This is a genomic window from Wolbachia endosymbiont (group B) of Chesias legatella (genome assembly GCF_964026945.1).
In the GTDB taxonomy this organism is placed as follows: Bacteria; Pseudomonadota; Alphaproteobacteria; order Rickettsiales; family Anaplasmataceae; genus Wolbachia.
Window position 1 is genome coordinate 865,071 of record NZ_OZ034711.1, and the last position, 57,671, is coordinate 922,741.

Consider the following 57,671-nt stretch of genomic DNA (forward strand, 5'->3'; position numbering starts at 1 on the left):
TAAACTCGAGCTTTTTGGGAAGGTTCTTAGGATTACGTTTTTTTACACAAAAATAGCCTGTTAGTTTCTCTTCTCCAGTTTTTGTTGTTTTAGTTGCAGTGCTAACTAGCTTGACAAGCAAAGAAGCATTTTTTTTTGCCATAATTGTTAGTGATATAATAAACTCTATGCAAGTTTAGAACGCAAAACACTGAAAGTCAACCCAATAATGCAGGTCGCAAAATTCTTGACAATCAATAATATATTAAGTAGTATAAAAAGATTTCAGAATGAAAAGCAGACGGTAAATAAGTGGCGAGTGATGGCAAAAGGTTATTATTGATAGAAAGTACTACCTGTTCTAACGAGGTAAGGGTTGCCCTACTAGTTAATGGTAGGGTTGTAGAGTTTGAACAAGAATTCAAGGAAAAAAGACAATTAAGAGGTAATATATACGTTGCTTATGTAAAGCGTATAGAGCCTGCTTTGCAGGCCGTGTTCATTGAGTATGGAAAAAATAAGCAAGGTTTTTTGTCTTTTTCTGAGATATCTCTAAATTACTTTAATATTCCAGAAAAAGAGAAGGAAATTTTCCCTGACGAAGGCTATTCGAGCGGTGTGGACTGTTCAAATGATAATTGCACAGAAGAAGGCCTAGATTCTACAGCTAGTAATGAATCCAGCAGTGGTTTTGTGAGGGAGGTACCTTTACATAGAAAATATAAGTTACAAGATGTGATTTCAGTAAATCAAAAGTTATTGGTTCAATTAACTAAAGAAGAACGAGGAAATAAAGGAGCTTCATTTACAACATACGTAACTTTGGTCGGTAGATACTGTGTTTTCATGCCCAATTCCATAAGTAGGGGTGGAGTATCTCGCAGAATTGAAGATACCAACGTTAGAAAACAGTTAAAGGATATATTAAATTCAATAAATTTACCAAAAGGCTCAGGTTTAATAGTAAGAACTGTTGGTGCAGGAAAAAGTAAGAAAGAAATTGAGCAAGATTACGATAATTTGACCTTATTATGGCAAAATATCCAGCAAAACTTCTCTTCTTTAAATGTTCCATCATTAATTTACAACGAAGCAGATGTAGTTATGAGATCTGTACGTGACTTTTGTAGTAATGATACAGAAATTATAGTATCTGATAGAGAAGTTTGTGAAGCGGTAAGAAAATACACTAAAAATGTGTTACAAGGAAAATTATGTCCTAGGTTATATAGAGGCTCTGTTCCAATCTTTACTTACTATCGAGTCGAAGATCAAATTTCTGAATTATATAGCAATAGAGTAGAATTACCATCTGGTGGGTCTTTGGTGATAACCTTAACTGAGGCATTTGTTTCAATAGACGTAAATTCAGGGAAAATGACAGGAGAAGATAACATAGAAGAAACAGCTTATAGAACTAATATGGAGGCATTATCTGAAATATCAAGGCAAGCGAATCTCAGGGGCTTATCAGGGTTAATAGTTGTTGATTTTATTGACATGTTGAAACTTGAGTATTGCAAAAATGTTGAATTTGCTATCAAGCAGGCGTTTAAAGATGATAGAGCTAAAGTTCAATTTAGCTTTATCAATGACTTTGGTTTAATGGTCTTTTCAAGACAAAGAATTAAACCAAATATACAGGAAATTAATACTACAGAGTGCTTACGCTGTAAAGGTATTGGAAGAGTAAAATCAAACGAAGTGGTTGTTGCATCGATACTAAGGGATTTGCAACATATTGCTAATAAAAATCAAAATAAGTCCTTTGATTTAATAGCACGCAGTGCAGTTATAGCGCACATTTTTAATAATAAGCGTGATATCGTTTCTACAATCGAAAAAGAGTTCAATATTACATTAAATGTTAGTATTGATAATAGTTTAGATGCAGATACATTTATTTTAAAGCAAGGAGACCATATTAATTTTAATGATTATAAGCCATTGCAGAATTCTGGATGTCAAATTGTGAATAGCAGGGATAAAGAAGCTGGTAGTTCAGATAAACTACCGGGCAACTTTTGGTTAACTAAATGGCTTTCGCGCCTTTTGGGCTCTAACAACTAAACGGGACTTGTAATTAACGAGTTTTATACTTATATATTTTACATCAGATAATATTTAAAAGGGAGTATTCATTATGGGAAGAGCAATAGGTATAGATCTTGGAACGACAAATTCTTGTGTTGCAATAATGCAAGGTAAGGATACAAAAGTAATTGAGAATAAAGAAGGAGCAAGAACTACTCCATCTATAGTTGCATTTACTTCATCTGGAGAAAGGTTGATTGGTGCTCCAGCAAAAAGGCAAGCAACTACCAATGCAAGTAATACTTTTTTTGCAACTAAGAGATTGATAGGTCGCCAATATAGCGATCCTGAAATGAAGAATCTAGGTGTACCGTATAAGGTATTTGCAGCAAAAAATGGTGATGCATGGGTTAAAACAACTGATAGTAAAGAATACTCTCCTAGTCAAATTGGTGCATTTATATTGCAAAACCTGAAAGAAGCAGCGGAAGCTTATCTTGGGGAAGAAGTAAAGGATGCTGTGATAACAGTGCCGGCGTACTTCAATGATTCTCAACGTCAAGCAACAAAAGATGCAGGAAAAATTGCTGGATTAAATGTCCTCAGAATAATTAACGAACCAACTGCTGCAGCACTTGCTTATGGTCTTGATAAAAAGCACGGACACACAATAGTAGTGTATGATCTTGGTGGTGGTACATTTGATGTTTCAGTTCTTGAAATAGGTGATGGAGTTTTTGAAGTAAAGGCTACAAATGGTGATACTCACCTTGGAGGGGAAGACTTCGATAATGCAGTAGTGAATTATTTACTGGGTAAATTCAAGAAAAGTAATGGCATTGATTTGAAAAACGATCCAATGGCTATGCAAAGAATCAAAGAAGCTGCAGAAAAAGCAAAGGTAGAATTGTCAAGTGCAATGGAAACAGAAGTAAATCTACCGTTTGTTACAGCTGATGCAAGTGGCCCAAAACACTTAAATATGAAGCTAACAAGAGCAAAGCTTGAAAGCTTAGTGAATGATTTGATTGAAAGGACTATAATTCCTTGCAAAAAAGCTCTTGAAGATGCTGGTTTGTCTGCTAGTCAAATTGGTGAAGTAGTTCTTGTTGGTGGCATGACTCGTATGCCAAAAGTCATAGAGAAAGTTAAAGAATTCTTTGGCAAAGATCCACACAGAGGGGTTAACCCTGATGAAGTTGTAGCAATTGGAGCTGCAATACAGGCGGGAATCATTCAAGGTGATGTAAGAGATGTATTACTACTTGACGTAACTCCACTTTCTCTTGGTATTGAAACTCTAGGTGGAGTATTCACTCCACTTATTGAACGTAATACTACTATTCCCACAAAAAAATCTCAGGTGTTTTCAACTGCAGAAGATAACCAAACAGCCGTTACAATTAAGGTACATCAAGGTGAAAGAAAATTGGCGATTGATAATAAACTGCTTGGTCAGTTTAGTTTAGAAGGAATACCACCTGCTCCTCGCGGGGTTCCTCAAATTGAGGTGACATTTGATATAGATGCAAATGGAATAGCACATGTTTCTGCAAAGGATAAAGCTACTGGAAAAGAGCAAAAAATACGTATTCAGTCTTCAGGTGGTTTATCGGAGGATGAAATAAATCGCATGGTGAGAGAAGCTGAGGAAAAAGCACAAGAAGATGAAAAGCGTAAGAAATTTATTGAAGTGAAGAATCAAGCGGATAGTTTAGTTCATTCTACAGAAAAATCTCTGACAGAATATGGTGATAAAATTTCTCCAGAAGATAAATCTGCTATTGAAAATGCAGTTAATGAGTTAAAGGAAGTGAGTAAATCTGACAACATTGATGATGCTGATTCAATACAACAGAAAGTTACTAACCTCTCTCAGTTATCTATGAAACTTGGAGAAGCTATGTATCAAGCATCTCAGCAAAACAGTGCTGAAAATGGCTTTTCATCAGAAGGAAATCCAAATGATAAGGAAGAAAAAGTAGTAGATTCTGATTATCAAGACATGGATAATAAAGAAGAGAATAAGTAATTCGATTGTCATCCCAGTGCCCAGATACTGTGGGATGACAAGAGGAGCGTATTGTTGCTTAAAGGAACTATTGTGGATATTATTAAGACAATAGAAGAAAAATTACGCGATTCAATAGGTGTAATTGATATTAATATTATCGATGAATCAGCAAAGCATGTAGATCATTATTTTGCTTCTTCTTCGACACTACCTTCACATATCAAATTAGTATTAATATCTAACGACTTTTCTGGAATGAGCTCTTTAAAGAGGCATAAATTGATCTATGAATTATTAAAGAGTGAAATAGAACGAGTACATGCGATTTCTCTTCACTTGTATACGCAAAGCGAATACAATCTAAAAAATAAATAATAAAAATGTGAACGAAGAGTCTTTATTAGTTAAAGCAGGAAGAAAATTTAATGATTATAAAGGGTCGATGAACCCACCAGTTTATCATTCTTCTACTATATTATTTCCTACTTACAAGGACTACTTAAATGCAGCAAATGGAGAAAGTATATATGATGTAATCAATGATGGTGTTGCAAGGGATTACAGTTACAGTAATGTTGGTACGCCTACTGTTCATTATTTTTCAAATGCACTGGCTGAAATTGAGGGTAGGGGACAAGCACTCATCTACCCTTCTGGATTATTTGCACTTACTTTTGCTATTTTGACTTTCACTAAAGCAGGTTCACATGTCCTGATACAAGATAATAGTTATTATAGGCTAAAGAGATTTGCCGAAAATGAGCTACCAAAAAGAGGAGTAGAAGTAACTTTTTATGATCCAACACAGGATATAACTGATTTAGTTCAGAGTAATACTTCACTCATCATGATTGAGACTCCTGGTTCTATAACGTTTGAGATTTCAAATATAGAGCATATAGTAAAAGTTGCTAAAGCACGTGGAATCGTAACCGTTTGTGACAATTCATGGGCCACTCCTTTGTTGTTTAAGCCGCTTGATTATGGAATTGATGTTGCACTATACGCGGTGACAAAGTATCTAGCCGGTCACTCAGATCTAGTGATGGGAGCTATGGTTGCTGAAAGTAAAATTTTTAAATTGCTTTATGAGAGCTATAAAAATTATGGAGTCACCATTCAATCGCATGACTGTTACCTTGCACACAGGGGACTTAGAACACTGCAAACACGCATGAGGAAGCATCAAAGTACAGCAATGCAAGTAGCAAAGTGGCTGGAAAAACATCCAAAAATCAAAAGAGTTTTGTATCCAGCACTTCCCTCCCATCCTCAACATGAATTATGGAAAAGTTATTTCAAAGGGGCAAGTAGCGTATTTAGTATAGTACTCGATAGAGAATATTCATGTGAAGAACTAGGCTGCATGGTTGATCACATGAAAGTTTTCGGCATTGGTGCTTCTTGGGGAGGATGTGACAGTTTGATATTACCAGTAGACCATAGATCTATGTCAAGATCTGTAATGAATTCAGATTATGGTGGAAGTTTTGTGCGAATATTTTGCGGACTAGAAGATCCTGAAGATTTGATTTTTGACTTGAATACTGCATTAATAAGACTGCCATGTTCAAGTGTTAAAGATGATTGTGAGACTGAAAGAGCTACTGCATAACATTGTAAATGCTGACTTTGATATTGAAATCAAAGGCGTCACATGTAATCCTAAGAGAGTTAAAGAAGGTTACCTTTTTGTTTGTGTGTCAGAAAAGAGTAAAGAACACGTAACATGTCTTCCTAATGGATGTGTACACAACTGTGTAGACGTTGTAATACAAGGGGCCAAGAAAGATGTCATCCCAGTGCTCAGACACTGGGATCCAGAAAATTTAATTGTAAACAAGCATACTAGACAATTGTATAATGAAAACTGGATTCCAGTGTCCGCTACTCGAATGACAAGTACTCCAAGTTTTGCAGTGCTTTACCACTCGGACCCTCAAGGAATATACAGTGAAATAGTCAGCAGGTTTTATCAATTCAAACAACCTAAATATATTGCTGCTGTAACTGGTACGAATGGTAAAACTTCAGTAGTGGAGTTTTGTCGCCAGATTTGGCAAGATAATGCAGCGTCTATAGGAACACTGGGAACATGTGTCAATAATAATAGAAAAGATAATAGCCTTACAACGCCAAGTGCAGATGATCTTTATTCCACATTGCGTGACATAAATAATAAGAACGTAGAACACTTAGCATTAGAAGCTTCAAGCCATGGAATCGATCAATACAGAATCCATGGACTCAGGCTCAATGCTGCAGCTTTTACTAATTTCTCTCAAGATCATTTGGACTATCACAAAAGTATCGATGAGTATTTTGAGGCCAAGAAAAGGTTGTTTGATGAGGTATTGCCAAAAGAAAAAACAGCGATTTTAAATGCAGATATAGGCGAATATGGAGAGTTGCTCAACATAGCTGAAAAGCGTGGCAACAAAGTTATAACCTATGGAAAAAAAAACTCTGACATTACTTTATTAAAGCAGATACCCACTGCCAATGGTCAATACCTGACAATTCAAATCGGTGATGAAATTTATAACGCATTTTTTCCGATTTTTGGGCAATTTCAAGCATATAATTTGTTGTGTGCAATCGGTATAGTTATTTCATCTGGTATGGACTATCAAAGAATGTGTATAGATAAACTCGCTTCTCCATCTGGAAGAATGGAAAAAGTGAACACTTTTGCATTTGTCGATTACGCTCATACTCCAAGTGCACTCAAACAAGCTCTGTTGTCTTTAAAATGGCACTTCAATAAAAAGATAGTTCTAGTGTTCGGTTGTGGCGGGAATCGTGATCAAACAAAACGTGCAGAGATGGGTAAAATAGCACAAATGCTTGCAGGTAAAGTTATAGTCACAGATGACAATCCGCGTGATGAAGATCCGGGGAAAATTCGTCACGATATTTTGTTACATTGCCCTGATGCACTGGAGATAGGAGATAGAAAAAAAGCTATAGAGAAAGGTATAAATATAGCACATGATGAAAATATGATTCTGCTAGTTGCAGGAAAAGGACATGAAAGATTCCAAATAATAGAAGGCCAATCCCTTGAATTTAGTGATGTTGAAGTTATTAGAGAGGGCCAAAAATTTGCTACTGCTGTTTTGCTCTCTCCTTCATCCAACGCCTGAATGGCTTTTTTCCTTAAGTCATAACTGTACGCTGCTGGCATTTTTACCTTCTTGTTACACTAAATCACTATCTTATCTTGTTCCTACTATTATGAGAAGAGCTATACAAGGATATGAAAGTGGAGATTGTGGTTACAAGATTAGTGAGAGAATATAGAAAAATTGAGGATGAAATATTGCGTGATATAGTTCATTTAGTGATAAAGGCTCTTACAGGTATAGTAGCGCTTCATAAGTAAGAATATTTTTACAAAGAATTTAATAATCACAATTTAGGCAATGATGAAAGTTCTTTAAGAAAAAAGTTTAATACTATCAAGAAAAGTTTGCATAGGCATAGCAATATAATACATAATAATCAAAATATCTAAAATTCTGTCAATTTATTTGCACAGTCAATCACTTGAGAATTCGGAAATTGATTTTTAAACCAAGTGTACTGGCGTTTTGCATAATGCCTTGTGTTTGTTTGAGCAATCTGTATTGCTTCGTCTAAAGTAATCTCCCCTTTTAAGTATCTTATAATTTCTGGTACTCCATGTGCTTTCATAGCTGGCAAATGTGGAGATGGGTTCATGCTAAGTAGGTTTTTTACTTCATCAATTGCTCCATTTTCAACCATTTCAATAAAACGAGAATTTATTTTTCGGTATATATCCTCACGTTTAGGTAGAATTGTATATACCTTAAAATTATTGAACAAAGGAGGCTGTCTATTTTCTTGCCATACAAAGATTGTCTTGCCAGTTTCAGTGATAACTTCAAGTGCTCTTGAGAGGCGATGTGAGTCATTAATAAATATTTTACCTTGAATCCTTGGATCTTTGCTTAGCACTAACTTATAGAACTCCTCTTTACTTAAATTTTTCCTTAATTCGCTTACATTTTTCCTAACTTCCTGACTTATTTGTGGCATTGATGATAAGCCTTTGATTAAACTGCTGATGTAAAGCCCACTTCCTCCAGTAATGATAGGTATTTGCGCATTTTCTAATGCGTGATTAACTTCTTTTTCTAAATCCTCTAACCATAGACCCACGGAATAATTTTCTTTTGCTGAAACATAACCGTATAGTTTATAAAATTTTTCTTGCCTTGGCGGTTGAGCAGTAATTATGGGAATCTCTTTGTATACCTGCTTTGAGTCACAGTTTATTATGCTAATGTTTTTATACTTTTTTATCAAGTTATCGCATAATTCTGATTTACCTGAGGCTGTAATTCCTGTAATAATTACTATATTATCCTTCATTTATATTAATTTAACTAACCTATGATAGGGTGTAGTAAAAATTTGGATTCTACAATCTAAAATTTGGAGACTTTTATGGCAGAAAATGATAACGATAACTCGTTTACTAAGCGTTTTACAAATAGGACCTCTAATGAAACAAGAGGAGGTTTTTCCAGTAAGTATTCATCTCAAAATACCAAAGAGCATGCACTAGGAGCAAAAGGAAAAATTTCTGAATTGGCAAACAAAAAAGCTGAAGCCAAGGAAGCTTTTTCTGAAAGTGGCGGCATAAAGAGTAAAAGCAGAACTATCAACGAAAGATCCTTTGCTGATGCAACAAGAAGAAGTAGATCAGATCTCATATATCTAGTTCGTGGTAAAGACCGTGGAAGGTCAGCTTGGCACTATGTATTAGTTGATAAAGAAAAAAGAGAGATGTTTCTAGCAAAAAGCAGAACTGGCTCTATAGATGTTGCAGATTATGGAGAGATTTTATATTCAGGATGGGGAGATGATCCACCACAGACGATAGTCGATAAAATCAATGAGGAGTTCGGATTGTAGTAAATCTGTTGTAAAAACGAGCAGTTGCTAATAAAATTTACTGTAAGTATACAACAGATGCGTGCTAGCCATTTCGGTATCTTAATTGCTACCATATAGGGAGATAACGGTAAACCCAGAGCTATTGTAGACATAAGTTTTAGCTATATGGTATTTGAAGTAATAAATGCAATAAAAAATAATTTGTTAGCATGCTTTCCAACAGAGACAGTATATGCTCTTTCTTGTAATGCGCTAGGTAACGAATCTATAGAAAAAATATATCGAATAAAAAAGCGTTCTCAAAACAAGCCGCTCTCTGTATTTGTTAGTAATATTGATAGTTTGATAAATATAGCAAAGGTAAAGGAAGAGTATATCGATTTAATAAACTATTTTTCTCCTGGACCAATGACCTATATTTTACCACTTCAAGATAACAGTATATTACCAAATGAGTTCTTTAAAGATAGTATAGGCATAAGAATTCCTGATCATCCTATTGCGATTTCAATATTAAATGAACTGAAAACTCCAGTAGTTGCAACTAGTATTAACATTTCAGGAGAAAAAAGTATATGCAAAGCAAGAGATATACCTCAGTCTATTAAGCAACACTTATCTGCAGTAATTGAAGATGATGAATTAGTTTCTGGTATAGAATCTACTATTATTGACTTAACTGGAGACAAGATTAAGGTTTTAAGAAAAGGTAAAATTTCATTACAAACAATAAATAACGAATTTTCAAACTAAGATCTATAGGAGAAAGAATGAAAAAGGTGATAGGCCACAACCAAGCAAAAAAAAAGATAATGAACAACTTGTCTGTTCAATCTTGGCTGATCTGTGGTAAAAAAGGTATAGGAAAAGCAACACTTGCACAATCCTTTTCTAATTGGTTTCTGATAAAAAATTACGATGAAGTAACATTAGACTTACACATTGTTGAAGGTGATACAATAGGAGTGGAAAAGGTGAGAGAAATGAAAAACTTTTTGCACTTAAGCCCCATTCAATCAGAATATAAAATAGCTATAATAGATAGCTTAGAGTCAATGACTAATAATGCTAAAAATGCAATATTAAAAATATTAGAGGAGCCGCCACAAAATTCTAAAATATTTGTAATTAGCCATAAGCCATATGATGTACAAACCACCATCCGGTGTAGGTGTTTTCAGCTGAATTTACTTCCATTAACTTACGATGAAACAAAGCAGGTTGTTTCATCTCAGTGTAAATTCGACGATAAAATATTTAGTGAGATCATTACTTTGTTTCCTGGAACTCCGGGAATAATAATAGATGCAATAAATAGTGGTGCTTATGAGTCACATAAGCATTTTTATACATTTTTCCGTAATCTAAATAATTCTGATATAGTTAATAAAATAATTAATAGTGAGATTGAGCTAGAACTAGCATCACATATAATTCAAACCTCCATTTTAGAAAGTATAAAGAAAGAAGTAAATAATGTTGAAATTCTACTAAGTCAATGGAAAGAAATAGATGAACTTTTCGTTGCTGCAAAGCAATTTCGCTTAGATAAAAAGCATGTTTTAGCTAATGTAGTTAATATCATGACACAAAAATGTAATACTTTTAACATAAATTTATGATAAAATTCTGTTAATTTAATACTGAAAGTATATAACTTGAATGATAATAAATTAACTGTATGGCAATCAATAGAAGTTTTAACAAACACTATACTGAACATGCAGAAAGAATTGAGTTTAATCAAGAATACATCTTTAGATCAAGACGTCACTTTAGAAAAAGGGAAGGAGCTATCAAGTGGCATCTATGAGGCAAATTTTAAGCTAAACAAGGCAATCAATATAGCTACTTTGCCAAGAATTGGCTATTATATGATTAATGATGAACTTGTTGTACGTAATCATATTACGAAAGAGGAAGTAAAGATCCCTAGAGATTTTCATTACTTTAAAGTTGTTAAATCCAATCACGATGATTGTAAATTAACGTTTTGTAATTTTTTAGGTAATGAGTTTTTTGAATATAAAAAGTATGATCCACAATATTCTGGTCTTTCAGATGAATATAAACTCATGGATTTTGGTAGTATAAAAAAGACTAATAATCTAAAACTTAAGGAGTATGTTGGTCATGCACCTAAATTTTTTGCTGTAGAAGGATCTATTGAGCCTGGATCTGAAAACCATGTAATTGATCTATTTGAGCTAGTCAGAGACGGTAAAGGCAAAAAAGTGGGAACTCTTGCTGATGAATTTGGTTATTTTGATGATCAAAATAAATTACACTACTATAATTATCACAAAAGTGCAGAAAGTAATACTTATGATCCTGAAAGCTTCAGTGTAAAAATGATAAATTTAGATGTGAGCAAAATTGATAAATTTTACCTTATTGCAGAACAAGGTGATATAATAATTCATCCTATTTTGGAAAATTTAGACATATTTTAAAGTTTTTTAGAGTATCCAGTATATTATATAATTGGGTTTGTATTATGGAAGATAAATTACTTGAATCAGTAAAAAACAAAAGTTACTTCAGGAAAGCAGTTGAATGGTATTGCCACAGATACCTGTTCTGCGTTGTAGAAAGATCTTGGATGGCGTTAATAGCGTTACTTCTCTTAGTATGTTTATTTTTATCACTACTAAACATATACCTATTACTTCCTGTTAAAAAAGATTTAAATTTTGTGAAGTATATGAACCACACAGAAGATGAGTTCTCTGCAATACATAAACTTAGTTTTAGTAAAAAAGAAGATGAGTACATTTCCATAGCAAGGTATTTAATAAGTAAATATATTGAAACATATGAGTCCTCTCGGACTGTTGAGCCAAAGTATCAAGAAAATTTTATAAAAAACAATTCTGTATACAAAATCTACCAAAACTTTCAGGAAAAAGTGAACAATGAAGCTGTTTCATCCACAAGAAAAATTACCAACATAAACGTAACAACATTATCTATTGACCGGTTGACCAAGAACTTAGTTACATTTGCTGGAAACGCTACTGTAGTTTTTACAGCTGAGCAAAATAAGAAGATGAAAGATTATGCTGTGGAGGTCAGCTTCACTTTGTCAAATATAAAAGCAACTCTAGCTGGAATAGTGCCATTTAAATTTATTGTTAATAGCTATAAATATAGATGATTATATTTATAACATTATTTGGTAGCTAAAAAAAATAACTAAAGTGCATATAGCAGTAATAACTGGGGGTAAAACTAGAAGCATTGGTGTCTTTTTAATAAAATAATTTCTAGAAGGTTTTGAGAAAAAGGCGTTGTAAATTATTGGTAAAAAGTATAGAGCATTGAGTATAGTACTAACAATTAACACTAGAGTTACAAACACAGAAAGTGTTACATTACTAGAGTTGAAAACAGCTTGAAAGATGAGAAATTTGCTCCAAAAAGTCGGAGCAGGAGGTACTCCTATCATGGACAATGCACCTATAGTGAATGCTATCATGCTAATTGGCATACTACGTCCTATACCGTGAATTCTATCTATATATTTTTCACCCGTTTTCGTTATTATGATACCTGCAAAAAAAAATAAAGTAATTTTTGCAAATGCATGGCAAACTAATTGAAAGATTGCAATCTTCATGCTGAATTCACTAAAAATTGAAGCGAACAATATAATATACGACAATTGGGAGATGGTAGAGTAAGCAAGCAATTTCTTTAATTCCTTTTGCTTTAATGCAATCAACGATGCAGTAATGATAGTAAATCCAGCAGCGTACGGAAGCCACCCTCCAGCAAACCAATTTTGCTGCACAAAACGTTGCATATTATCGACGCCAAAAGTGTATAATATAACTTTGATGATGATGAAAACTCCGGATTTCACAACAGCAACAGCATGTAATAGTGCACTCACAGGAGTTGGTGCAATCATTGCTTTTGGTAACCAAAAATGCATTGGCATTAATGCAGCTTTTCCTATTCCATAAATCAGCATAGCAAAACACACTGCAATAAAAGTGATGAGTGAAGTATCAAACTTGAATATTCCACCACTTACAAAATCTAAAGTATGGAATTCATTATATAATAGGCCTATTGCAGGAAAAAATAATACTAAAGAAGAGAAAAATAGTAAACCAAAGTAATAGCGTCCTGCAATTACTGATTCATTTGTTGAGTTGTAAGTAATCAGAGGGTATGTACTAATAGTTAGAAGCTCATAAAAGACAAATGTAGTGAGCAAATCTCCAGAAAAAGCAATAAACATTGCACAACTGATTGATGTTGAAAAAAAGCATAGAAAACTTGAGTGATTGCTATCAGCATAGTTATTTCTCATATAACATATTGCATATATACTGGTTAGTACCCACAAAAATGATATTAATAAACTGAATATTGCTCCACTAGACTCTAGCTTTAAACTAATATGCAAATTATTACCAAAATCCATGAGAATAAATTGAGAATGATCACCATACACCAAATATAAAGTGCATAGAGATGTATACGCAAACAGAAGCATAGAAGAAGCAACAGTAACGCTACTGTTTACTCTGGGCCATTTACTAGTAAAAGAAATAGCTAATGCACTTAAAAGTGGGATCAACGCAGTAATTAACAAATAATTCTCAGTAATAAAAAGTGGCAAGGAAAGAGATATTAAAACAAAATCCATTAAGTAATTCATCTTTCTGTTTAGGTAAAGCTAAAATTATATTCAAGTTATAGAGAATTTGCTATTTTTTAGTTGTATATCGGAAGTGTTAAATAAACCATACGCATCAAGTTAAGAAAAAGTGGCGTAAGGAAGAAAGGAAATAAGAAAAAACTATTTTATATATTAAGTAATAAAGTTAGTAATTTATAGATTTTTCTAAAAAAATATCTTATCCTAGATAAGAATTTCCTAAAAAAATAAATGTAACAAATAAAATGCCAATCTTAAATATTGCTATATTTCACGATAGCTACTTAATTTGGTACGTATGGTTTGTTAAACACTTCCAGAATTACTCAAAACCGCTACAGACTATATCTTTCTGTATAATCTTTAAATGCACCTCTATTGGAGTCAAAATGTAGTTTCACACTACCAATTGGCCCGTTTCTTTGTTTTGCAATGATCAGTTCTGCAATATTTCTAATTTTCTCCATTTTCTCTTGCCACTCTCGATGTTTATTACTTCCTTCATTTGGTTGCTTTCTTAATTCATAATATTCTTCTCTATAAAGGAACATTACTATATCCGCATCCTGCTCTATGCTTCCTGAATCACGTAAATCAGAAAGTTGTGGTTTTTTATCATCCCTTTGCTCAACAGAACGAGAGAGCTGTGATAGTGCAACAATGGGAATATTTAGTTCCTTTGCAATTGCTTTTAAACCCTGCGTCACTTCTGAGATTTCTTGCACTCTATTTTCACTACTCCTTTTTGTTGTTCCTCGAATTAACTGCAGATAATCGATAAAGACCAACTCTACATTATATAGTTGATAGAGAAGACGTATTCTGGTACGAAGAGCACTAATTGATAGAGCAGGAGTGTCATCTATGATGAAAGGTAATTCGGATAGATCTGTACTAGCATTAATGAATTCGTGTAATTCAAAATCACTAATTCTCCCAGTCAGTGCCTTATAATAACCAATGCCTGAATCTATAGTAATCAATCTTGCGGTCAATTGCTCTGCTGACATTTCAAGTGAAAAGAATGCTACATAATGTTGTTTATCTGTTCTTTTTTGCAAAATCTTACAAGCATTAAGTGCGATGTTCAGCGCCAATGCTGTCTTTCCCATTGAGGGCCTTGCAGCTATAATTAACAGATCAGATTTCTGCAAACCACCAAGAAGCTGGTTTAGGTCTTGAAGTCCGGTTGTAATACCTAGAGCCTCTGGGTTATTCTTCAGCTTGCTGATCTTCTCAACCACATCTTTAATTGAACTTGCAAGCTTTATATATGTCTTATCACCTTGCTTTTTTACTGCTAAGTTGAACAACTTTGTCATTGCCTGCTCAATTTGTACCTGTGCAGGATTTTCAATGTCGTAGTTGTAACTATCGTCGACTATCTCCTGCCCGAGCTTGATTAAGCATCTCCTTAAATAAGTATCACGGATTATTCTGGTCAAGCTATAGATGTCAAGCGCAATGCTTGCCTTTGCTGCAAGTTTTGCTAGGTACTCAACTCCACCACATTCGGCAAATGCTTTATCATTCTCGAAAAACATCTTTAGGCTCAGTTCATTAGCAACTATACCGTGTTTTCTGGTTTTAGATATCTGGGTAAAAATGCTTTGATGTAGTGGATCATAGAAATTATCTGCTGCAATTATATCTTCGACTGCATCACAAATTCTATTATCACGAACCATTGCACCAATGAGCATTTGCTCTGCTTCTAAATTGTGTGGCAATTTACATATTTCTTCTCTTGAATCAATAAGATTGGCTAATTCATTCATTTTAAGTTTTCAGAGTAATGATTGATTATTGTAGAATATTCAGTCCTTACTTGAAAGAGAAAAAATTTGACTAATCCTGTGTTGCTTATAGCATTAAAGTAGGCCCCTGTGGTGGAATGGTAGACACGGCAGACTCAAAATCTGTTGCTTGCAAAAGCATGCTGGTTCAAGTCCGGCCAGGGGCACTCAAATATTGGAAAATGCTTTATGTTACACAAGTTTTTTAATCGTTTATTTTCCATTCTTTCTTCTATAAATGCTATTCAAAGGGTAAAGAAAGATGAAAATGGAATATGTTACGTAACAGGACTTAGACGCTATTTGTCAGTGCTGCTTGATTTAATTATCATCGTTTTGTTCTTGCAGCTTTGCGGCCAAGCCTTAAGCCAACTCTTCATGAACTCAGAGAGCAGTAAAATATTAGGCCAAATTGCTGCGAAATATCAGATGCAAACACCATTATCTGCAGAGGAAACAGCAATGCAGAGTAAACTAATCAAGTTACTAGTTCTAAATCAGATAGTTCAATTTATTATGCTTTTTAGTTATGTAGCATATATGTGGATAAGATTTGGCGCTACACCTGGAAAGTTATTACTTGGACTCAGAGTTGTAAATGCACAAACTTTTGAAAAATTGACTCTAAAACAAGCAATAAAGAGGTTTTTTTCCTTTATATTGTCAACTTCACCACTATTCTTAGGTTTCATATGGGCAAGCTTCGACAAACGTTGCCAAACTTGGCACGATAAGATTGCAGGCACAGTAGTTGTAACAAGTAAAAGTCTTAGATGTATGGTCTCAGAACATAATAGAGTGGATTAAGGGTTCTGTCGCATTTGTAGAGAAGTAGAAAGAAGAATGATATAATTGTCTAAAAAAAAAGCAAAGATGTTTCGTATCAATCAAAAATTGTTGCCATATTTCAAAGGATTTAGCTTTTCAGCGGATGTTATCTGTATACATGAAATGTCGATTCTCTTTGAGCTATCGAGATTTGGAAGAAATGATGAGTATAAGGGGAGCAAAATGCTACGTTACAAAGGTGGGTTATCACGACTGATAGATGAGGCAGTAAGGAAAAGAAAGAAGCAGGTTGGTAGTAGTTGGAGAGACTTACATTAAATTAAACGGTAAATGGGTTTATTTATATACTGTAGACTTGTGTGTTAGTAGAGACAAGTCTGCAGCACTTGCATTCTTTCGTAAAGCCTTCAGGAGTAACTATCTTCCTGAGAAAATTGTAATTGATAAAAGCGGCAGTAATACTGCTGCTCTTGATGATTTGAATGCAGAAATTTCTGAAGATTACAGTTCTTCAAATAAAATATCTAAATAATATTGTTGATAGATTTATCAAAAAACTAATAAAGCCAATGCTTGGGTTTAAAAGCTTCCATTTCGCAAAGATTACCATCACAGGCATAGAAAATATTCGTATGATTCAAAAAAGACAAATTATTAAAATAATGTTTCTACTTTTGAGAATTTTGCTATGTTAATGGCTTCATAACTCCTATAATCCCAGCTTTTTTCCTATGGTTTATAGATGCGACAGAACCGACATATCAGTTGATAAACAGACTAATCAGTTATTGTTTATACCTGTTTCAGCATGAAAATTATTGTGAGGCTTGATTTTATATATATCACTACACATAATAGACTTTAGTATAAATTAGTAATATGCATCCAATCATATACTTACTTAACCTGTTACTTGATCTTTACAGCTTCATTCTAATATGCTCAGTTGTTCTCGATTTGTTGGTTAAATTTAATGTAGTTAACATGTATAATGAGATTGTAAGCAGCATAATGCAAACTTTAAACAGACTCACTTATCCTCCACTAAAGGTTATCAGAAGGTATATACAACCATTCAATGGATTAGATTTATCCGTGATGATATTGATAATAGCAATTCACTTTGTAAAATATACAATTACTTATTACTTTAAGTAGATGTTAAAAAAACAGCTAAAATCAGCGATATACCTGTTACTCTTAATGTATATATATATATCAGTTTTTAGCTATAATTATAAAGATCCATCCTTAAATACAGCTACAGATCAAGAAGTAACAAATTTAGGTGGAGTAGTAGGTTCATATTTAGCTGATATATTGGTTCAATTTCTTGGACTCGCTAGTATTACAATAGCTACAACCATAGTTTACTTTTTGATATCAAAAAGGCTGCTGAAAATTCTCTATTTAATATTAATCAATTTAGGAATATGTGCTACATTAGCGCAACTTTCGCTCGGTATCACTACTAGGTACATGCACAGTGGAATAGTCGGCAATACTCTAATTGGCCACTGCCCGTTTTACATATTCACAGTAGTAGCATCAATAGGTATTGTAGGATTGATTGGTTGGAAGAGAACGGTTTATTCTTTGCTTTTCCTATGTAAAAAAATATTTTCCCTTTTTACAAAGGTTCTGTTTTTCAGGTTACGTAAAACTACTGATTATTCAATAGCACCGTTAGTAGTAGAAGAAAAATATAGAACCACTAGACAACAACCAAAAGAAAGACAGAAAAAAGCTACCGAAGAGATTTTTAAACCACCTTCTAGCGAGTTTGAGTTTCCAAGCATTCACTTACTTTCTAAAGTAGAAGAATCTGTGCAGAGAAAACAGTTGAATGCATTAGAGAGCAATAAGAATTTATCTCTGCTCGAACAGGTCCTGAGTGATTTTGGCGTGCAAGGAAAAATTATAAGTGTATGCTATGGACCGGTTGTGACCTTATACAAACTTGAACCACAAGCAGGCACAAAATCTGCAAGAGTGATTGGTCTTGCAGATGATATTGCACGTTCAATGAGTGCACTCTCTGCACGTATTTCAATAATTCGTGGACAAAATGCCATGGGAATAGAATTGCCAAACAAAGAACGAGAAATTGTTATGCTGCGTGATTTGCTTGAATCGCCAGAATATCAAAATGCAAACTTAAATCTTCCAATTGCGCTTGGCAAGGAAATAAGCGGAAAGCCAGTTATTGCAGATCTGACTAAAATGCCCCACTTGCTTGTTGCCGGAACTACAGGGTCAGGTAAGTCGGTTGCAATTAACACGATGATTCTGTCGCTTGTTTATCGACTAAGTCCTGATGAATGCAAGATGATAATGATCGATCCAAAAATGCTTGAGCTTTCAATATATGATGCAATACCGCATCTAATAACACCAGTGGTAACAGAGCCAAAAAAAGCTGTTATTGCTCTTAAGTGGATCGTGAAAGAGATGGAAAATCGCTATCGTATGATGTCATATTTAAATGTGCGTAATGTAATAAACTATAATCAAAAAATTACAGAAGCGATGAATAGCGGAATAGAATTGGAACGTGTTGTACAGATTGGCTTTAACTCAACAACTGGTAAACCTTTGTTTGAAAAAATACCGATTAAAATGGAGACATTTCCGTATATTGTGGTGATTGTAGATGAAATGGCAGATTTAATGCTTGTTGCTGGCAAAGATATAGAATGCTCTATTCAACGTTTAGCTCAGATGGCTCGTGCTGCAGGAATACACATCATAATGGCAACGCAACGTCCGTCTGTAGATGTGATAACAGGTGTGATAAAAGCAAACTTTCCAACGAGAATTAGTTTTGCTGTTACTTCTAAGATAGATAGCCGTACAATACTTGGTGAACAAGGGGCTGAACAATTGCTCGGTATGGGTGATATGCTTTATATGGCCTCTGGTGGTAAGATTATTCGAGTTCATGGTCCATTTGTAAGTGATGATGAGGTGCAAAATATAGTTGATCATCTAAAAACGCAAGGTGAGCCAAACTACATGGAGGAAATCACTCAAGAAGATGAAAATTCTTTCGCGGAATCAGAAGGTGAAACAGAAGATGAAGAGAACGATCTATACAAGCAAGCAGTAGCCATCATTCAGAGGGATCAAAAGGTTTCAACTAGTTATATTCAAAGACAGCTTAGAATAGGCTATAACAGAGCTGCAAATATTGTTGAAAGAATGGAGAAAGAAGGCATTGTCAGCGCTCCGAGTTACTCAGGAAAGAGAGAGATATTGGTAGAATAACCCTTAACTTAAACCAAGGAAAGTTATTTTAAGATCAATGTATAGTGATAGTTAATTTAATAATAATTTAAACATTGGGAATATAAAATTATAATATATTAATTAGCTAGGGGGTTAAAATGGTAAAAGGAATTTTCCGCAATTGGTTAGGTATAACAGAATTGCAAGAAAGTCAAAAGATAGATGCTGAGAAGTTTGAAAAAGTTTTTGGTGAATTAAAAAAATGGCAAGAAGCTCAAAATATTGATGCTAAACAGTTTGAAGAGGTATTTAGTGCATTAAAAGAATGGCAAGAAGCTCAAAAGATAGATGCTGAGCAATTTGAAAGAGTTTTTGGTGCATTAGAAGACAAGATTGGTACTGAGCAGTTTCAAGCTATGCAAGAGCACTTAAGCGGCTTGCAAGAAAAATTTACAGGCTTAGAAGAAAAAGTAGAAACATTTGCAGACATGGTAGGGGGACAAGAACAAGCAATACTAACTTGTGCCATAGTCAGTGCTGTTGCTGTAATAGCGGTAACTAGTTTTGTTGCATTCTGTATCTATCAGGGAGTTAAGCTTGATAAAGAGAAGAAAAACGACTTGTCTCAAGATATGCCAAGCGGAAAGTTTAATAATGTGAATGATACCGGAAAACTGAAGAATAACTTACAGCAAGGAAGAGTGTAATGCTCTTCTTGAAAGGGTGTTACGTAAAATTTGTAACACCTTAAATTTCCTTTAGATTATGTAGGTTTTAGTAGTAAATTTTTTAGAAAGATGTTTGTATTATAAAGTTAGTAGAGATTCTGATTTACTTAAAGTTCGTTAATTGGTATCTTTTAAAGTACAATATTCACTATAGCATGCTTAAGATCTTTTCTAAAGTTTTATTTACATTAATACTTTTGGTTTCTAGTTTCTTTACTGTACATAATGTTGAAGCGAAGTCTAAGGTAAAGCTCAGTAAGAGGTACATACCTCCTGGTAACCCTGGTGGTATAAATTTTCATGCAGATGAGGAATTTGCTGAGTCGTATAAATTATATGAAAAGCGTAGGGAGATTCTCAAGAAAAAAAAGTTACAAGTGCAATCTAATGCTAACATAAATAAAGAAGATCTAATCAAAAAATTAAAAGAAAAAAAAATTGCTAGCCTTGATAACGAGCCAAACAACGTGGGAGCTTGCATAGTTGAAGATGGGGAGGATGCTATGATCAATCAGCATGGTATTAATCTTGCACGTTTAAAGGGTGCTGTATTTATGGATCAAGAGCCAGTTTCTCAGTATGAAAGTAAGCAGCATAAAAGTGAACAACAAAAAGGGAAAAAAGTTACTTCAACACGAGAAAAAAAAGTTTCCCCTATAAATGTTACTATAAAAGAAAGTCCATCAAGAAGAACGTGCTCTCATGATTCTATTACTGATCTAAATAGAACACCACAGCATAGTTTAAATGGTTCAAGTTCATTTGGCAGTGTAGTTGACACAGTAAAATAGTGTCACGATTAATAATATGCTAGATAGAGACCTGACATTGAGTGATGATGCATATGAGTCATCGCCGGTTTCCAGGCATAAAACTCATACTGTAAAAGTTGGACAAGTGAAGATAGGTGGAAATAATCCTATAGTTGTTCAATCCATGGCACTTGGTGCACATATAGATTCTGACAACATAAAAAGCAGTGCTCAGAAATATGCAAAAGAAGTAATAGAACTAGCGCATGCAGGTTCAGAATTGGTGCGAATTGCTTTGAACTCAGAGGAAGTAGCAAAAGCAATACCTTATATAGTAGAGGAAATAAATAAAGAAGGCTTTGATGGTAAGATATTAGTAGGCTGTGGACAATATGAGCTCTACAGGCTGATTCAGGATTATCCAGACAACATTAAAATTCTGGGTAAAATTAGGATAAATCCAGGTAATATAGGCTTTGGTGATAAACGTGATGAAAAATTCGAAAAAATTATAGAGTATGCAATAACGCATGATCTTCCTGTCAGAATTGGAGTAAATTGGGGTAGTCTTGATAAGTACCTTTCACAAAAATTAATGGATGAAAACTCCTTATCTAGTAATCCAAAAACTTCTGATGTTATATTACGTAAGACGCTTGTAATGTCTGCTCTTGGTAGTGCAAAAAAAGCTGAAAAGATTGGCCTTAATGCAGAGAAAATAATCATTTCATGTAAAGTCAGTAGAGTGCAGGATTTAATTTTAGTTTATACGGCACTTGCAAAATCTTCCAATTATGCGCTGCATTTGGGTTTAACCGAAGCTGGTATGGGTAACAAAGGCGTAGTAAATACCACAGCAGGGCTTACTTATTTATTGCAAAATGGTATTGGAGACACTATCCGGGCTTCTTTAACTCAGCGCCCTGGTGAATCACGCACTAATGAGGTGGTAGTATGTCAGGAAATACTGCAGTCTATAGGTTTGCGCTACTTTAACCCTCAGGTGAGTTCATGTCCTGGTTGTGGACGCACAAGTAGCGATCGTTTTCGTATATTAACTAAGGAAGTAAATGGCTACATAAAAACTCATATGCCGGTATGGAAGAAAAAGAATCCTGGTGTAGAGTATATGAAAGTTGCTGTTATGGGATGCATAGTAAATGGTCCTGGAGAGAGCAAACATGCAAATCTGGGGATCAGCCTGCCTGGGTATGGAGAAAAACCTGTTTCAGCAGTCTACAAAGACGGCAAATATTTCAAAACTTTACAAGGTGATAATATTTTTGAAGAATTTAAGGAAATTATTAGTGATTATGTGGAGAAGCATTACGCATAAGCCTTTCACAAGTTTGTACTTAGACTACATTCTGTTTAGTGAACGTCAAATGAGACAATAAAGAACGTAAATTTAAAAAATAGATAATAGCTAATAGGGTTTCTTTTGCCTTTTTTTTATATGGTAAATTTCTTAATATTTAGATTGGCCCGGAGTAGTATAGAGATGTTATTCCAGTATCAAGGACTGAAATTTCCTGATCTACAATATTTGTACAGTTATGAAATAGACGTAATTTGACATAAAAAGCTTTACTTTTTGAAATTTTGGGTTACGTTTAATTTAACATATTTCAGTGGGGAATTTATTGTAAGTAGAAAGGAAGCTTTAAAAATATTAGGTTTTGAATCAAGCGATGCGCCCAGTGAACAAGAAATTAAATCAGCGTATAGAAAATTAGCCTTGAAATATCATCCTGATAAACATTCAGAAGCTGTAAAGAAACAAAATGAGGAGAAATTTAAAAAGCTAGGTACTGCATATGAATTTCTCACTAAGGAAAATATAGAAGGGGTTAAAAATCTAACTGACGAAAATTTAAATGAAATTAATTCACCTGGAGATTTGAGGTTTTACTTATATAGGGCTCTATATAATCAGGATATAAAGTTTCTTGAAAAGCTTTTTTCCAAATTTAAAAGCAGTAAAGATGGAAGATTTGGTGATTACATCAATGAAGAACTTATTTGTATTTACTTTCCATTATCTATTGCTTTAATGCAAGCCAAAAATTCAAGAGATTATAGTATTTTGAGACTTCTTTTAGAAAATGGTGCTGACCCTAACATAAGGCTACTCAATAATAATGAAGCTTTGTTATGCTATTATATGGTTCTCAACGACAGCAGAATTGTAGAGTTATTGTTACAATATGGTGCTGATCCTAATATGGTAGATAGAAATGGTAAAAATCCGTTGTTTGAAGCGTTTTTGTGTGATGATGATCATACTATGGAAATACTTTTGAAATATGGTGCTAATCCTAATATGTTAGATGAAAATGGTCGAGGTCCATTATATCAAGCAATCAATTGTGACAACGATAAACGCGAAAAATATTTAGAGTTGCTTCTAAAGTATGGTGCAGATCCTAATCAGAAGGTTAATGGCTCCAGAGTTATAGAGTGTGCTCCATATTTCACTAATAATGGTGTAATGAATTTGATTAAAACGCTTACTCTGCCATACGGTAGCAATGATAAAGTTAAAGGGTTGATGGCTGAATACGGTGGAGTTGATAGACGTTATCTACGTGATCAAACGATACTGACTTGTTGTTGCTTAATCGTCGCTTCTGCTACTTTTTTTAGTATAGCTTCTCCTTTGCGCTATGTACCGACAGCAATATTTGCACATGCTGCATGTTTTTTTATTAAAAATGCTGTACATGCTGCATTTTTTGCAAAAGAACCTTCTACTGAGTTTACCGAAGCTAGAGCTTGTCCAGGGATTAGTAAAAGGCTATAATATCTAAAGTTTTAGTACTGGGTAAAGATGAGAAAAAAGCATCCAGAAGACCTAAGTCAAAGGGAATGGACAAGAATAGAAAGCTATTCCAGAGTATCATACAGGAAAGTAAGAAAAAAATATACTATAGTTAAAAAAATGTGATGGGATACCAAGGAGAAAATTTAAAAAATCATATAAAGGAAGAATATGGTATGGATATTGAGATTGTCAAAAGGCCTTCATGTAGGTTCTAAGTCAACAAAGGCACACCGCCTTAGCTACTACCAATGAGGGGTTTAAAGTACAGCCAAGAAGGTGTGTTGTAGAAAGGACTTTTGCTTTAGGAATAGAAGACTATCGAAAGAATAAGATTTACTCACTGAAAATTTCATATATCTGGCTATGAGTAGAGTTATGTTAAGGAGAGAAATATGCTTGAGTTTATCAATTCCCGGACAAGTTGGGAGTGTTAAATAAACCATACGCGTCAAGTTAAGGAAATAAAGGTATGAAAGAGATAGAATAATAAGGTATAAGTTCTCCCAGAAATACTTTTAGTGAGAGAACCAATGAATAAAATAACTAGCTTATCAAAAAAGCTCAAAGAATTTTTTAATGAAAAAGCAGATAAAATCTCAACTACAACAAGGTTTATAAAAAGAAAGAGAAAGCTAAAAGGTTCATCGTTCGTAAAAGCCATGGTCTTGGGTAATATAGGGGTTGATAATTGTAGCGTAGAAACAATGTGTCAATTACTAAACGAGGACTCGATAGATATAACAAAACAAGGTTTGGATTTTAGATTTACTGAAGAAGCAGTGGAATTTATGAAAAGGATGTATAATGAATCTGTGGTTCTCTTCAAAAATATCTTGCAAGTTGATTGCAAAATCTTACAGCAATTTAATAGTGTTAAATTATTGGACAGTAGCTATATTACTCTACCTAACAGTATGGAAGAGATGTATAAAGGTTATGGTACTAGCTACAGTGGCTATGAAAGCAATACTAAGTCTGGAATAAAGTTACAATTAGTTTTCGACTACATGAATCAGATAATAGACCAACTTAATTTAACGGAGGGAGTAAGATCAGACCAGGGATATAGGAAACATTTAAGTAATATATTAAGCAATGATTTGCTAATATCTGATCTCGGTTATTTTGTGTCAAGTTCTTTTAAACAAATCAATGAAATAGGAGCTTATTTCATAAGTCGTTATAAATCCGATACCAACATATATGATGTAGAAACAAATCAAAAAATGGAGTTATTAGAATGTTTAGAGGATAAGTTATTTTTAGAAAACGAGGTATTGTTAGGAAAAGAAGCAAAAATTAGAGTAAGAATTATATGTCAGAAACTAACTGAAGAACAGTCTATGGCCAGAAGAAGGAAAGCTAATAGATTAGCAAGATCGCAGGGATATACATCCTCTAAAAGAAATCAAAAATTGTTGAACTGGTCAATATTTATAACTAATGTTCCAGAAAATAAAATTAGTGCTGAGCAAGTATTAACGATTTACAGAGTAAGGTGGCAAATTGAGTTATTATTTAAATTGTATAAAAGCCATATCAGACTTGATAAGCTAAAAGGAAAGCCATGCAGAGTATTATGTGAACTATATGCTAAATTGTGCGCAATTCTTATATTTCACGGCATAGTTGGTTGCACAGAAGTGAAAAAGAATACAGAACTTAGCTTAACAAAGGCATTTATTGAGCTAAAAAGGCGGGTTAGAGAGTTATTCTTAACATTAAATTGTGTAGTCAGTAAAGTTCAAATTTTCCTCAAAAAACTCATCTCAACCTGGTCAAAATTCTCCTTAAAAGATAAATATAGAAAAACAAGAATATCAACTTTGAGTGCACTAAATTTGTTCATTTTTCCTTAACTTGACGCGTATGGTTAAATAAACTGTGTCAAATCGCATTTTTAGTTCAACTCGATTTTTAACCTACCAGGAAAAAAGATATCAAGTTGAGAGATAGTTAAAGCCCAATCATGTATAGGCATAGTCCATTTCTCTCCTGCCTTCTTTATAGCACAATATACCTGTTTGTACAAGGCATTTGTGCTAGTAAATGAGCCCTTGGTTTTAGTAAATTTTCTGATCTGTCTATGTAGTCCCTCAATAGGATTTGTGGTATAAATTAACTTTCTTACAGGGCCAGAATATTTAAAATAACTAGACAGATTTTCCCAATTATTCTCCCAAAACTAAAGTATATTTTTCTCCCCATTTTTCCTCCAGTTCAAGTAAATAATTCTCGGCTATTTCTCTACTTGATATGTTTTTTTCAAATCATTCATGAAAACTTTTGCTCGATACATATTTCAGTGAATTTCTTATCTGATGTACTATACATTTCTGCTTTAGGAAATACGCTATTTATAGCTGTAGGAAAGCTTTTTAACGCAAGCTATCAGAATATCATCTACTCCTCTCTCTTTTAGGTCATTTAGTACTCCCAACCAGAACTTCACTTTCAGCCAAATAAAAACCCAAAACTTCTTTTCTGCCATTTTGCTAATATGTTATACATACATTTGCTTACACAATGCCCGTCCTCCTTGACCTTAAAAAACCATGAACACTATTGGATATACAGATTGCAGCGGACGACTGCGCCATTCGTTGATTACCGGTAACAATTTGTCAGTAATACTTGATATCTCTGCTGCAGATATTTTATATTTCTTCTACATGCGATGCTATATCCCATGCCACTGGCATATGTACTTAAAACCTTTGCTTCAAGTTCGGTTGTTTGCCTTTTTCTGACTACTTGTGGCTCGAAACTTCCTTCTCTATCTCTTGGTGTCAATAGTTCAAATACTTGTCCGTAAAGTCTTTGAATTTCTTCGGTTGTTTTCTTCGCTTTCAGCCGACAAATGGTTTTCTATCTCGCCTTCCCTCTAGCAGTTTTTTTATAAATGGTGTTAATGCTCCATCTCTTCCTGTCAATGGTCTTCCTTCTCGTATAGATGATAAGATATTTGTTTCTAATTCTTTATAGTCTACCAAACCGGTAGTTCTGTTTGCTTGACTCATTGTCAAACCTCCATTTTTTTATCAATTTATTACTTTACTTCTCGGTTTGACACAGTTTATTTAACCATACGCGTCAAGTTAAGGAAAAATGAACAAATTTAGTGCACTCAAAGTTGATATTCTTGTTTTTCTATATTTATCTTTTAAGGAGAATTTTGACCAGGTTGAGATGAGTTTTTTGAGGAAAATTTGAACTTTACTGACTACACAATTTAATGTTAAGAATAACTCTCTAACCCGCCTTTTTAGCTCAATAAATGCCTTTGTTAAGCTAAGTTCTGTATTCTTTTTCACTTCTGTGCAACCAACTATGCCGTGAAATATAAGAATTGCGCACAATTTAGCATATAGTTCACATAATACTCTGCATGGCTTTCCTTTTAGCTTATCAAGTCTGATATGGCTTTTATACAATTTAAATAATAACTCAATTTGCCACCTTACTCTGTAAATCGTTAATACTTGCTCAGCACTAATTTTATTTTCTGGAACATTAGTTATAAATATTGACCAGTTCAACAATTTTTGATTTCTTTTAGAGGATGTATATCCCTGCGATCTTGCTAATCTATTAGCTTTCCTTCTTCTGGCCATAGACTGTTCTTCAGTTAGTTTCTGACATATAATTCTTACTCTAATTTTTGCTTCTTTTCCTAACAATACCTCGTTTTCTAAAAATAACTTATCCTCTAAACATTCTAATAACTCCATTTTTTGATTTGTTTCTACATCATATATGTTGGTATCGGATTTATAACGACTTATGAAATAAGCTCCTATTTCATTGATTTGTTTAAAAGAACTTGACACAAAATAACCGAGATCAGATATTAGCAAATCATTGCTTAATATATTACTTAAATGTTTCCTATATCCCTGGTCTGATCTTACTCCCTCCGTTAAATTAAGTTGGTCTATTATCTGATTCATGTAGTCGAAAACTAATTGTAACTTTATTCCAGACTTAGTATTGCTTTCATAGCCACTGTAGCTAGTACCATAACCTTTATACATCTCTTCCATACTGTTAGGTAGAGTAATATAGCTACTGTCCAATAATTTAACACTATTAAATTGCTGTAAGATTTTGCAATCAACTTGCAAGATATTTTTGAAGAGAACCACAGATTCATTATACATCCTTTTCATAAATTCCACTGCTTCTTCAGTAAATCTAAAATCCAAACCTTGTTTTGTTATATCTATCGAGTCCTCGTTTAGTAATTGACACATTGTTTCTACGCTACAATTATCAACCCCTATATTACCCAAGACCATGGCTTTTACGAACGATGAACCTTTTAGCTTTCTCTTTCTTTTTATAAACCTTGTTGTAGTTGAGATTTTATCTGCTTTTTCATTAAAAAATTCTTTGAGCTTTTTTGATAAGCTAGTTATTTTATTCATTGGTTCTCTCACTAAAAGTATTTCTGGGAGAACTTATACCTTATTATTCTATCTCTTTCATACCTTTATTTCCTTAACTTGACGCGTATGGTTTATTTAACACTCCCGTTTTCTGGGCTTTTCAGCTCAGAGAACACTTTTTTAGAAAAATAGAATTGGTGACCTTACTCAAAAAAAAGTAGAGAAGAAGTTTTTGTTGTGAGAATAAATTTAGCAGAGTTTATAATATAATATTTAAGTTATTTATGATAAAAAATAGATTTCTTGCATAACTAAGCGTCATCCCAGCTGGGATTTAGCAAGAAAATCTAGATTCCAGCGTTACGCGCTGGAACTCTTTAAATTCTAGTAGTGCAAGAAATCTAATTTCTACGTGTTTAAATATGGAAGTTCTAGTTTGTTGAACAGAACGTTGAGAAGTATCAATAAGAAGCTCCCTTTTGAGTAAACTTTTCTGCAACGGAGTTATCGTAATAACACCCCTTATGTACGTTGCATGAGAAAATTGGTCAAATATACGAAAGAGTTATAATACAGATTTTACTCAAAAAATATTGAAACAATCTCACACATCTTAAACTAAGTTCTCAATTTCTCAAAGAAATCTTTTAACAAAAGAGAACATTTTGTTTCTAATATTCCACCATAAACTTCAGGTATGTGGTTACAGAATTGAAATATTCTAGTGCCGTTTTCAACTCCTCCACCTTTGGGATTGTAAGCCCCGAAGTACAGACGTTTAATTTTTGCAAAAGAGATAGCTTGAGCGCACATCGGGCACGGCTCTAACGTTACGTACATTTCAGCTTCATAAAGCGTGGAAGTTGAAAATGCTTGTCTAATTGTTAACATTTCTGCATGTGCAGTTGGATCATTAGATATATTGTGTGCAGAGGAGATGATATTGTTTCCATTAACTATTACAGCACCTATTGGCACTTCGCCATCTTTCTGAGCAAGTTTTGCTTGCTCTATGGCAAGTTCCATGTATTGGTACTTAAACATTAGGTGCTTGGGTAAATATAATTTTCTTTTCTTGGCTTTTCTATTTTTTCTAGGTTATAGAATTCACTAAGGACTATTGTCCTTTTTACAAGGCTATCTATTTCTCGCTTTAAATATTTTTTTATTTCTTCTACCGATTTTAGTTCGTTTATAGCTACAACTACTTCTTCCATTATATCCTCTATAATTTGATCCTCCTCTAATTTATATATTATTTGTTCTACATGCCTATTCAATTCCTCGAAGGTCGCAGATCCATATGTAATGCTATCTTTACTATTTCTTAGTAACATTTTTTACCTCTCTATTAGAATATAGTTTATTAAGTTCTATTAAACTCTATTGTCAATAGCTGCCTTAATAAATGATGTAAAGAGAGGATGAGGAGAAAATGGTCTTGATTGAAATTCTGGATGAAATTGTACACCAATAAACCATGAGTGATTTTTTAGCTCCACTGCCTCTATGCATGTTTTATCTTCTGATATACCACTGCATATCATTCCATTCTCTTCTAAGTTATTTTTATAATCTAAATTAACTATATATCTGTGTCTGTGTCTTTCTGAAATAGTGACACTACTATACACATTTGCCATTTTTGAATTTGGACTTACATTACACTTGTATGTTCCAAGTCTCATGGTTCCACCAAGATCAACGTTCTTACCATCAGCGAGCTTGATGATTGGGTGTTTGCAAGTATAAAATTCTTCAGAGTGTACATCTTCAAGCTTAATAACGTTACGAGCAAATTCAATCACTGCAAGCTGCATACCAAGACATATTCCTAAAAAAGGAATGTTATTTACACGGGCATAGTTTATTGCTAATATTTTACCTTCTATTCCATTATCACCAAATCCTCCTGGAACAAGGACTGAATTAGAGCTTTGTAATTTTTCTCTGATAAACTTTGCATCTATAGATTTTCCATTTTCTTCTCTTGAGTTGACCCAATTTATCTTCACTCTAGCTTTATTACTAATTGCACCATGGTTTAATGCTTCAATCAGTGATTTATATGCGTCAGGAAATTCAGTATATTTTCCTACTATGGAAACGATAACTTCTTGTATTGGATGTCTCATAGAGTGTACTATTTGGTCCCATTCAGGTAAGCTTGGTTTTGGCTTACTTAAGTGAAAGTGATCCAAAATTTGTGTCCCGAGCCCACATTGATTATACAAGGACGGTAACTCATATATATGGTTTACATCAGGAGCAGGTATTACGTTAGATAAAGAAACATTGCAAAGATTGGCTATCTTTTCTTTTTGATTATCGGAAATTTCTTTTTCACTGCGACATAATATAATATCTGGTTGTAACCCCGCAGAGTTTAACTCTCGAACTGAATGCTGTGTCGGTTTTGTCTTTAATTCTTGTGCTGCAGTGAGATATGGTATTAAAGTTAAGTGAATAAGGATAACTTTTTGCTTTCCTAGTTTATAATTAACTTGGCGTATAGCTTCCAAAAACGGTTGGCTTTCAATATCACCTACGGTTCCGCCTATTTCGCATATTACAAAATCTAAATCTTCTGTACCATTAAAAATGAAAGATTTGATTAAATCTGTCACATGAGGAATGATTTGCACAGTTTTGCCTAGATAATCACCACACCTTTCCTTCTTTAATAATTTATTATATACTTTACCAGTTGTTATATTGTCGTCCTTGGTTGCTTTAATTTTAGTAAAACGCTCGTAATGTCCAAGGTCTAAATCAGTTTCAGCACCATCCTCAGTAACAAATACTTCACCGTGCTGAGCTGGGCTCATTGTTCCAGGATCAATGTTGAGATATGGGTCAAGCTTTCTGATGCGAACATTGAATCCATGAGCTTGAAGAAGTGCTCCCACACTTGAAGCAACTAAACCCTTACCAAGTGATGAAACAACTCCACCTGTAACAAAGATAAACTTGGTTTCTTTCATTAATTTTCAAATGGAACAGAAGTTGATTGGCCTTCTTGCTTCTTTTCTGATATAATCTTCTCTGCAATTGATTTTTTATGTACATCTTTTGAACATAATCCTGATAGTAACAGTGTATTTATAATGAACAGTCCAGCAACTATAGAAGTTATTCTACTGAGTGGATTTTCAGAAGACTTTACCGGAATTATTGAATTCATTCCCTGTTGTGAATTACTAAAGCCACTTAATGAACTACTTCCAGGTGGCTGCAGGAGCACTAAAATTACCAATACAACAACTAATATTATTTGAAGTACACTAAGTACTGTTACTGACATTATGAATAGAGCTAAAAATAAAGATTTTAGGAGCATAAGGATCATAAGTCAAGAATATCTTTACTCGAGTAACTTGACTACTGGAATCCAAGTATGTATTAAACCTTATTTAAATTATGAGCTATCACATTTTAAAATACAAAGATTATGAACCAAAAATGGATGAAAGTTCTTTTATCGCAGATGGTGTGCGTATCATAGGTAACGTTGAAATAGGAAGGAATGCGAGTATCTGGTTTAATTGTGTGATCAGAGGAGATGTTGGGTCAATCAAAATAGGTGATGAAACGAATATTCAAGATGGCACCGTAATTCATGTAGGTAGAAATCCAGGCGGTGACACGATTATTGGTAGTATGGTGACGGTTGGACATTTTTGTGTGTTACATGCATGCACGATACATGATAAAGCATTTATTGGTATGGGCTCTGTTATAATGGATCATGCGATTGTCGAGTCTGGAGCTATGGTAGCTGCTGGCTCACTAGTGACACATGGAAAAGTGATAAAAAGTGGTGAAATATGGGCTGGCAGGCCAGCAAAAATCTTCAAAAAGATGTCAAGTGAAGAGATAAAATATATTACACAATCTGCACAAAATTATATTACGCTAATGAAAGAATATAAGCCTATATGCTAGGTTGAGAAATCTTCAGCCCTGATGCACACTCTACGTCAACTACTTCAAAAGCTTCTTCAACTATAGAATGCTTATCAATATAAGCTTCTTCAACTCTAGGAATATGCTGATTAATAAAACTACCTCTGACTAGAATATCCTTTACTGGCCAGTTTGTTTCTATCTGAGTACCTGATGATTTATAGTATTTTCTAAAATGAATGATAAATTTCCATTATGGTATTACCAACCAAAAGTTGTAAGTCTGTACATTTATACATTAGAGGTCTGAGGCGGCTTTTGATGGTATGCCAACAGTGTTCTATGGGATTCAAATCTGGTGAATATGTTGGAAGATACAGCACATGACAGCCAAAAGACTCTATTAATGATTTTGTTTTAGTGGTCTTATGAAATGTAGCATTATCCATAACTATGGTTGTGCCAAGTGGCAATTTAGGTAATAACATCTTCTCCAACCATATATTGAATACCTCTTTGTCACACCCACCTTTGAAAGTCATTGGTGCAATAAATCTCATTCCAATCCACCCGGCTACTATACTGATTCTCTCTCGAGTTCTCCCTGGAATATCTGCATAAATTTTCTTTCCTCTTGGAGCACGTCCATATTCTCGGTATAACTTATTATCAACTCCTGCTTCATCTATATATAAGATGCTGGAATGGTCTATTTTTGAGATTTTATCAATAAATTGCTGCCTATCTTCTTGATTGCGCTCTTGATATAGTGTGACTTTTTTTTAAAGTAATTTTTAGCTGTTTTAGTCTATACCAAATTGAATTTATTCCAAATCCAAGATTTTGTTTCATCTCTGCCAGAGTATGATCTGGATTCTTTGTAACATATTCTTCGAGTATTTTTGGGTCTATTTTTCGAATAAAGCTACCGTTTTTAGATGGCTTTAGGCTTTCACCAGCAGCTTTCTTTTTTAACCAGCGGTACAGAGTTGCTATTCCTATCTCCATGAGCTCTGCTATCTCAACCTTTGTCTTCCCTTTTTCTATCATCAATACTGCCTTTTCCCTTAAATCCACACTATATGCCATTATAACTCAAATACTTCATTATACCTTTATCATTTACTTTAGGAAATACTATAGCTGCACATTTTGTCCATGCTGACGTTAGAAAAAGAGATATAGTATTGTTTGAGTTAAGATAGAAGTTTACATGATCTTTACAATCTTTTAGATTTATATCTCCCAGAAAATCTGATATTTGAGATTGTATATTTGCTTTTATGAAGTTCATCCGGCCGAATTTTTCAGTAAGTATCCCTACCTCTTTTGGAACTTCTAATGGGATGATAATATCATTGCTAATTCCATTTTCTTCTTGAGAAAAAAGTTCAGTGTATGCTCCTTTTTTTCTGTGTTTCTCAAAATACTTAGGAAAATACATATTAAGGTATTCAGAGTGTAGCTCTATACGATTTTTCTGGTCATCCTCTAGAGTAAATGTATATTTACCACCATTTTGCTTAAGCTCGCACAATTTAAATTTACTAAGGTCAGAGTCTGGAAATGGCTTTGCAATTTCAAAAGCAAGTGTAAGAGTGTGCGTTGTGTGATCAAATTCATTTTTTTCTTGTAGACTATAGTACTTATTTTTTTCATATTCCTTTTTTTCTCTATTAGCATTAACTTCCTGTTCATTAAAACTTTCAACAGCATAAAAAAATTCTTCTTCATCTAGCTCTTCTCCTGTTAGAGCATCCTCAAACACATCCTGTTCATCCTCTAAATCAATCTCATTACCTTTCGTTTCTATTTTATTCTCTATACTTATTTTTTTGTATGGTCATTTCCATTGCTAGCAGTTGTTTGATGATGTGTATCGTTAGTTTGAAAAAAGCTCTTTACTTTTGATATTAAGCTAATCCATGAAAGTCTGACTTGATTAAGTAGCCATTTAAAACTCTTCATTGTTTTACCTCAACCTAATTAATAAAAATTGTAACAGAATGAATTAAATATGTCAATAATATACACAAATTGTACTAACTGGGAATTAGTGGCAGCACTTAACATCTGTGTAAATTTTGACATAGGCATTTTCTGCATTTTAACCAAATCAGTAAGGAGAACACCATTAATATTCTCCTTTTAGAAGCAACTTGAATAAAACTGATAAAGTTTGAATTAAAGTGTGATTAGGAAAGTGAGTGATGAGAACTCTTTATTTGGACTTCTTTTGATTCATCTATTTTAGTATTAGGTCTTAGTGCTTCATATGTAGCACCAACAGCTACGAGTGCAGATGCTGTAGCTATGCCAATTATTGCTAATATACTTAGTCTAGTTGTATGTTCAAGTATAGTACTTGCTACCAGCCCAACAGCAAGACCAACACCAATAACAGCAGTGTACAACATTCTAGGATTATTTGAATTAGGCATATAGCTCACTAACTCTCTGCAACACTTTTCTGATTCTTTCTTTATGTCCTCGAGCTTATTTAGATCTTCTTCTTCTATTTTAGCATTTAATTCTAGTTTCTTACATAATTCTTGCATTTCTTTTACTTGTTTTTCTAATTTTTTTAAAAAATTTATTATTTTTGTTCCTTGTAATTTTATTATTGTTTCCTTAAGTAGTAACGTTGATATTGGCATTGCTATTTCTTCTATCTCTTTTTCTATTTTCCTTTCCAATTCCACTACTTTTTCTATTCCTTCTTCTGATATTTTAGTGTCTTTTTTTAGTTCTATTTCAAACTTTCTTTTTTTCAACTCTGATTTTGCTTCTTCTAATGATTCTAATACATTCCATAGCTTTTCACCAGAATTCTGACTCCGTTTTGGTGACATAGACTGACTGCCTTTGAACTTTTTTGGTGATATGGGCTGATTTTTACCATCTTTAAGCTTTTTTGAGTTTTCACCAGCACTTACTTTAGCCATAATAAACCTCACATATTAAATAATGCTATTACATAATATCTTTAAAGCTCAATGTCAAATAGTATCTTTACATAATATAACTCATAAACAGAAAATTTTAGTATAAAATGCCATATTTACTTTGTGCTATGGTTTGAGGTAGAATAACAACTTGCTTCAAATATGGAAAGGCAGTACAACTCTATGATCAAGTTACTGAACTCTCATTTACTCCTCTTTTTTTGTAAAACAATCTACAATTCATTAGAAGATCTTCAGATAGACGTTGATCATTGGTTGTGTTTTTACAATGAGACAAGACCTCATTCTAGTAAATATTGTTATGGCGATGTAGACTTTCCTGAATAGAAAACATATTGCTTTTAGAAAAATATTAGTAGCATTACATAAGAGACTGATATTAGTTTTCAATTTTTCTGTTAGTTAATTCTTGCTTGCTAGGTTAAGTTGTGTCTGGTAACCATAATGGCAAATCTTGTTAATTTGAGGCGTGGATTTTAGCCTCTCTTATCCTTACATTAGTTACATATTCTTTCGCAGAGGGCTAATGAATTTATTAGTAAAATTCAGTAATTTATAACTGACAATTAGAGCTGTTAATTAGCAACTCACTTTAAATAAGTTACTCAACTGTGACAGATTTAGCTAAATTTCTCGGACAATCTACATCTAACCCTTTTTTTTCTGCAATAGAATAAGCAAGAAATTGCATAGCAACACTGTAGATAATTGGAGAAACAAAATTGTCAACTTCTGGAAGTTGCACCACATCTATGCAAATTCCCTTTAAGAGCGGTGCTCCTTGCTTATCACTAAAGGCAATTACTTTACCTTTTCTTGCAATAATCTCTTGTATATTGGATAGCGTTTTAAAGAATAAATTATCGTAAGGAATAATTGCGATAACAAGTACAGTAGAGTCTATCAAGGCGATAGAACCGTGCTTCATTTCTCCCGCTGCAATACCAATTGTGTTGATATATGAAAGCTCTTTTATCTTCAATGCACCTTCCATTGCAACTCCATATGAGCTTCCTCTCCCAATTATAATTATATTATTGTGCTCTAATATACTGCCTGATATATGTTGTATTTCCATCATATTCAAAACATGCTCTACATGTTCGGGAATGGAATTAATAGCACCGCTTAGTTCCTTTATCCTCTCTCTACCCAGTATACCTTTTATTTTTCCAAGCTCTACAGCAAAGCATGCTAAAATTGCAAGCTGCGTAGAAAAGGTTTTTGTCGAAGCAACACCAATCTCAGGTCCAGCAAGAGTATGCAATACAATATCTGAGGCTTTTTCTATGCTGCTATTAAATGTATTAATTATGCTAATGATCATTTGTTTCTGCAATCTCGCATAACGTAGTGCTTCCATAGTATCTGCAGTTTCACCAGATTGAGAAATGAATAAGCCAATACTACCTTCTTCGAGCTTGACGCTGCTATACCTAAATTCTGACGAGATTTCTAGATATACCCGAATTTGAGCAATACTTTCCAGCCAACACTTTGCTATTAGTCCAGCAAAATAGGATGAACCGCATCCAACTATAGTAATGTAACCTAGTTCAGAAAATAATTCTTTGTTGATTTCTTTATATTGTTTATAAAATTGATTTATTGTTTTGTTTAATGCATACGGTTGCTCAAAAATTTCTTTTAGCATAAAGCTAGGGTAACCATTTTTACTAATTAGAAAATTTCTTGGACTGCTATTTTCTGTTCTGCGTTTAACTTGTATACCATTATTATATATACTGAATTCGTTAGATTTTATTACTGCAATATCATTATCTTCTAAATGCAATATTTTTTCTACAAATGAATTCAAAGTATTAGTATCAGAAGCAGCAAACACTTTATTACAGTTATATCCTATTGCTAAAGGCAAATTTCTTTTTGCAACAAATAAAGTATCTGGATATTCTGCAAATAATAAAGCCAAAGCAAGTGAACCTTGTAAATTGTTTAGACACTGTAATATAGAATCAACTGGTGACAATCCTTCATTAAGATATGCAGTTAATATGTTTGGTATTACTTCTGTATCAGTGTCGGTATGAAAAGATACTCCCTTTTCCTCCAGATCCTTTTTTAATATATTGTAATTTTCAATTATGCCATTATGAGCAACAACAACATTATTTATATAAATGGGATGAGCATTTTTAAGATTTGGAGCTCCATGTGTAGCCCAACGAGTATGTGCTATACCAACTTTACTACTAGATATCTTGCTCTCATGAACAACTTCACACAATCTTTCAACTTTACCTTCTGATTTTTTGACTTCTATCTTACCTCTATTATTTATAATTGCTATACCTGAAGAGTCATACCCTCTGTATTCCAATTTTTGCAACGCGGTTAGTAAAGTTGGTATTACTGAATCACCGCTACTTACTATACCTAATATTCCACACACTTCGTAAATTATGAAGCATTTTTGTCTTTTTTACTTTCCTCTAGTTTATTTTTCTTGCCATTCTTTTCAACTTTGCTTTTTTCAATAGATTTAGCTACTGGCTTTTGAATTTCTTTATTTAAGATTTCAGATATAGCAGACTTTAGGATTTTTATTTCAATTTTTGGTGCTACTTCTAGTATTAGTTGTGCATTTACTTCGTCAACTTTGTTTACTTCACCTATTATTCCACTAGAAGTAATAACCGTATCACCACGTTTTATTTGATCTATCATCCTTCTATGTTCTTTTAGTTTTTTGTGATTGGGGCGAATAATGAGAAAATAAAATACTACAAATATTAAAATGAGTGGAATAAAGCTAGCAACAGATGCTGATACATTGTTAGTCGCATCTGCCGCAAAAACCTCAGAAATGAACATATTTAATCCCAATTATTAACGATAAAGTTAAATAGATTAAGCAGCAATTACAATATCATGTCAAGTCTCTGAAAGAAATTAATTCAAATTAATAAGAAACTTAAAGAATTTTAAGGTGTTTCTGCTGTAATGGCGGGAGTGATGAGATTTGAACTCACGACCTCATGCGTGACAGGCATGCGCTCTAACCAACTGAGCTACACCCCCCATTGCTTTTTAACGTTTGCAACTTTAAAGCTAATCAACGTGTTGCCACTTGTCAATATTTTTTGTTTGCGCTTTTTTGTCTTTTTTATTACTATGTAAATAACTTAATTTCACACATGGCTTATGCAAGTAGTCCCGTTAGGGTTATGCCATGGAGGATAAACTATTTGGAGGAGTAAATATGACAAATTTGCCTAAAGTCACTATACGTGATTTAGCTGAATCTGGTGTGCATTTTGGCCATAAAGTTAGTCGCTGGAATGCGAAAATGGCACCATATATATATGGTATACATCAACAGAATCGTATACACATAATAGACTTACGAAAAACATTACCATTGTTAGAGGCGGCGATGAAAGCTTTATACGATGTTGCATCTCAAGATGGTCGCATTTTATTTGTTGGTACGAAATTTCAAGCTTTAGATATTGTTGCAAGTGAAGCAGTTCGTTGTGGTCAGTATTATGTAAATGATCGATGGCTTGGTGGTATGCTTACTAATTGGAACACTGTTTCTTCTTCGATAAAAACTTTGATACAATATGAGAAAATATCCAATGATGAAGATAGCATCTTAACAAAAAAAGAATTAGGAAACATTGAAAAGAAAAGAAAAAAGCTTGATAAAGAATTGGGTGGAATTAGAGAAATGGGAGCAGTTCCTGATATTTTATTTATTATTGATACTAACAAAGAGCATATAGCGGTTAAAGAGGCTAAAAAACTGGGTATTCCTGTAGTTGGAGTACTTGATACCAATTCTGACCCAGATGGTATTGCCTATCCTATACCAGGAAATGATGATTCAAGAAAATCAATAGAGCTCTATTGTAAATTAGTTGCTGATTCTATATTAGCTGGAATAGAGTCTAGTTTGACAAGGTCTAGAGTTAAGGATGATGAGCTTATTCAAGAAAAAGAAGAGGATATTGTGCAAACTAAAAAGAAGCGTATTAAGGTTGAAACAGAAAGGGAGGTAATAGTAAGTAAATGAAGATGGATTCAAGTAGTATAAGGGAATTACGCGATAGAACAGGGCTTGGCTTAAGCGATTGTAAGAAAGCGTTAGAAGAGTGTGATGGTGATATTAAGAAAGCCGTTGATAGGTTACGTACAATAGGATTTGCTAAAGCTGACAAAAAGTCTGATAAAGTAGCTTCGGATGGGCTTATTGCTATGTGCTTGGCTAAAAATTATGGTGTATTGGTTAAAGTCAATTGTGAAACTGATTTTGTTGCTAGAAATGAGAAGTTCATAGCATTAGTTTCAAATTTAGCATCAATTGCTTGTCAAGAACGTTGTACTAGTCTTGATGAGTTAAAAAATGCCAAATATGAAGATGTTGGTACAGTGCAGGAAGCTATTATGAGTGGTACATCGGTTCTTGGTGAGAAGTTAGAGTTAAGCAATCTTTGCTACCTAGAGACTAAAGATGGGATTATTTCTGGATACGTACATGGTGATATGCCTGGCTTAGGTAAGATTGGTGCTTTAGTAGCATTGCAGTCATCTGGTGATAAAAAAGAGATTGGAAAGCAAATAGCTATGCATGTAGTTGCTATGAAACCTGAAGCTTTATCTATAAATGATTTAGATCAAGAAAAATTAAAAAATGAGCGTTCTATAATCGAGGAGCAAGTAAAGAGCTTAAATAAACCTGAAGAGGTAGCGAAAAAAATAGTAGATGGACGAATGGCTAAATACTATGAAGAAGTTGTTCTGCTAGAGCAGAAGTTTATAAAAGATGATAAAATGAAGATTGCTGATTTTATAGAATCAAGTGCTGTTAAATTAGCTAATTATAAGTTACTTACTTTGGATGGTGCAAATAAGTAACAAAACTTCAGAAGTAAAGTACCCCAGAGTGTTATTCAAAATCTCTGGGGAGGCTTTGATGGGATCAAAGCTATTTGGCCATGATATGGAAGTTATAGATAAACTATCCAAAGACATAGTTGAAGTTTGTAATCTCGGAGTTCAAGTTTGTATTGTTGTTGGTGGTGGGAATATTTTTCGTGGTGCATCAGCATCTTTAAGTGGCTGTGAAAGAGCAAGCAGTGATTATATTGGAATGCTTGGTACTGTCATTAATGCTTTAATTTTGCAAAATTTTTTAGAAAAAAGCTCTATAGTCTCTAGGGTGTTGTCTGCTATACCCATGACTACTATATGTGAGCCTTATATAAGAAGGAAGGCTATTCATCATTTAGAGAAAGGTAGAGTGGTCATTTTTGCAGCAGGCACAGGTAACCCATTTTTTACTACAGATACAGCTGCAGCTTTACGTGCTGTTGAAATGAATTGTGATGTTATTTTAAAAGGTACTCAAGTAAGTGGTGTATATTCTGCCGATCCAAAAAAAAATGAGAATGCTGTGATGTATGATAGGCTTTCTTATACAGATCTGCTAACTCGTGATTTAAAAGTTATGGATGCATCAGCAATTTCACTTGCTCGTGAGAATTCTATCCCAATTGTAGTTTTTTCTTTAAAAAGAGAAAAAATGGTTGATATTATTAAGGGTCAAGGCACTTATACTATAGTTTCAGATTGTAAACATTAGGTAATTTATGTTAAACGAAATAAAAGCTAAAACAAAAGAAAGAATGCTAAAAACTATTCAGTCTTTTCACGATGATATGAAAGGCGTACGTACTGGTAGAGCTAACGCATCATTACTTGATGGTATAGTTGTAAATATCTATGGTGGACATCAAAAACTGAACCAAGTTGCAGGCGTTTCAGCTATAGATAACAAAACTCTATCAGTTAAAGTTTGGGATGCTACTGTTATCGGTGAAGTAAAAAATGCGATAATCAATGCTAACCTGAATTTAAATCCTGTTGTTGAAGGAAATACTATACGTATAGTTCTTCCAGACTTAACACAAGAAACTCGTGAAAAATTAGTGAAATTATTGCATCAATTTTCTGAAAATGCACGAGTTGCAATTAGAAATATACGCAGAGATGTTATGGAAGAAATAGAGGAAATGAAGAAAAATAAGGAAATCTCAGAAGATGATTTTCATGTTGCCAAAAAGGAAATACAAAACATTACTGATGATAATGTAAAAAAAGTCGATGATGACTTATCTATTAAAGAAAAGGATATATTGCATCATTAAGTTAATATGAAAGAATTTTTCAGTATTGAAAAACATAAGAGGATTCGATATAGATACAGTTGTATGAATGCTGTGATTCAGATCTCATCATTACGCACACATTTGATCGTTATACCTTTTGAAATCTAGAAAAAAAGCTTTTCAGTTTGATTTTTTATTACGATAATTAAGTTTACACTCTTGAGCGAAAACGATGCTGAAACGCCTTTTCCTTATTTTTGCATTTGTATTACTCATCCCACTGTCAAATGTTGATGCCAGAAGATATATCAGAATTGTTGGATCTTCAACTGTTTTTCCTTTTATCTCATTTATATCTGAAGAATTCAGCCGTATATTTTCCTTTAAAACTCCAGTTGTAGAATCGATAGGAAGTGGATCAGGGTTCAAAATGTTTTGTTCAGGAATAGGGGAAGGCACACCAGATATCACTACTTCATCTCGCCCTATGAAGGAAGTAGAGAGAGAATTATGTAAAAGAAATAAAGTGAATGAAGTAATAGAGATCATAATTGGCTATGATGGAATTGTTATTGCAAATTCAAATCAAAGCCATAGATTTGATTTTACAAAAAATGACCTGTTTGAAACTTTATCTTCATATTCTGAAGACAATGATAGATTAGTAAAGAATAACAAGAAATTTTGGTCTGATGTAAATCAAGCTCTACCAAAAACAGAAATTAAAATCTATGGCCCACATCAAAATACAGGTACACATGAAACTTTGATTAATTTTATTATGCTTGATCAATATTCATGTATGAACTCAAGGATTTTCAAAGAGAATTATCAAGACCAAGAAAAAAGAAAGAAAGCATGTAGTAATATCAGAGATGATGGAAGATATATAGAAGTTGGAATTAATGAAAACATAATAATACAAAAATTGAAGAGCAATAAAAATGCTTTAGGAATATTTAGCTTCAGCTTTTTAGCGAAAAACCAAGATGAGATTCAAGGAAGCACAATCGCAGGAATTGAGCCAACTTATAAAAATATATCATCGGGGGAGTATATGTTAGCAAGGCCTTTATATCTTTATATAAAGAAAGAACACTTAGATACTGTTGATGGATTAAGGGAATTCATTAGAGAAGTTGTAGACTCTATTAGTACTGAAGGTGGATATTTATCTAGGCTTGGCTTAATTCCACTTTCAAGCGAAAATATGAAAAAAGTCTTGGAAAAGGTTCGTGATATAATATGATGACTTTGATATTTTTTTATTCTGGATACTAGGTTAAAAATAGAACGTTTAAATTTCTTGTTTTTATTGTTATCATACTTAGATTTCCTAAGAACTTATTTACTACAAAATACAACAAGTTCTATTTATTTGAGAAAGTTGTGCGTCTTGTAGAACAGATTTTGTTGTAGGTTTCTCTGTAGCTATTTCAAGGTTTTCTTCTATGCTTTTTTGTTCTGTGTAATCTTTAACTTCTTGAATGAAATCTTCAAGCCACTTCTCACTACCTATCTTGGCATGTCGTTGTTGCTCACCTTTAAGAAGTTTTATTACAGCTGCATCTTGATTTTCAGGCACTCTTTGATATTTAAGCCACAAGTCACGAATATCAGGAGGAGCTTTTTTCAAATGAGCTTCAAAGGTTGCTTTTGTGTCTTTTGTACTTTCTTCTTGTTGATCTTGATGGAATTTAAACCAGAAATTGCGAATATCAGGAGAAGCTTTATCCCAAAGAAGTTTAGTAATTTCTTTTATATTTCTCAGATCTTCTTGTTTCAATCTTTTACCATCACCTATATATCGTTTATTAAGACCAACTTGCAGAGGATAAAGTAAAAGGGTAGTTTTGCTCTGTGAATGTATAGGTCTATTTAAAATCATTGCTAAATTTGTATCACAATCTTCTAATACTGCTTTAACTTTTTTAACATCTAAATAATCTATTGCTTGACGTAATTTGTGGTGAAGATCACTTGTTCTCTTTAAGTTTTTCACTTTTTGCATATGCGAATCATAACTTCCTTTCGCTTCTTGCATAGCTATATCACACGAAATACTCTCAATTTTTTGCTCCATTTTCTGTATACATTGATTAATTTCCTTTTGATTTTTTTTGAATATAATCAACTGTGAAATGGTACAAGGATTAGGTAGATCGTCTTTAAACTCTTTTTTTATATTACTAGGTAATTCGCTTTTCAAAACTTCTTGTATATCGCTATCGTAATTATTTTTTATATTCTCAAAGTTGCCTTGTATAGCTTCACTAATTAATGAATCTCGAATGTTTTTTTGTCTTTCAGTTAATAACATACCTTACCTCTACCTCTTATGGCAAATTTAGCGCTATAATTATACGTATTTATAATCAAGTCAAGAGAAAAAATTAGCAAAGCGGTTGAAGTTTTAATAACATATAGCTTTCAAAGTACTGTCTATGGAAAGTCTGCAAGTTTTACGTTCAATTGCGTTTATTGTGGGAATTTTTCTATTGTTGTTTGGCGTAGCAATGCTTATTCCTGCTATTACTAATAATTATCTAGGTTACGAATGGAAAAATTTTCTGGTTGGATTTATAGTTACCTGCATATTTAGTGCGATTTTTATTCTACTGGGTAAACTAAGTAGGTTACATGGAATGCCGGCAATTTTTGCGATTACCAGTTGTACCTGGATTGCATTATCTCTATTTGCAGCTATTCCATTTTATCTTGATAGTTTAAGCTACATTGATGCACTGTTTGAAGCAGTATCTGGGATTACAACCACAGGAGCAACTGTTCTAAGTTACATCGAGCAACAATCTCCGGGGATACTACTGTGGAGAGCAATGCTGCACGGTATAGGTGGTTTTGGAGTAATTACAGTAGGAATTGCAATTTTTCCCATATTTAAGGTTTTGAGCTTAAATAATTTACTCTATTCTGAGTACTCAGATGCTCTTAAAAGAAAGTTACCACATACGCGAAGCGTAGTAATACATATTGCAGAAATATATTACTGCCTAATTTTATTGTGCATATTTTCCTACTATCTAGCTGGCATGCCATTATTTGACGCAGTATGTCACGGAATGTCCGCTGTATCAACTGGTGGATTTGCTAACTATAACGATTCTATAGGCTACTACAATAACCCTATATTGGAGGTCATAACAATTATCTTTATGATTTTAGGCTCTTTACCTTTTCTGAGCTATTTAAAAATTATAAGACGATTAGACGTTTGTTATGATGAACAGGTCTCTTACTTTATTAAGATAGTTGTTATCTCATCTTTGCTTGCTTGTTTTTGGTTATATAAAAATTTTGACTTAGGAGTATTTTTATCATTTAGGTACAGCACATTCACCATTACCTCCTTTATCACATCAACTGGCTATGTAATGTGCAACTACTTGAATTGGAGCTTTATTTCAGTCTTAGCTTTCTTTTTAGCCTTTATTGGTGGATGTGGTGGTTCTGCTAGTGGTGGAATCAAAATCTTCCGTTTAGTCATTTTTCTAAAATCTATAAGGAATTACTTTAGCTCTTTATTAAATCCAAGTGAAAGCGATAGAGTAAAACTCAATGGTAAAATACTGGAAAATGATGAAGTTCAATCCGTCTTTACGTTTTTTGCGATTTACATGTTAACGTTCACTATATCATCAATAGTGATGTCTTACTTGAGCAATGCGGACTTTATAACTAGCATCAGCTCTGTTTCTGCAATGCTTACAAATTCTGGCCCAGGATTTAGTAACCTAATAGGTCCTTCAGGTAATTATTCCTCCTTTAGTGGTGGAGTAAAGCTATTTCTATCGTTTTTGATGCTGCTTGGCAGGCTTGAAATATTGCCAATTTATTTTTGTATAGGTAGTTTATACTGGAAACTTTGCCATTCCAGAGTGTAACGCTAATTCAGGTTTACATTTAAATTCTATTACATATTATTATAAGTATTACAAAACTTTAAAGGACAATTATGGCAGTTATGCCAGATAAATGGATAAGGGAAAAGGCTGAAAACTCTAGAATGATAGAGCCTTTTGTGAATCATAAAAGCAGTAAGGGTGTTGTATCTTTCGGATTATCATCTTATGGCTATGATGCAAGAGTTAGTAATAAGTTTAAGATTTTTACTAATGTTAATTCAGCTATTGTAGACCCCAAGAATTTTTCTGAGAATAGTTTCATAGATAAGGAAACAGATGTATGTATAATCCCACCAAATAGTTTTGTACTTGCCAGCACGGTGGAATATTTTCGTATACCAAGGAATGTACTGGTAATTTGTGTTGGTAAATCAACTTATGCAAGATGTGGTATTATAGTAAACGTCACACCTTTAGAACCTGGATGGGAAGGTCATGTCACACTTGAATTCTCAAACACTACTCCACTTCCTGCAAAAATTTATGCTAATGAAGGCGCATGCCAATTTGTGTTTTTAAGCGGCGAAAGTGAGTGTGAGAAATCATATGATGATATGAAAGGAAAATATATGAATCAGTGTGGTATCACTTTGCCGTTAGTTAAGTGATTACTTTAGATGCATTTCTTTATTAATTGATATCCTTTCAAGCCGCTAACACTGATTGCATTTGCCTAGTTACAAAAATAATGTCTGTGCTAAAACATGCTCATATATAGCTCTTTTTCTAATAGTTCGAATAGCTGGATATTCTTTCTGGCTCAATTTTTTATAACAAACCAATGATTTGATTAAAATCAGGAGAATATGGAGGCAGATATATAACTTCAGCACTGACACTTTTAATAAATTCACTTATTTTCTATGAAAAGTTGCATTATCCAAAATCACCCAGCAAAAAGTTTGAACTAGCTATTAAAAACGTCTGTATCGCAGTAGCCTTCAAAAATCATAGGCGCCATAATTTTTCCCTTATTCAAAGCTGCAATCATACTAATACGCTGACTTTTGTGTTATCAATTCCAGATTAGTCGATATATACAAGAATTTCAGTGTTTTTTGTTGCTATGAGTTTTTTAAGCTCAGCACGTTTTTTCTGCGTCCTTAAATAGTCCTAATTTTAATTTGTTTTAAGTTTAAAGTCTTTCGTTAGGTTTGCAGAATACATTTCCTTATTATCTTGGTTATAGAAAGTAAATTTGTGATCGTCTAAACCTAATATTGCAAAGCCAAAGCCGAAAAAGTTTCTAACTTCGTGTGCTAAGTAATTTCTACTATTTGGATAGTTAAATTCTACGTTTTGATAAACAGGTTCTTGATCTTGAGCGTGTAATAATGCACCGCCGTTTCCAACTATAATCTGATCTGGAACATTATCCATTAATAAAATCTGGGCTATATGAATGTGGCCAGAAACTATGGTAGTAACATTGCTTGGAAATTTATCTCCAAAAGCTTCAATTTGTGTAAGATTACCATGGCTTTTTAATGTCAAAAATTCTTTTTTTGGAGATCTCCAAAGTGGTTTATGAGTCAAAAACCACGTGGGCTTATCTTGTATCAATTTATCAAACTGCCTCTCAAAAGCATCAACTGTGCTTTGGGTTGTAAAAATTTCCTCACCGGATGAAGAGTCGAAGATAAAAAACTTCATTGGCCCAGCATCTAAGAACCAACTGGAAATAAGATCTTCACATTTTTGAGGGAAAAAGGGGTATGAATCTAAATATCTGAACCATCCTTCATAAGCTCTATTACAACTCTCATGATTTCCACGAACAAAAAGAAAAGGAGATTGTGTTAAAATATCTTTTGCAGGCTCAAACCAATCAGCGTACCAAGCTTCTTTGCTATATCCATAAATATCGCTGCACTTTTTTGTGTTTCTACATTTTGTTTGTCTATAATGATAATCACCAACATGGATAATTAAATCTGGTTTATGAAAAGCGATTGAATCTAAATTTTTTTTCAAAGGCCAGTTATCTACAGAATTACATTCTTGCTGAAATAACATATTTATTCTACATCCTGTATCGCCAATGAAGGCAATTTTGCTGATCTTTTCCGCTAATACGGGAACTTTTATATTGTCAATACTAATGTTTTGAGCATTTGTTTCTACTATCAGTTCACAAACTGTTTCGGTATTGTTAATTGAGCTGCGACTTAGCATTTCTACTGCCTTATTATCGACGTAAGCAATGGGACACATGTTATTGTCTATAATCGCACGTATGCTTAATTTATTTTCTGGAATGATTTGAGACCATGTGTACAATATTTGTGCATGAGTGGGGTAAAAGCTAATTGTAAGAGATAGAATTAAAAAAATGAAGATATTAGCTATTTTCATTTGTATAAAGACCTAAATTAAGAATTAGTAGTAAGATTATCTTAAATGATTAAAGTTTGTAACCATAAAATTCATAGTTAAATTATACAGGCATTTCCTAAATTATCCTAGTATCAGATTGACACTTTAGATGAAAAATCCTAAAATGATTAAGTAATTTAAAGTAATTATATAGAAACTAGAATAAAGTGCGGTCGTGGTGGAATTGGTAGACACGCAGCGTTGAGGTCGCTGTGGCTCACAAAGCCTTGGAAGTTCAAGTCTTCTCGACCGCACCAAGTTGTTTGGTGTAGGTGAAATGTTTATAGGAAATCAAAGTAGAAATAAAGTAGAAAGGGCCATCAGTGAAGTCAGGCGTGGTCTTCCAATTTTAATATATGATGATGAAAATAACTATCTATTGCTTGCTGCTGCTGAAACTTTAGAAAAAAATTTATTTAGTCAATATAAGCTTATATCAGGTAATGTGTATGTTACTTTGACTGCAAGTAAGGTAAAATACATATGTCAGAGTAAAGAACATAGTAGCAAACGTCTGTTGATAAGCAATTTTGATGAACTGCTCCATTTAATAAACTGTTCAAAGGAAGATTGGATAAAAGAGTTGCAATGCTCAAAGACAATAGATGCGTATGCTGTTGCCTTGCTTAAGTTCTCAGAATTATTGCCATACGCGTTAGTGGCTGATATGACTTTTGAGAATAAACATAAAATGCGAAATTGGTGTGAAGAAAATGACATTATTGCACTAAATACGTTACTTGTGAATGATTTTCAACAAAATCATAGTGTGTATGAAGTGTGCAAAACATCATTATTTTTAAAACAGACTCAAGAAGTAGATATCATATCTTATAGAACCAAAAGTGGCGGAAGAGAACATTATGCAATTATCATTGGCAATCCAGATAAAGATAATGAGCCATTAGTGAGAATTCATTCTTCATGCTATACAGGAGACTTATTAGACAGCTTATCATGTGATTGCAGAAGCCAGTTACATCAAGCGATTCAAATAATGACCGACTTTGGGAATGGCATTATATTATACTTGATGCAAGATGGGAGAGGCATTGGTTTAACTAATAAGTTAAGAGCATACAGTATGCAAAGAAAATATAATCTTGATACTGTTGATGCAAATAGAGTATTGGGTTTTGAAGATGATGAAAGGAGCTTTGCTGTTGCAGCTAAAATACTTAAGAAATTGAACATTAACAAAATACAATTACTGACAAACAATGGTAGAAAGTTATCAGAGTTGAAAAATAACGGTATAGAAGTTACAAAGTGTATACCACTTATTATGGAACGCAATGAATATAATGATTCATATATGGAAACAAAATTTGGCAAGTTAGGCCATGGATTAAGGGTTTATTAGCTTTTTTGTTATAACTACTTTGTTAGCTTGCTATGTTAATTAATATAAGTTAAGATTTTTAAGAATATTGAGATGCTGAAATTTTTAAAACAAGAAAAAAGTAATGAGTCATTGGATAAGGATATAAATTGGAATTCAAGTCGCTATAGCACAGTTGTTGCTCAGAGAAATACTTTACTTTTATTTACATTAATATTACTAGTTGCAATTTCTATAAGCATATTAGCTATATTTAAAATTAGCACAAGTAGCACTATTGAGCCATTCGTTATAGAAATTGATAAAAAGTCAGGCATAGTGCAATTGGTTGATCCTGTTACAGTAAAACAATATTCTGCAAATGAAACGCTGAACGATTATTTTATTTCAGAGTATATAAAAGCAAGGGAGGTTTTTGACCCATATAATTATAATTATAATTATTATACAAAAGTAAGGTTGTTTTCTTCGCCTAGTGTATATAGTGAATTTAGCAATTATATAAAATCGCAGAATATGAATGACCTTTTTAATTTATATTCAGATGCTAAAGGTGAGTTGAAAATTCGTTCAATTCAAAAATTAGGTAATGATGCTCTTCAAGTGAGATTTTCTATAGAATTTACACGAAAAGATGGAAATTCCTCAAGGAAAAATAAGATAGTTGTGATGTCGTATAAATATGCATCGCTTGAAATGAATGATCAGCAAAGATATATTAACCCGTTAGGGTTTCAAGTTATTTCATATAGAGTAGATGATGAATATGTGTAGGATATTGTTAGTTTTAGCTTTACTAATAAGTGGCAACTTAAATGCATCTATTAATAATAAACCTATTTCTGTAGATAGTAGAATAAAGACTTTTGTATATAGCCCTAATGAGGTGTTTACAGTAATTTTTAGTCAAGGTTACTATTCTTATATTGAGTTTGCAGAAGGGGAAAAAGTCAAAAATATTGCTGTTGGTGATGCATCAAGTTGGAAAATTAATCCTTATGATAATAAACTGCTTGTCATGCCATTTGAAGTCAGTAGTCGCACTAACATGATTATTACGACAACTAAAAAGAGAAATTACATTTTTGATCTAATTTCAAGACCAAATTACGATAAATACCCAGATGCTGATGCTAAAAAAGTGGATCATGATTATTCCGTTGAAAAGGATATATCTTACGTAATACGTTTTTATTATCCTCAAGAAGAAGATGAATTTGATGTTGATTTAGATGAGGTTTCTTTACCTACTCAAATGCAATACATTACAGAAAAGCCAGAAAAAATAATACAAGAAAATAATACGAGGTACAACTATACATATATTGATGAAGGTGGTAACGTAGATATAGTTCCAATTGAGTTATTCGATGATGGTTATTTAACCTATTTAAAGTTTAGAAATAGTAATAAAATTCCTCAGATTTTTATAGAAGGGGAATCCTGTAAAAGGCTGTTATTTGATGATTATGTTGTAATAAAAGGAGTACATAAAAAGCTATTAATGCGTTATGAAGGTAGTGAAGTTGAAGTTATAAATAGGTCACTTTAGTTGTGGTACATACAATATGAGTAAAGAAAGGCATAATAGTGTAGAAGATGAATCAGAGATAGAAAGCAAGGTAGTAACAGTTGGCTCTAATCAAGGTTACAAGGCATTGATGATAGTTATGGTAGCGCTCTTAGTTGGTGGAGTGTACTATCTTTATTTTAGTCCTTCTAATAAAGAGGGTCCAGAGATTGTTAAAAAAGAGGAAACAAAGCAAAACATTCAAGAATTGAAAGGAAAGTTAGAACAAGTTCCAGATAATGCAATAGTTTCCGAAAGAGTAGTAACTGATCTCTTGCCACCCTTACCTCCTCTTCCTATTCCACAAGTCATACCAGAAGTAAAACAAATCAAAAAAGAGGAAGTGACAAAAAAAGAAGAGCAACTAAAAGAAATTCCCTTGTCAAATATACCTGTTTTACCAAAGCAAAATTTTCCTTCTGGTAATGTTATTAGCAATTTGCCTACTTCATTTCCTACAATAGGGGGTGGCGGTTATCCTAGAGACAGACGTAGTGCACAAATGTTAGCAATTTCAGGTAGTAGTGGGGAAGGTAAAGCTACAGATGCTGTTTTATCCAATACCTCAGCACAATCGAGCAAAGCTACCAAAGCTGGAAAGCTTGGTTTAATGATTATTCAAGGTAAGGTTATTGACGCTATTCTTGAAACTGCAATAAGTTCTGACTTACAAGGAATGCTCCGTGCTGTTGTTAGTAGAGACGTTTATGCAGAAACTGGTGATACAATTTTAATACCAAAAGGTTCAAGGTTAATAGGTGGTTATTCATTCGACTCAAATGTTGCAAAAGCCCGCGTGAACATAAATTGGAATAGGATCATTCTTCCTCATGGTATAGATGTTGCTATTTCATCATCTGGTACCGATGAGCTTGGAAGGGCAGGGATAGCTGGAATAGTTGATAATAAAATAGCAAGTGCATTATTCTCTTCAGTGGCACTTGCTGGTGTTTCGATTGGCTCAGCCGTTATAGGACAAAAAGCCTCTAATCTTATCGATGCGCTAACTGCCATGGATGCAGTGAAGTCTATTACTGCAACTGAAATAGATATTTCTTCTCTCAAAGGGGCTATTGTTGAGAGATTGGAGAATGCTATAAAAACTGAAGTTGGGAGGGTAGGAGACGAAAAATGGAAATTGGGTATTAGGGCTATTGAAAAAATTCGAAATGCTAAAAGTGATCAGGATTTGCTGAGAATAATAAAGGAAGAAATAGTAAGTGTGATAAAAAGTTCTGGAGCTAGTGGAGTTGATACAATTACTAGTGACAATATCGGTATAACTTTAGACGATGTACGTCAACTGTTGAGGCAAACTCAGAAAAGAAGCAAATCTGTTTATGATGAAGCAATTGGGAAGTCAATCAATGATTTTTCCAAAGACATGCGAGATATAGTTGATAGGAGTGTAGATAAAAAACCAACTATTTATGTTAATCAAGGAACTGCATTGAAAGTATTTGTTAACCAAGATATAGTATTTCCTCCACAGTCAATATTAAATAACTGAAATGAACTATGCTGCACTTGATACATACTTGGAGCCATTACAAGGGATATTTCAAGAGGAAGGTGTAAATGAAATATCAATAAATAAACCGAAGGAAGTATGGATTGAAAATCGCGGTGAAATAAGATGCGAAAAGTTAGAAATATTTGATCTTAATCATTTAAAATCTCTTAGCAGGTTGATTGCTCAAGCTACAGAACAAAAACTGAGCGAAGAGACACCGCTGCTTTCAGCTACATTACCAAATGGTTATCGTATACAGATAGTGTTTCCTCCAGCATGTGAGCCTGATAAAGTAGTCATTTCAATTCGTAAACCTTCTTCTATGCAATTGGCATTGGATGATTATGAAAAAATGGGGGCTTTTTCTGAAACTGTTATAGGAGTGACCGATAATCCAGTAGATCGTCACCTAGATTTGCTACTGAAACAAAAAAAAATAAAAGAGTTTTTAGAATATGCTGTAATAAGTAAGAAAAATATCATAATTAGTGGTGGAACTTCCACTGGTAAAACCACTTTTACTAATGCTACTTTGCGTGCTATTCCATCTGAAGAAAGAATTATTACTGTTGAAGATGCAAGAGAGATAGTTTTGAATGATCATCCCAATAAAGTCCATTTAATTGCTTCTAAAGGAGGGCAGGGCAGAGCAAAAGTAACCACTCAAGATTTGATAGAAGCGTGCTTACGTTTAAGACCAGACAGAATAATAGTTGGTGAGCTCCGTGGAGCGGAAGCTTTTAGTTTTCTCAGGGCAATAAACACTGGCCACCCAGGGTCAATATCAACTCTTCATGCGGATAGTCCGGCAATGGCTCTTGAGCAAATAAAACTTATGGTTATGCAAGCAAATCTTGGAATTCCCCCAGATCAGATCATACCATACATTAGAAATGTAATTGATATTGTTATTCAGCTAAAAAGAACCAGTGGAGGCAAAAGAAGCATTTCTGAGATATTATTTACTAGATCTTCAAATGAAAATGCTTAAATTTATACGTAAGTTAAGAAAAAGTAGTTTATGAGTAATGGAAATCACCTACGCAATATTCTCATAGGAGGTGTAGTATCTTTTAGCATATTTGAATTTTGCTTCTATTTGTCTGGTATATTATTCTACCTGTTTGTTGACGGTCCAGATGGTGTAGATTTTAGAGCAATTAATCCTAGCTTGACACCTTTTCCTCAAGCTCTCTGGCCGACAATTTTTGATCATATACAATATTGTTGGCATCATCCAGAGCTATATAGCTTTGAGCTCAAAATTAAATTAGTTGTATCTTCTGTACTGCCTCAAATTGTTTTGATGATTATTTTGTGGAATGTGAGAGAAAGACTAATTGAGTGGCGGCCATTTAAAAAGAAAGAATCACTTCATGGAGATTCACAGTGGGCATCAGAGAAAGACATACGAAAAGCGGGATTAAGAAGCAAAAAAGGTCTATTGCTTGGTAAAGATAAGAGAGGATATTTTATTGCTGATGGGTTTCAGCATGCATTGCTCTTTGCACCTACAGGCTCTGGTAAAGGTGTTGGTTTTGTAATTCCTAATTTGTTATTTTGGAATGATTCGGTAATTGTGCATGATATAAAATTAGAAAACTATGAAATAACAAGTGGTTGGCGAGAGCGACAAGGACAAAAAGTATATGTATGGAACCCAGCGCAGCCAGATGGGGTAAGCCATTGTTATAATCCACTGGAATGGATTAGTGAAAAACCTGGACAGATGGTTGACGATGTGCAAAAAATAGCTAACCTAATCATGCCTGAACAAGATTTTTGGCAAAACGAAGCAAGAAGCTTATTTGTTGGGGTGGTACTATATTTACTTGCTGCACCAGAGAAAGTTAAATCTTTTGGTGAGGTTGTGCGTACGATGCGTAGCGATGACGTAGTTTACAATCTTGCTGTAGTTTTGGACACAATGGGTAAAATAATACATCCGGTAGCGTATATGAACATTGCAGCTTTTTTGCAAAAGGCTGACAAAGAAAGATCAGGTGTTGTGTCAACTATGAACTCGTCGCTTGAATTGTGGGCAAACCCATTGATCGATACTGCAACTGCATCAAGTGATTTTAATATTTTGGATTTTAAAAAGAAGAAAACTACAGTTTATGTTGGTTTAACTCCTGATAACTTAACTAGGCTCAGGCCTTTAATGCAGGTGTTTTACCAACAGGCAACTGAGTTTTTATGTAGAAAATTGCCATCGGATGACGAGCCTTACGGCGTATTATTTTTAATGGATGAGTTTCCAACACTTGGAAAAATGGAGCAATTTCAAACGGGCATCGCATACTTTCGTGGCTATCGAGTAAGGTTATTTTTAATTGTTCAAGATACTGAACAGCTTAAAGGAATATATGAAGAAGCAGGAATGAACTCCTTTTTATCAAACTCAACCTATAGAATAACTTTTGCAGCCAATAATATTGAAACGGCTAATTTGATATCTCAGCTTATAGGAAACAAAACTGTACAACAAGAATCATTAAACAAACCTAAATTTTTAGACTTGAATCCTGCATCAAGATCATTGCATATCTCTGAAACACAGAGAGCATTGCTCTTACCTCAAGAAATTATTATGCTGCCACGTGATGATCAAATAATTTTGATAGAATCGACTTATCCAATTAAGTCAAAGAAAATTTTGTACTATAGTGATAGCACATTCACAAGAAGGCTGATTAAACCAACACGTGTGCCTACACAAGAGCCATATGATCTAAACAAGGTCTTTTCTGCTGCTAACAAAGATAAGATTAGTAATGAAGAAGAGAGTAATGCTATTGAAGCTGCTGATTATCCTGTTGAAGCTAAAACTGAAGATGCAGTATACGATGAGCCAGAGATTGAAGATGGATTTGAAGACGAGGATATTGATGATAAGTTTGAAGGTGGTGATGGGTTTGATGATGAGGAAGACGATGATGGGTTTGATGATGAAGACAGTAAGGATGAATTTGACGATGATGATGAATTTGAAGATGAGGACAAACTAGACGGCAATAAAATCGAGGATAGAGGTTAATTTTACCTATTTTTTAGCTTAGAAAATAATTAGTTTTTTCATATTAAATCATTTTTAATTAATTAGTACTAGATTAGCTATTTTAACTAGAGGAATAATCATGATGAGTAAAAAAACATTAGCAGTTACAGCACTTGCTTTATTGTTGTCACAACAATCTTTTGCAAGTGAAACGGAAGGATTTTACTTTGGTACTAGATATTACGGTCAATATTTGAACTTTGGTAAGTTGAAAGCAAAAATTGGAAGTAAAGATGCTACAGATGATAACCGTGTATCTATAAATGACATAGACGCTCAGAGAACAGAAGGTCAGTTAATAAGTAAGTATAAAGGAGATTATAACCCACCTTTTGCTGCAAATGTAACGTTTGGTTACACAGGAGAACTAGGCAATAATAGCTATAGAGCTGAATTGGAAGGGATGTACTCTTCTGTAAAAGTAGATAATATTGGTTTATCAAGTAATCAAGTAACTGTTTCGTATCTAAAAGACGTTGGTGAGAGTACTAATAAAAAAACTTATATGTATAAAACTGTAATTAATCATGACCAAGTAGAAAACGCATCTGTAATGGCAAATGTTTATCATTATTGGAAAAGTGATAGTTTTTCTTTTTCTCCTTACGTTGGTATTGGAGTTGGTGCAACAAGAATGACGATGTTTGAAAAATCGTCAATAAGACCTGCAGGTCAATTGAAAGCTGGCTTTGATTATCGTATAAACGAAGATGTAAATATGCACATCGGATATAGAGGTTTTGGTGTTCTTGGTAGTAATGTTGATTTTGAAGCAGAGGTGTTAGGAGAAATGAAAGAAAAGCAACAGGCAAACCCAGATGGAAAAAAGATATTAGAATTGAAGAAAGGTCAAAAACCATCGGACCAGAAGTTACACAAAGAAAGTATCAGTATAGGCAATCAAGTGTTTCACACACACGGTATAGAAGCTGGTCTTACTTTTCATTTTGCCAGCAAAGCTTAACTCTGATAGAGACATTTTCTTGGTAGCACGTCTGCGTTACACTACTGCAGCTGCTGACTTAGTAGCGGCCGCAGTAACTTCTTTCCTGTCATTCAGTCTCTTTTTTTCTCAGTTCCAGCGTGTAGGGCTGGAACAACAATAAAGAACATATAAAGAATGGTTATGCAAGAAGTCTACTTTTTATTCTTAATTAACTCTAAAGCCTTCTTCAGATCTATACTTTCAATATCTGCATTCTTGCCCAAAGCAACGTTTGTTTTACCGCATTTTATATAGAATCCGTACCTACCGTTGCAGATAAAAACTTCTTTTCCCTTTTCATTAAAACCAAGAGATTTTAGCTCTTTGCGTGGGCTGCTCTCAATAATTTGTATAGCTTCGTTTAATTGTGTGTCTAATACCTCCTTAGAGCTTTTTTTAAGAGAAAAGTATCGATCATCATAGAGAATATAGTACCCAAATCGTCCAAGACCTATTTTTACTTCCTTTCCAGTTTCTGGGTGTTCTCCGATTACTTTCGGCAAGGAAAGTAATCGAGTGGCGGTATTTAGATCAATATCATTAACATTTATATCTTTTGGTACAGAAATCTTTTTTTTCTTTTCTGACTCACTATTAAACTCCAGATAAAGTCCAAAAGGACCTTTTTTGATCATTACCTCTTGGCCTGTCACATCATCTATACCCAAACTTTTTGGATATTCTGAATTGTCATTACTGCCCGTAATTTCTTTTGTATGATTGCATGCAGGATAGTTAGAACATCCAAGAAACACACCGGCTTTTCCAAAATTTAATTTCAATATACCACCAGAGCAATTAGGACATTTTTTACCTATTTCTTCCTTTCCTTCCTCTGAGCAAAACCAATTGACTACCAAATCATGAATACCACTAAAAATCTCATCATGTGTCATTTGCTTAACAGAATTTACATGATTAAAAAATGGCACCCAAAAATAGCCTAGTTCTTTTTTCCAATCTGCATGTCCATTTGAGATTGAATCAAGCCTTTCTTCCATTTGTGCTGTAAAGTCATACTCTACACAACGCTGAAAAAAAGTTTCCAAAAATATAGTCACGATCTTACCGCGGCTGCTTGGAATAAATCTTTTGTTATCCAATGAAACATATTCACGATCTTGTAATACCGAAATAATTGTTGCATAAGTTGATGGGCGACCTATACCGACTTCTTCCATTTTTTTTACTATACTCGCTTCACTATAACGAGGTGGCGGTTGAGTAAAATGCTGTTTCGGATCAACAGAAATCAACTTGCACGCTTCCTCTTCCTTCATGGCAGGTAGCAGGCCTTCATTTTCGGCTTCCATGTTATCTTGATAGACTTTATAAAAACCATCAAAGAATATACTTGATCCACTTGCTCGCAGAATCACTTTCTGGTCAATAGAACTAATTCCAACTACCACTTGATCAAGAATCGCCGATTCCATTTGACTTGCGATGGTTCTTTTCCAGATTAAATCGTACAATTTAAATTGCTCTGGCGTTAAGTAATCCTTAATACTACCCGGTGTTCTATTAATATCAGTTGGCCGGATTGCTTCATGTGCTTCTTGAGCATTTTTGACCTTTTTTACATATTTACGAGGAGACTGCGGTAAATATTTATCACCATATAATGACTTAATTGATCCCCTGATTGAGTTTATAGCCTCATCTGCAATATGAAACCCATCTGTACGCATATAAGTTATCAACCCTACGGTTTCACCACCAATATTGATACCTTCATATAAATTTTGCGCTACTCGCATAACAT

The 57,671-nt window shown here is 33.7% G+C and carries 51 protein-coding genes, 3 tRNA genes and 5 pseudogenes (2 of these 59 cut by a window edge); 38 read left to right on the top strand and 21 right to left on the bottom strand.

From position 1 onward, the window contains the following. Positions 1-142, bottom strand: the 5' portion of a protein-coding gene (rpmG, locus tag AAGD65_RS03960; RefSeq protein ID WP_012481745.1) for a 50S ribosomal protein L33. The gene continues 59 nt to the left of window position 1, outside the view; the window shows 142 of its 201 coding nt (coding positions 1-142); its start codon is at positions 140-142; the stop codon falls past the left edge of the window. Positions 143-291: 149 nt separating this feature from the next. Between rpmG and AAGD65_RS03965 the strand changes: the two genes are divergently transcribed. From AAGD65_RS03965 to AAGD65_RS03985, 5 genes are all read left to right on the top strand, one after another. Beyond that, positions 292-2,049, top strand: a complete 1,758-nt coding sequence (locus AAGD65_RS03965) for an Rne/Rng family ribonuclease (protein WP_341810887.1) — start codon at positions 292-294, stop codon at positions 2,047-2,049. Positions 2,050-2,122: 73 nt separating this feature from the next. Then, complete coding sequence (gene dnaK / locus AAGD65_RS03970) at positions 2,123-4,045, top strand: molecular chaperone DnaK (RefSeq protein ID WP_341810888.1); 1,923 nt, start codon at positions 2,123-2,125, stop codon at positions 4,043-4,045. Positions 4,046-4,117: 72 nt separating this feature from the next. Next, on the top strand, positions 4,118-4,402 hold the full coding sequence (locus tag AAGD65_RS03975; protein WP_264682652.1) for a BolA family protein: 285 nt from the start codon (positions 4,118-4,120) through the stop codon (positions 4,400-4,402). Between the two features lie 7 nt (positions 4,403-4,409). Beyond that, positions 4,410-5,642 carry a cystathionine beta-lyase gene (metC, locus tag AAGD65_RS03980; RefSeq protein WP_264682653.1) on the top strand — a complete coding sequence of 411 codons (1,233 nt, stop codon included), beginning with the start codon at positions 4,410-4,412 and terminating at the stop codon, positions 5,640-5,642. After that, positions 5,611-7,173, top strand: coding sequence for a Mur ligase family protein (locus tag AAGD65_RS03985; protein WP_264683425.1), 1,563 nt, complete (start codon positions 5,611-5,613; stop codon positions 7,171-7,173). Before metC ends, AAGD65_RS03985 begins: the two co-directional genes overlap by 32 nt. A 367-nt stretch (positions 7,174-7,540) precedes the next feature. Here the strand turns inward: AAGD65_RS03985 and miaA are convergent, their stop codons facing one another. Next, the gene (gene miaA / locus AAGD65_RS03990) at positions 7,541-8,425 is read right to left on the bottom strand and encodes a tRNA (adenosine(37)-N6)-dimethylallyltransferase MiaA (RefSeq protein WP_264682654.1); all 885 of its coding nucleotides are present in this window, start codon (positions 8,423-8,425) and stop codon (positions 7,541-7,543) included. A 75-nt stretch (positions 8,426-8,500) separates the two neighbouring features. Here miaA and AAGD65_RS03995 point away from each other — a divergent pair, with 75 nt between their 5' ends. The 5 genes from AAGD65_RS03995 to AAGD65_RS04015 all read left to right on the top strand — a co-directional run bounded on the left by AAGD65_RS03995 (position 8,501) and on the right by AAGD65_RS04015 (position 12,110). Then, entirely contained in the window at positions 8,501-8,971 is a 471-nt protein-coding gene (locus AAGD65_RS03995; protein WP_015588435.1) for a hypothetical protein, read from the top strand. Positions 8,972-9,118: 147 nt separating this feature from the next. Next, positions 9,119-9,706 (top strand): L-threonylcarbamoyladenylate synthase, encoded by a 588-nt coding sequence (locus AAGD65_RS04000; protein WP_006013379.1) that lies wholly within the window; start codon positions 9,119-9,121, stop codon positions 9,704-9,706. 17 nt (positions 9,707-9,723) lie between these two features. Then, positions 9,724-10,575, top strand: coding sequence for a DNA polymerase III subunit delta' (locus AAGD65_RS04005; RefSeq protein WP_264682655.1), 852 nt, complete (start codon positions 9,724-9,726; stop codon positions 10,573-10,575). Between the two features lie 36 nt (positions 10,576-10,611). Beyond that, a complete protein-coding gene (locus tag AAGD65_RS04010) occupies positions 10,612-11,406 on the top strand; it encodes a hypothetical protein (protein ID WP_264682656.1) in 795 nt (264 codons plus the stop codon). 44 nt (positions 11,407-11,450) lie between these two features. After that, a complete protein-coding gene (locus AAGD65_RS04015; RefSeq protein ID WP_139686506.1) occupies positions 11,451-12,110 on the top strand; it encodes a VirB8/TrbF family protein in 660 nt (219 codons plus the stop codon). Between the two features lie 6 nt (positions 12,111-12,116). Here the strand turns inward: AAGD65_RS04015 and AAGD65_RS04020 are convergent, their stop codons facing one another. Both AAGD65_RS04020 and AAGD65_RS04025 read right to left on the bottom strand, forming a co-directional pair. Next, on the bottom strand, positions 12,117-13,613 hold the full coding sequence (locus AAGD65_RS04020; protein ID WP_264374839.1) for a proton-conducting transporter membrane subunit: 1,497 nt from the start codon (positions 13,611-13,613) through the stop codon (positions 12,117-12,119). Positions 13,614-13,960: 347 nt separating this feature from the next. Then, positions 13,961-15,403: a replicative DNA helicase gene (locus tag AAGD65_RS04025; RefSeq protein WP_139686507.1), complete on the bottom strand. Its 1,443-nt coding sequence runs from the start codon at positions 15,401-15,403 to the stop codon at positions 13,961-13,963. Between the two features lie 102 nt (positions 15,404-15,505). On the opposite strand from AAGD65_RS04025, the gene AAGD65_RS04030 reads away from it, so the two are divergent. From AAGD65_RS04030 to AAGD65_RS04080, 11 genes and pseudogenes are all read left to right on the top strand, one after another. Next, positions 15,506-15,588 (top strand) — tRNA-Leu (locus tag AAGD65_RS04030). 22 nt (positions 15,589-15,610) lie between these two features. After that, a complete protein-coding gene (locus AAGD65_RS04035; protein WP_264374840.1) occupies positions 15,611-16,228 on the top strand; it encodes an RDD family protein in 618 nt (205 codons plus the stop codon). A gap of 66 nt (positions 16,229-16,294) precedes the next feature. Further along, a pseudogene (locus AAGD65_RS04040) lies at positions 16,295-16,916 on the top strand (IS6 family transposase). Positions 16,917-17,089: 173 nt separating this feature from the next. Then, entirely contained in the window at positions 17,090-17,368 is a 279-nt protein-coding gene (locus tag AAGD65_RS04045) for a YggT family protein (protein ID WP_264682657.1), read from the top strand. Then, positions 17,369-19,477 (top strand): FtsK/SpoIIIE family DNA translocase, encoded by a 2,109-nt coding sequence (locus AAGD65_RS04050; protein WP_264682658.1) that lies wholly within the window; start codon positions 17,369-17,371, stop codon positions 19,475-19,477. Positions 19,478-19,596: 119 nt separating this feature from the next. Beyond that, positions 19,597-20,145 carry a hypothetical protein gene (locus AAGD65_RS04055; protein ID WP_264682659.1) on the top strand — a complete coding sequence of 183 codons (549 nt, stop codon included), beginning with the start codon at positions 19,597-19,599 and terminating at the stop codon, positions 20,143-20,145. A 176-nt stretch (positions 20,146-20,321) separates the two neighbouring features. Further along, positions 20,322-20,957, top strand: coding sequence for a TRP75-related protein (locus AAGD65_RS04060; RefSeq protein WP_264682660.1), 636 nt, complete (start codon positions 20,322-20,324; stop codon positions 20,955-20,957). Between the two features lie 16 nt (positions 20,958-20,973). Then, positions 20,974-22,254: a flavodoxin-dependent (E)-4-hydroxy-3-methylbut-2-enyl-diphosphate synthase gene (gene ispG / locus AAGD65_RS04065; RefSeq protein WP_264682661.1), complete on the top strand. Its 1,281-nt coding sequence runs from the start codon at positions 20,974-20,976 to the stop codon at positions 22,252-22,254. 258 nt (positions 22,255-22,512) lie between these two features. Then, complete coding sequence (locus AAGD65_RS04070) at positions 22,513-23,721, top strand: ankyrin repeat domain-containing protein (RefSeq protein ID WP_353279671.1); 1,209 nt, start codon at positions 22,513-22,515, stop codon at positions 23,719-23,721. A 111-nt stretch (positions 23,722-23,832) separates the two neighbouring features. Further along, positions 23,833-24,180 (top strand): annotated as a pseudogene (locus AAGD65_RS04075) (hypothetical protein); the annotation flags it as partial. A gap of 92 nt (positions 24,181-24,272) precedes the next feature. Beyond that, complete coding sequence (locus AAGD65_RS04080; protein WP_264682442.1) at positions 24,273-25,601, top strand: IS4 family transposase; 1,329 nt, start codon at positions 24,273-24,275, stop codon at positions 25,599-25,601. A gap of 41 nt (positions 25,602-25,642) precedes the next feature. Here the strand turns inward: AAGD65_RS04080 and AAGD65_RS04085 are convergent. The 6 genes and pseudogenes from AAGD65_RS04085 to secG form a co-directional block, all read right to left on the bottom strand. Further along, a pseudogene (locus AAGD65_RS04085) lies at positions 25,643-26,762 on the bottom strand (IS256 family transposase). Positions 26,763-26,840: 78 nt separating this feature from the next. Next, positions 26,841-28,169, bottom strand: a complete 1,329-nt coding sequence (locus tag AAGD65_RS04090; RefSeq protein WP_264682442.1) for an IS4 family transposase — start codon at positions 28,167-28,169, stop codon at positions 26,841-26,843. 579 nt (positions 28,170-28,748) lie between these two features. Continuing rightward, positions 28,749-29,156, bottom strand: coding sequence for a nucleoside deaminase (locus AAGD65_RS04095; protein ID WP_010404879.1), 408 nt, complete (start codon positions 29,154-29,156; stop codon positions 28,749-28,751). 17 nt (positions 29,157-29,173) lie between these two features. Next, on the bottom strand, positions 29,174-29,467 hold the full coding sequence (locus AAGD65_RS04100; RefSeq protein ID WP_007302591.1) for a hypothetical protein: 294 nt from the start codon (positions 29,465-29,467) through the stop codon (positions 29,174-29,176). Between the two features lie 39 nt (positions 29,468-29,506). Next, positions 29,507-31,114 (bottom strand): CTP synthase, encoded by a 1,608-nt coding sequence (locus AAGD65_RS04105; RefSeq protein ID WP_264682662.1) that lies wholly within the window; start codon positions 31,112-31,114, stop codon positions 29,507-29,509. Continuing rightward, positions 31,114-31,434, bottom strand: a complete 321-nt coding sequence (gene secG, locus AAGD65_RS04110) for a preprotein translocase subunit SecG (RefSeq protein ID WP_007302593.1) — start codon at positions 31,432-31,434, stop codon at positions 31,114-31,116. Before secG ends, AAGD65_RS04105 begins: the two co-directional genes overlap by 1 nt. Positions 31,435-31,550: 116 nt before the next feature. On the opposite strand from secG, the gene AAGD65_RS04115 reads away from it, so the two are divergent. Further along, positions 31,551-32,075, top strand: coding sequence for a gamma carbonic anhydrase family protein (locus AAGD65_RS04115; RefSeq protein WP_264682663.1), 525 nt, complete (start codon positions 31,551-31,553; stop codon positions 32,073-32,075). Between the two features lie 191 nt (positions 32,076-32,266). On the opposite strand, the gene AAGD65_RS04120 is transcribed toward AAGD65_RS04115, so the two are convergent. From AAGD65_RS04120 to AAGD65_RS04135, 4 genes are all read right to left on the bottom strand, one after another. Continuing rightward, entirely contained in the window at positions 32,267-32,767 is a 501-nt protein-coding gene (locus AAGD65_RS04120; protein WP_306794344.1) for an IS630 family transposase, read from the bottom strand. Positions 32,768-32,777: 10 nt separating this feature from the next. Continuing rightward, positions 32,778-33,125 (bottom strand): transposase, encoded by a 348-nt coding sequence (locus tag AAGD65_RS04125; RefSeq protein WP_264336399.1) that lies wholly within the window; start codon positions 33,123-33,125, stop codon positions 32,778-32,780. Next, positions 33,115-33,804 carry a hypothetical protein gene (locus AAGD65_RS04130; RefSeq protein ID WP_341810889.1) on the bottom strand — a complete coding sequence of 230 codons (690 nt, stop codon included), beginning with the start codon at positions 33,802-33,804 and terminating at the stop codon, positions 33,115-33,117. The genes AAGD65_RS04125 and AAGD65_RS04130 overlap by 11 nt, the downstream gene beginning before the upstream one ends. Before the next feature lie 427 nt (positions 33,805-34,231). Continuing rightward, positions 34,232-34,981: a hypothetical protein gene (locus AAGD65_RS04135; RefSeq protein WP_264682665.1), complete on the bottom strand. Its 750-nt coding sequence runs from the start codon at positions 34,979-34,981 to the stop codon at positions 34,232-34,234. A 213-nt stretch (positions 34,982-35,194) separates the two neighbouring features. Between AAGD65_RS04135 and AAGD65_RS06995 the strand changes: the two are divergent. Continuing rightward, positions 35,195-35,371, top strand: a pseudogene (locus tag AAGD65_RS06995) (IS481 family transposase); the annotation flags it as partial. A 232-nt stretch (positions 35,372-35,603) separates the two neighbouring features. Here AAGD65_RS06995 and glmS read toward each other — a convergent pair. From glmS to AAGD65_RS04150, 3 genes are all read right to left on the bottom strand, one after another. Next, positions 35,604-37,415, bottom strand: coding sequence for a glutamine--fructose-6-phosphate transaminase (isomerizing) (glmS, locus tag AAGD65_RS04140; protein WP_264682666.1), 1,812 nt, complete (start codon positions 37,413-37,415; stop codon positions 35,604-35,606). Positions 37,416-37,423: 8 nt separating this feature from the next. Next, a complete protein-coding gene (gene yajC, locus AAGD65_RS04145; protein ID WP_319803491.1) occupies positions 37,424-37,837 on the bottom strand; it encodes a preprotein translocase subunit YajC in 414 nt (137 codons plus the stop codon). A 130-nt stretch (positions 37,838-37,967) separates the two neighbouring features. Next, a tRNA-Asp gene (locus tag AAGD65_RS04150) sits at positions 37,968-38,044 on the bottom strand. A gap of 181 nt (positions 38,045-38,225) precedes the next feature. Here AAGD65_RS04150 and rpsB point away from each other — a divergent pair. From rpsB to AAGD65_RS04175, 5 genes are all read left to right on the top strand, one after another. Next, positions 38,226-39,041 (top strand): 30S ribosomal protein S2, encoded by an 816-nt coding sequence (rpsB, locus tag AAGD65_RS04155; protein WP_264682668.1) that lies wholly within the window; start codon positions 38,226-38,228, stop codon positions 39,039-39,041. Continuing rightward, a complete protein-coding gene (tsf, locus tag AAGD65_RS04160) occupies positions 39,038-39,883 on the top strand; it encodes a translation elongation factor Ts (protein WP_341810890.1) in 846 nt (281 codons plus the stop codon). The genes rpsB and tsf overlap by 4 nt, the downstream gene beginning before the upstream one ends. Further along, positions 39,867-40,610, top strand: coding sequence for a UMP kinase (gene pyrH, locus AAGD65_RS04165; protein WP_010407219.1), 744 nt, complete (start codon positions 39,867-39,869; stop codon positions 40,608-40,610). The genes tsf and pyrH overlap by 17 nt, the downstream gene beginning before the upstream one ends. A 7-nt stretch (positions 40,611-40,617) precedes the next feature. Further along, positions 40,618-41,175 carry a ribosome recycling factor gene (gene frr / locus AAGD65_RS04170; protein ID WP_017532537.1) on the top strand — a complete coding sequence of 186 codons (558 nt, stop codon included), beginning with the start codon at positions 40,618-40,620 and terminating at the stop codon, positions 41,173-41,175. 193 nt (positions 41,176-41,368) lie between these two features. Continuing rightward, positions 41,369-42,385, top strand: coding sequence for a substrate-binding domain-containing protein (locus AAGD65_RS04175; RefSeq protein ID WP_135352867.1), 1,017 nt, complete (start codon positions 41,369-41,371; stop codon positions 42,383-42,385). A 102-nt stretch (positions 42,386-42,487) separates the two neighbouring features. On the opposite strand, the gene AAGD65_RS04180 is transcribed toward AAGD65_RS04175, so the two are convergent. Continuing rightward, positions 42,488-43,456, bottom strand: coding sequence for a hypothetical protein (locus AAGD65_RS04180; RefSeq protein WP_264682670.1), 969 nt, complete (start codon positions 43,454-43,456; stop codon positions 42,488-42,490). A gap of 124 nt (positions 43,457-43,580) precedes the next feature. On the opposite strand from AAGD65_RS04180, the gene AAGD65_RS04185 reads away from it, so the two are divergent. Both AAGD65_RS04185 and dcd read left to right on the top strand, forming a co-directional pair. Then, positions 43,581-45,038, top strand: a complete 1,458-nt coding sequence (locus AAGD65_RS04185) for a TrkH family potassium uptake protein (protein ID WP_341810891.1) — start codon at positions 43,581-43,583, stop codon at positions 45,036-45,038. A 71-nt stretch (positions 45,039-45,109) separates the two neighbouring features. Then, positions 45,110-45,667: a dCTP deaminase gene (gene dcd / locus AAGD65_RS04190; RefSeq protein ID WP_264682673.1), complete on the top strand. Its 558-nt coding sequence runs from the start codon at positions 45,110-45,112 to the stop codon at positions 45,665-45,667. Positions 45,668-45,822: 155 nt separating this feature from the next. On the opposite strand, the pseudogene AAGD65_RS04195 reads toward dcd, so the two are convergent. Continuing rightward, positions 45,823-46,163, bottom strand: a pseudogene (locus tag AAGD65_RS04195) (transposase); the annotation flags it as partial. 15 nt (positions 46,164-46,178) lie between these two features. Continuing rightward, positions 46,179-47,414 (bottom strand): metallophosphoesterase family protein, encoded by a 1,236-nt coding sequence (locus AAGD65_RS04200; RefSeq protein WP_264682674.1) that lies wholly within the window; start codon positions 47,412-47,414, stop codon positions 46,179-46,181. Positions 47,415-47,604: 190 nt separating this feature from the next. Between AAGD65_RS04200 and AAGD65_RS04205 the strand changes: the two genes are divergently transcribed. From AAGD65_RS04205 to AAGD65_RS04240, 8 genes are all read left to right on the top strand, one after another. Beyond that, a tRNA-Leu gene (locus AAGD65_RS04205) sits at positions 47,605-47,692 on the top strand. 20 nt (positions 47,693-47,712) lie between these two features. Beyond that, complete coding sequence (locus tag AAGD65_RS04210) at positions 47,713-48,798, top strand: GTP cyclohydrolase II (RefSeq protein WP_264682675.1); 1,086 nt, start codon at positions 47,713-47,715, stop codon at positions 48,796-48,798. Positions 48,799-48,870: 72 nt separating this feature from the next. Continuing rightward, positions 48,871-49,551, top strand: a complete 681-nt coding sequence (locus AAGD65_RS04215; protein WP_007302609.1) for a virB8 family protein — start codon at positions 48,871-48,873, stop codon at positions 49,549-49,551. Further along, positions 49,538-50,329: a P-type conjugative transfer protein VirB9 gene (gene virB9, locus AAGD65_RS04220; RefSeq protein WP_254230093.1), complete on the top strand. Its 792-nt coding sequence runs from the start codon at positions 49,538-49,540 to the stop codon at positions 50,327-50,329. The genes AAGD65_RS04215 and virB9 overlap by 14 nt, the downstream gene beginning before the upstream one ends. A gap of 16 nt (positions 50,330-50,345) precedes the next feature. Then, positions 50,346-51,857 (top strand): TrbI/VirB10 family protein, encoded by a 1,512-nt coding sequence (locus AAGD65_RS04225; protein ID WP_341810892.1) that lies wholly within the window; start codon positions 50,346-50,348, stop codon positions 51,855-51,857. 1 nt (position 51,858) lies between these two features. Beyond that, a complete protein-coding gene (virB11, locus tag AAGD65_RS04230; RefSeq protein WP_264682677.1) occupies positions 51,859-52,851 on the top strand; it encodes a P-type DNA transfer ATPase VirB11 in 993 nt (330 codons plus the stop codon). A gap of 30 nt (positions 52,852-52,881) precedes the next feature. Then, positions 52,882-54,900, top strand: coding sequence for a type IV secretory system conjugative DNA transfer family protein (locus AAGD65_RS04235; RefSeq protein WP_264682678.1), 2,019 nt, complete (start codon positions 52,882-52,884; stop codon positions 54,898-54,900). 100 nt (positions 54,901-55,000) lie between these two features. Next, entirely contained in the window at positions 55,001-55,885 is an 885-nt protein-coding gene (locus tag AAGD65_RS04240) for a P44/Msp2 family outer membrane protein (RefSeq protein ID WP_264682679.1), read from the top strand. Positions 55,886-56,058: 173 nt separating this feature from the next. Here the strand turns inward: AAGD65_RS04240 and topA are convergent, their stop codons facing one another. Next, positions 56,059-57,671: the 3' portion of a type I DNA topoisomerase gene (topA, locus tag AAGD65_RS04245; RefSeq protein WP_264682680.1), read on the bottom strand. 838 nt of this gene lie beyond the right edge of the window; 1,613 of the gene's 2,451 nt are visible here — the last part of the coding sequence; its start codon lies beyond the right edge, outside the window; it ends in the stop codon at positions 56,059-56,061.

What these genes read in the sequence shown, in the direction of transcription:
- AAGD65_RS04240 (WP_264682679.1), top strand. Translation starts at nt 55,001, where the DNA reads ATGATGAGTAAAAAAACATTAGCAGTTACAGCACTTGCTTTATTGTTG.
- AAGD65_RS03985 (WP_264683425.1), top strand. Translation starts at nt 5,611, where the DNA reads ATGATTGTGAGACTGAAAGAGCTACTGCATAACATTGTAAATGCTGAC.
- AAGD65_RS04090 (WP_264682442.1), bottom strand. Translation starts at nt 28,169, where the DNA reads ATGAATAAAATAACTAGCTTATCAAAAAAGCTCAAAGAATTTTTTAAT.
- miaA (WP_264682654.1), bottom strand. Translation starts at nt 8,425, where the DNA reads ATGAAGGATAATATAGTAATTATTACAGGAATTACAGCCTCAGGTAAA.
- AAGD65_RS04210 (WP_264682675.1), top strand. Translation starts at nt 47,713, where the DNA reads ATGTTTATAGGAAATCAAAGTAGAAATAAAGTAGAAAGGGCCATCAGT.
- AAGD65_RS04100 (WP_007302591.1), bottom strand. Translation starts at nt 29,467, where the DNA reads ATGTTACTAAGAAATAGTAAAGATAGCATTACATATGGATCTGCGACC.
- AAGD65_RS04060 (WP_264682660.1), top strand. Translation starts at nt 20,322, where the DNA reads ATGCTTAAGATCTTTTCTAAAGTTTTATTTACATTAATACTTTTGGTT.
- AAGD65_RS04015 (WP_139686506.1), top strand. Translation starts at nt 11,451, where the DNA reads ATGGAAGATAAATTACTTGAATCAGTAAAAAACAAAAGTTACTTCAGG.
- AAGD65_RS04175 (WP_135352867.1), top strand. Translation starts at nt 41,369, where the DNA reads ATGCTGAAACGCCTTTTCCTTATTTTTGCATTTGTATTACTCATCCCA.
- dnaK (WP_341810888.1), top strand. Translation starts at nt 2,123, where the DNA reads ATGGGAAGAGCAATAGGTATAGATCTTGGAACGACAAATTCTTGTGTT.
- ispG (WP_264682661.1), top strand. Translation starts at nt 20,974, where the DNA reads ATGCTAGATAGAGACCTGACATTGAGTGATGATGCATATGAGTCATCG.
- AAGD65_RS04055 (WP_264682659.1), top strand. Translation starts at nt 19,597, where the DNA reads ATGGTAAAAGGAATTTTCCGCAATTGGTTAGGTATAACAGAATTGCAA.
- AAGD65_RS04115 (WP_264682663.1), top strand. Translation starts at nt 31,551, where the DNA reads ATGAGCTATCACATTTTAAAATACAAAGATTATGAACCAAAAATGGAT.
- AAGD65_RS04000 (WP_006013379.1), top strand. Translation starts at nt 9,119, where the DNA reads ATGGTATTTGAAGTAATAAATGCAATAAAAAATAATTTGTTAGCATGC.
- AAGD65_RS04045 (WP_264682657.1), top strand. Translation starts at nt 17,090, where the DNA reads ATGCATCCAATCATATACTTACTTAACCTGTTACTTGATCTTTACAGC.
- AAGD65_RS04080 (WP_264682442.1), top strand. Translation starts at nt 24,273, where the DNA reads ATGAATAAAATAACTAGCTTATCAAAAAAGCTCAAAGAATTTTTTAAT.
- virB11 (WP_264682677.1), top strand. Translation starts at nt 51,859, where the DNA reads ATGAACTATGCTGCACTTGATACATACTTGGAGCCATTACAAGGGATA.
- rpsB (WP_264682668.1), top strand. Translation starts at nt 38,226, where the DNA reads ATGACAAATTTGCCTAAAGTCACTATACGTGATTTAGCTGAATCTGGT.
- secG (WP_007302593.1), bottom strand. Translation starts at nt 31,434, where the DNA reads ATGTCAGTAACAGTACTTAGTGTACTTCAAATAATATTAGTTGTTGTA.
- AAGD65_RS03995 (WP_015588435.1), top strand. Translation starts at nt 8,501, where the DNA reads ATGGCAGAAAATGATAACGATAACTCGTTTACTAAGCGTTTTACAAAT.
- virB9 (WP_254230093.1), top strand. Translation starts at nt 49,538, where the DNA reads ATGAATATGTGTAGGATATTGTTAGTTTTAGCTTTACTAATAAGTGGC.
- dcd (WP_264682673.1), top strand. Translation starts at nt 45,110, where the DNA reads ATGGCAGTTATGCCAGATAAATGGATAAGGGAAAAGGCTGAAAACTCT.
- tsf (WP_341810890.1), top strand. Translation starts at nt 39,038, where the DNA reads ATGAAGATGGATTCAAGTAGTATAAGGGAATTACGCGATAGAACAGGG.
- pyrH (WP_010407219.1), top strand. Translation starts at nt 39,867, where the DNA reads ATGGTGCAAATAAGTAACAAAACTTCAGAAGTAAAGTACCCCAGAGTG.
- AAGD65_RS04035 (WP_264374840.1), top strand. Translation starts at nt 15,611, where the DNA reads ATGTTACACAAGTTTTTTAATCGTTTATTTTCCATTCTTTCTTCTATA.
- yajC (WP_319803491.1), bottom strand. Translation starts at nt 37,837, where the DNA reads ATGTTCATTTCTGAGGTTTTTGCGGCAGATGCGACTAACAATGTATCA.
- AAGD65_RS04105 (WP_264682662.1), bottom strand. Translation starts at nt 31,114, where the DNA reads ATGAAAGAAACCAAGTTTATCTTTGTTACAGGTGGAGTTGTTTCATCA.
- AAGD65_RS04185 (WP_341810891.1), top strand. Translation starts at nt 43,581, where the DNA reads ATGGAAAGTCTGCAAGTTTTACGTTCAATTGCGTTTATTGTGGGAATT.
- AAGD65_RS04125 (WP_264336399.1), bottom strand. Translation starts at nt 33,125, where the DNA reads ATGGCATATAGTGTGGATTTAAGGGAAAAGGCAGTATTGATGATAGAA.
- AAGD65_RS04235 (WP_264682678.1), top strand. Translation starts at nt 52,882, where the DNA reads ATGAGTAATGGAAATCACCTACGCAATATTCTCATAGGAGGTGTAGTA.
- AAGD65_RS04005 (WP_264682655.1), top strand. Translation starts at nt 9,724, where the DNA reads ATGAAAAAGGTGATAGGCCACAACCAAGCAAAAAAAAAGATAATGAAC.
- frr (WP_017532537.1), top strand. Translation starts at nt 40,618, where the DNA reads ATGTTAAACGAAATAAAAGCTAAAACAAAAGAAAGAATGCTAAAAACT.
- AAGD65_RS04225 (WP_341810892.1), top strand. Translation starts at nt 50,346, where the DNA reads ATGAGTAAAGAAAGGCATAATAGTGTAGAAGATGAATCAGAGATAGAA.
- AAGD65_RS04215 (WP_007302609.1), top strand. Translation starts at nt 48,871, where the DNA reads ATGCTGAAATTTTTAAAACAAGAAAAAAGTAATGAGTCATTGGATAAG.
- AAGD65_RS04200 (WP_264682674.1), bottom strand. Translation starts at nt 47,414, where the DNA reads ATGAAAATAGCTAATATCTTCATTTTTTTAATTCTATCTCTTACAATT.
- AAGD65_RS04020 (WP_264374839.1), bottom strand. Translation starts at nt 13,613, where the DNA reads ATGGATTTTGTTTTAATATCTCTTTCCTTGCCACTTTTTATTACTGAG.
- AAGD65_RS04095 (WP_010404879.1), bottom strand. Translation starts at nt 29,156, where the DNA reads ATGGAACTTGCCATAGAGCAAGCAAAACTTGCTCAGAAAGATGGCGAA.
- AAGD65_RS04135 (WP_264682665.1), bottom strand. Translation starts at nt 34,981, where the DNA reads ATGGCTAAAGTAAGTGCTGGTGAAAACTCAAAAAAGCTTAAAGATGGT.
- AAGD65_RS04180 (WP_264682670.1), bottom strand. Translation starts at nt 43,456, where the DNA reads ATGTTATTAACTGAAAGACAAAAAAACATTCGAGATTCATTAATTAGT.
- AAGD65_RS04025 (WP_139686507.1), bottom strand. Translation starts at nt 15,403, where the DNA reads ATGAATGAATTAGCCAATCTTATTGATTCAAGAGAAGAAATATGTAAA.
- AAGD65_RS04050 (WP_264682658.1), top strand. Translation starts at nt 17,369, where the DNA reads ATGTTAAAAAAACAGCTAAAATCAGCGATATACCTGTTACTCTTAATG.